At 53.5% G+C, this 57257-nt stretch carries 58 protein-coding genes and 1 rRNA gene (1 of these 59 running past the window's edge); 28 read left to right on the top strand and 31 right to left on the bottom strand.

Annotated features, from left to right (window positions below):
• Positions 1-278, top strand: the 3' end of a protein-coding gene (locus JK223_RS13120) for an amino acid ABC transporter permease (protein WP_212714639.1). The gene continues 487 nt to the left of window position 1, outside the view; 278 of the gene's 765 nt are visible here — the last part of the coding sequence; its start codon lies beyond the left edge, outside the window; its stop codon occupies positions 276-278.
• Positions 265-990 carry an amino acid ABC transporter ATP-binding protein gene (locus JK223_RS13115; protein WP_212714618.1) on the top strand — a complete coding sequence of 242 codons (726 nt, stop codon included), beginning with the start codon at positions 265-267 and terminating at the stop codon, positions 988-990. The genes JK223_RS13120 and JK223_RS13115 overlap by 14 nt, the downstream gene beginning before the upstream one ends.
• 60 nt (positions 991-1050) lie before the next feature.
• Here the strand turns inward: JK223_RS13115 and JK223_RS13110 are convergent, their stop codons facing one another.
• From JK223_RS13110 to proB, 4 genes are all read right to left on the bottom strand, one after another.
• Entirely contained in the window at positions 1051-1527 is a 477-nt protein-coding gene (locus tag JK223_RS13110; protein ID WP_212714617.1) for an RcnB family protein, read from the bottom strand.
• A 41-nt stretch (positions 1528-1568) separates the two neighbouring features.
• Positions 1569-2078: an RcnB family protein gene (locus JK223_RS13105; RefSeq protein ID WP_212714616.1), complete on the bottom strand. Its 510-nt coding sequence runs from the start codon at positions 2076-2078 to the stop codon at positions 1569-1571.
• 694 nt (positions 2079-2772) lie between these two features.
• A complete protein-coding gene (proA, locus tag JK223_RS13100; protein WP_212714615.1) occupies positions 2773-4026 on the bottom strand; it encodes a glutamate-5-semialdehyde dehydrogenase in 1254 nt (417 codons plus the stop codon).
• 9 nt (positions 4027-4035) lie between these two features.
• Positions 4036-5139: a glutamate 5-kinase gene (gene proB, locus JK223_RS13095; RefSeq protein ID WP_212714614.1), complete on the bottom strand. Its 1104-nt coding sequence runs from the start codon at positions 5137-5139 to the stop codon at positions 4036-4038.
• Positions 5140-5373: 234 nt separating this feature from the next.
• Between proB and JK223_RS13090 the strand changes: the two genes are divergently transcribed.
• Entirely contained in the window at positions 5374-6480 is a 1107-nt protein-coding gene (locus JK223_RS13090; RefSeq protein WP_212714613.1) for a porin, read from the top strand.
• A 64-nt stretch (positions 6481-6544) separates the two neighbouring features.
• Here JK223_RS13090 and crl read toward each other — a convergent pair whose 3' ends face one another.
• The 3 genes from crl to gpt all read right to left on the bottom strand — a co-directional run bounded on the left by crl (position 6545) and on the right by gpt (position 8799).
• On the bottom strand, positions 6545-6931 hold the full coding sequence (crl, locus tag JK223_RS13085; protein WP_212714612.1) for a sigma factor-binding protein Crl: 387 nt from the start codon (positions 6929-6931) through the stop codon (positions 6545-6547).
• 58 nt (positions 6932-6989) lie between these two features.
• Positions 6990-8234 (bottom strand): esterase FrsA, encoded by a 1245-nt coding sequence (gene frsA, locus JK223_RS13080; RefSeq protein WP_212714611.1) that lies wholly within the window; start codon positions 8232-8234, stop codon positions 6990-6992.
• A 106-nt stretch (positions 8235-8340) separates the two neighbouring features.
• Positions 8341-8799, bottom strand: coding sequence for a xanthine phosphoribosyltransferase (gene gpt, locus JK223_RS13075; protein WP_212714610.1), 459 nt, complete (start codon positions 8797-8799; stop codon positions 8341-8343).
• A 253-nt stretch (positions 8800-9052) separates the two neighbouring features.
• Here gpt and JK223_RS13070 point away from each other — a divergent pair, with 253 nt between their 5' ends.
• The 3 genes from JK223_RS13070 to JK223_RS13060 all read left to right on the top strand — a co-directional run bounded on the left by JK223_RS13070 (position 9053) and on the right by JK223_RS13060 (position 13337).
• The gene (locus JK223_RS13070; protein WP_212714609.1) at positions 9053-10510 is read left to right on the top strand and encodes an aminoacyl-histidine dipeptidase; all 1458 of its coding nucleotides are present in this window, start codon (positions 9053-9055) and stop codon (positions 10508-10510) included.
• Positions 10511-10830: 320 nt separating this feature from the next.
• On the top strand, positions 10831-12336 hold the full coding sequence (locus JK223_RS13065; protein ID WP_212714608.1) for a sugar ABC transporter ATP-binding protein: 1506 nt from the start codon (positions 10831-10833) through the stop codon (positions 12334-12336).
• On the top strand, positions 12333-13337 hold the full coding sequence (locus JK223_RS13060; protein ID WP_343871237.1) for an ABC transporter permease: 1005 nt from the start codon (positions 12333-12335) through the stop codon (positions 13335-13337). Before JK223_RS13065 ends, JK223_RS13060 begins: the two co-directional genes overlap by 4 nt.
• Positions 13338-13503: 166 nt before the next feature.
• Here the strand turns inward: JK223_RS13060 and dinB are convergent, their stop codons facing one another.
• Positions 13504-14559, bottom strand: coding sequence for a DNA polymerase IV (gene dinB / locus JK223_RS13055; RefSeq protein WP_212714607.1), 1056 nt, complete (start codon positions 14557-14559; stop codon positions 13504-13506).
• 265 nt (positions 14560-14824) lie between these two features.
• Here dinB and dpaA point away from each other — a divergent pair, with 265 nt between their 5' ends.
• Positions 14825-15565 (top strand): peptidoglycan meso-diaminopimelic acid protein amidase, encoded by a 741-nt coding sequence (gene dpaA / locus JK223_RS13050; RefSeq protein ID WP_212714606.1) that lies wholly within the window; start codon positions 14825-14827, stop codon positions 15563-15565.
• On the opposite strand, the gene JK223_RS13045 is transcribed toward dpaA, so the two are convergent.
• The 3 genes from JK223_RS13045 to mtnK form a co-directional block, all read right to left on the bottom strand.
• Complete coding sequence (locus JK223_RS13045; RefSeq protein WP_212714605.1) at positions 15530-16303, bottom strand: class II glutamine amidotransferase; 774 nt, start codon at positions 16301-16303, stop codon at positions 15530-15532. The genes dpaA and JK223_RS13045 overlap by 36 nt on opposite strands.
• A gap of 135 nt (positions 16304-16438) precedes the next feature.
• Positions 16439-17017: a D-sedoheptulose 7-phosphate isomerase gene (gene lpcA / locus JK223_RS13040; protein WP_212714604.1), complete on the bottom strand. Its 579-nt coding sequence runs from the start codon at positions 17015-17017 to the stop codon at positions 16439-16441.
• Between the two features lie 337 nt (positions 17018-17354).
• On the bottom strand, positions 17355-18554 hold the full coding sequence (gene mtnK / locus JK223_RS13035; protein ID WP_212714603.1) for an S-methyl-5-thioribose kinase: 1200 nt from the start codon (positions 18552-18554) through the stop codon (positions 17355-17357).
• A 115-nt stretch (positions 18555-18669) separates the two neighbouring features.
• Between mtnK and mtnA the strand changes: the two genes are divergently transcribed.
• The gene (gene mtnA, locus JK223_RS13030) at positions 18670-19698 is read left to right on the top strand and encodes an S-methyl-5-thioribose-1-phosphate isomerase (protein ID WP_212714602.1); all 1029 of its coding nucleotides are present in this window, start codon (positions 18670-18672) and stop codon (positions 19696-19698) included.
• Between the two features lie 6 nt (positions 19699-19704).
• On the opposite strand, the gene JK223_RS13025 is transcribed toward mtnA, so the two are convergent.
• Entirely contained in the window at positions 19705-20247 is a 543-nt protein-coding gene (locus JK223_RS13025) for an acireductone dioxygenase (RefSeq protein WP_212714601.1), read from the bottom strand.
• 1 nt (position 20248) lies between these two features.
• The gene (mtnC, locus tag JK223_RS13020) at positions 20249-20932 is read right to left on the bottom strand and encodes an acireductone synthase (RefSeq protein WP_212714600.1); all 684 of its coding nucleotides are present in this window, start codon (positions 20930-20932) and stop codon (positions 20249-20251) included.
• Between the two features lie 202 nt (positions 20933-21134).
• Here mtnC and JK223_RS13015 point away from each other — a divergent pair, with 202 nt between their 5' ends.
• Both JK223_RS13015 and JK223_RS13010 read left to right on the top strand, forming a co-directional pair.
• On the top strand, positions 21135-22295 hold the full coding sequence (locus JK223_RS13015) for a pyridoxal phosphate-dependent aminotransferase (RefSeq protein WP_212714599.1): 1161 nt from the start codon (positions 21135-21137) through the stop codon (positions 22293-22295).
• Complete coding sequence (locus tag JK223_RS13010) at positions 22283-23053, top strand: amidohydrolase (RefSeq protein WP_212714598.1); 771 nt, start codon at positions 22283-22285, stop codon at positions 23051-23053. Before JK223_RS13015 ends, JK223_RS13010 begins: the two co-directional genes overlap by 13 nt.
• A 48-nt stretch (positions 23054-23101) precedes the next feature.
• On the opposite strand, the gene uraH is transcribed toward JK223_RS13010, so the two are convergent.
• The 9 genes from uraH to JK223_RS12965 form a co-directional block, all read right to left on the bottom strand.
• Positions 23102-23437, bottom strand: coding sequence for a hydroxyisourate hydrolase (uraH, locus tag JK223_RS13005; protein WP_212714597.1), 336 nt, complete (start codon positions 23435-23437; stop codon positions 23102-23104).
• A complete protein-coding gene (uraD, locus tag JK223_RS13000; protein ID WP_212714596.1) occupies positions 23434-23928 on the bottom strand; it encodes a 2-oxo-4-hydroxy-4-carboxy-5-ureidoimidazoline decarboxylase in 495 nt (164 codons plus the stop codon). Before uraD ends, uraH begins: the two co-directional genes overlap by 4 nt.
• Positions 23928-25220 carry an allantoate amidohydrolase gene (gene hpxK / locus JK223_RS12995; protein ID WP_249213613.1) on the bottom strand — a complete coding sequence of 431 codons (1293 nt, stop codon included), beginning with the start codon at positions 25218-25220 and terminating at the stop codon, positions 23928-23930. The genes uraD and hpxK overlap by 1 nt, the downstream gene beginning before the upstream one ends.
• The gene (locus tag JK223_RS12990) at positions 25210-26457 is read right to left on the bottom strand and encodes an alanine--glyoxylate aminotransferase family protein (protein ID WP_212714595.1); all 1248 of its coding nucleotides are present in this window, start codon (positions 26455-26457) and stop codon (positions 25210-25212) included. Before JK223_RS12990 ends, hpxK begins: the two co-directional genes overlap by 11 nt.
• A 23-nt stretch (positions 26458-26480) precedes the next feature.
• Complete coding sequence (locus JK223_RS12985) at positions 26481-27212, bottom strand: amino acid ABC transporter ATP-binding protein (protein WP_025902327.1); 732 nt, start codon at positions 27210-27212, stop codon at positions 26481-26483.
• A complete protein-coding gene (locus JK223_RS12980) occupies positions 27193-27849 on the bottom strand; it encodes an amino acid ABC transporter permease (RefSeq protein ID WP_212714594.1) in 657 nt (218 codons plus the stop codon). The genes JK223_RS12985 and JK223_RS12980 overlap by 20 nt, the downstream gene beginning before the upstream one ends.
• Positions 27846-28514 (bottom strand): amino acid ABC transporter permease, encoded by a 669-nt coding sequence (locus JK223_RS12975; protein WP_212714593.1) that lies wholly within the window; start codon positions 28512-28514, stop codon positions 27846-27848. The genes JK223_RS12980 and JK223_RS12975 overlap by 4 nt, the downstream gene beginning before the upstream one ends.
• Positions 28515-28523: 9 nt before the next feature.
• A complete protein-coding gene (locus tag JK223_RS12970) occupies positions 28524-29309 on the bottom strand; it encodes a transporter substrate-binding domain-containing protein (protein ID WP_212714592.1) in 786 nt (261 codons plus the stop codon).
• Between the two features lie 187 nt (positions 29310-29496).
• Positions 29497-30336, bottom strand: a complete 840-nt coding sequence (locus JK223_RS12965; RefSeq protein WP_212714636.1) for a MurR/RpiR family transcriptional regulator — start codon at positions 30334-30336, stop codon at positions 29497-29499.
• Positions 30337-30473: 137 nt separating this feature from the next.
• Here JK223_RS12965 and JK223_RS12960 point away from each other — a divergent pair, with 137 nt between their 5' ends.
• From JK223_RS12960 to hpxZ, 4 genes are read left to right on the top strand one after another with little or no spacing between them, the layout of a single operon-like run.
• Positions 30474-32060, top strand: a complete 1587-nt coding sequence (locus tag JK223_RS12960; protein WP_212714591.1) for a gamma-glutamyltransferase family protein — start codon at positions 30474-30476, stop codon at positions 32058-32060.
• Between the two features lie 10 nt (positions 32061-32070).
• Entirely contained in the window at positions 32071-32256 is a 186-nt protein-coding gene (gene hpxX, locus JK223_RS12955) for an oxalurate catabolism protein HpxX (protein ID WP_212714590.1), read from the top strand.
• A complete protein-coding gene (locus tag JK223_RS12950) occupies positions 32253-33656 on the top strand; it encodes an AtzE family amidohydrolase (protein WP_212714589.1) in 1404 nt (467 codons plus the stop codon). Before hpxX ends, JK223_RS12950 begins: the two co-directional genes overlap by 4 nt.
• A complete protein-coding gene (hpxZ, locus tag JK223_RS12945; RefSeq protein WP_212714588.1) occupies positions 33653-34036 on the top strand; it encodes an oxalurate catabolism protein HpxZ in 384 nt (127 codons plus the stop codon). Before JK223_RS12950 ends, hpxZ begins: the two co-directional genes overlap by 4 nt.
• A 39-nt stretch (positions 34037-34075) precedes the next feature.
• On the opposite strand, the gene puuE is transcribed toward hpxZ, so the two are convergent.
• Positions 34076-35026, bottom strand: coding sequence for an allantoinase PuuE (puuE, locus tag JK223_RS12940; protein ID WP_212714587.1), 951 nt, complete (start codon positions 35024-35026; stop codon positions 34076-34078).
• Between the two features lie 189 nt (positions 35027-35215).
• Here puuE and speG point away from each other — a divergent pair, with 189 nt between their 5' ends.
• On the top strand, positions 35216-35764 hold the full coding sequence (gene speG, locus JK223_RS12935; RefSeq protein WP_025902337.1) for a spermidine N1-acetyltransferase: 549 nt from the start codon (positions 35216-35218) through the stop codon (positions 35762-35764).
• A 59-nt stretch (positions 35765-35823) separates the two neighbouring features.
• Here the strand turns inward: speG and JK223_RS12930 are convergent, their stop codons facing one another.
• Complete coding sequence (locus tag JK223_RS12930; protein WP_212714586.1) at positions 35824-36159, bottom strand: DUF2002 family protein; 336 nt, start codon at positions 36157-36159, stop codon at positions 35824-35826.
• Between the two features lie 152 nt (positions 36160-36311).
• Here JK223_RS12930 and JK223_RS12925 point away from each other — a divergent pair, with 152 nt between their 5' ends.
• From JK223_RS12925 to emrB, 7 genes are all read left to right on the top strand, one after another.
• On the top strand, positions 36312-36602 hold the full coding sequence (locus JK223_RS12925; protein WP_212714585.1) for a DUF883 family protein: 291 nt from the start codon (positions 36312-36314) through the stop codon (positions 36600-36602).
• Positions 36603-37693: 1091 nt separating this feature from the next.
• Positions 37694-38887: a glycine betaine/L-proline ABC transporter ATP-binding protein ProV gene (proV, locus tag JK223_RS12920; RefSeq protein ID WP_212714584.1), complete on the top strand. Its 1194-nt coding sequence runs from the start codon at positions 37694-37696 to the stop codon at positions 38885-38887.
• Positions 38887-40071 carry a glycine betaine/L-proline ABC transporter permease ProW gene (gene proW / locus JK223_RS12915; protein ID WP_212714583.1) on the top strand — a complete coding sequence of 395 codons (1185 nt, stop codon included), beginning with the start codon at positions 38887-38889 and terminating at the stop codon, positions 40069-40071. The genes proV and proW overlap by 1 nt, the downstream gene beginning before the upstream one ends.
• A 50-nt stretch (positions 40072-40121) precedes the next feature.
• Positions 40122-41117: a glycine betaine/L-proline ABC transporter substrate-binding protein ProX gene (gene proX, locus JK223_RS12910; protein WP_212714582.1), complete on the top strand. Its 996-nt coding sequence runs from the start codon at positions 40122-40124 to the stop codon at positions 41115-41117.
• 378 nt (positions 41118-41495) lie between these two features.
• Positions 41496-42005, top strand: a complete 510-nt coding sequence (gene mprA / locus JK223_RS12905; RefSeq protein ID WP_212714581.1) for a transcriptional repressor MprA — start codon at positions 41496-41498, stop codon at positions 42003-42005.
• A gap of 152 nt (positions 42006-42157) precedes the next feature.
• Positions 42158-43324 (top strand): multidrug efflux MFS transporter periplasmic adaptor subunit EmrA, encoded by a 1167-nt coding sequence (gene emrA / locus JK223_RS12900; RefSeq protein WP_212714580.1) that lies wholly within the window; start codon positions 42158-42160, stop codon positions 43322-43324.
• Between the two features lie 17 nt (positions 43325-43341).
• Positions 43342-44886, top strand: coding sequence for a multidrug efflux MFS transporter permease subunit EmrB (gene emrB, locus JK223_RS12895; RefSeq protein ID WP_212714579.1), 1545 nt, complete (start codon positions 43342-43344; stop codon positions 44884-44886).
• Positions 44887-44941: 55 nt separating this feature from the next.
• On the opposite strand, the gene JK223_RS12890 is transcribed toward emrB, so the two are convergent.
• On the bottom strand, positions 44942-45949 hold the full coding sequence (locus JK223_RS12890; RefSeq protein WP_212714578.1) for a tRNA/rRNA methyltransferase: 1008 nt from the start codon (positions 45947-45949) through the stop codon (positions 44942-44944).
• Between the two features lie 173 nt (positions 45950-46122).
• On the opposite strand from JK223_RS12890, the gene trxC reads away from it, so the two are divergent.
• The 5 genes from trxC (at position 46123) to JK223_RS12865 (ending at position 51679) form a co-directional block, all read left to right on the top strand.
• Entirely contained in the window at positions 46123-46545 is a 423-nt protein-coding gene (trxC, locus tag JK223_RS12885) for a thioredoxin TrxC (protein ID WP_212714577.1), read from the top strand.
• A gap of 77 nt (positions 46546-46622) precedes the next feature.
• The gene (locus tag JK223_RS12880; RefSeq protein ID WP_212714576.1) at positions 46623-47324 is read left to right on the top strand and encodes a tRNA-uridine aminocarboxypropyltransferase; all 702 of its coding nucleotides are present in this window, start codon (positions 46623-46625) and stop codon (positions 47322-47324) included.
• Between the two features lie 30 nt (positions 47325-47354).
• Positions 47355-50000 (top strand): bifunctional acetate--CoA ligase family protein/GNAT family N-acetyltransferase, encoded by a 2646-nt coding sequence (locus JK223_RS12875; protein WP_212714575.1) that lies wholly within the window; start codon positions 47355-47357, stop codon positions 49998-50000.
• Positions 50001-50123: 123 nt separating this feature from the next.
• On the top strand, positions 50124-51479 hold the full coding sequence (gene pssA, locus JK223_RS12870) for a CDP-diacylglycerol--serine O-phosphatidyltransferase (protein ID WP_212714635.1): 1356 nt from the start codon (positions 50124-50126) through the stop codon (positions 51477-51479).
• A 56-nt stretch (positions 51480-51535) separates the two neighbouring features.
• Positions 51536-51679, top strand: a complete 144-nt coding sequence (locus JK223_RS12865; protein ID WP_212714574.1) for a hypothetical protein — start codon at positions 51536-51538, stop codon at positions 51677-51679.
• A gap of 621 nt (positions 51680-52300) precedes the next feature.
• On the opposite strand, the gene JK223_RS12860 is transcribed toward JK223_RS12865, so the two are convergent.
• The 4 genes from JK223_RS12860 to JK223_RS17195 form a co-directional block, all read right to left on the bottom strand.
• Positions 52301-52741 (bottom strand): GNAT family N-acetyltransferase, encoded by a 441-nt coding sequence (locus tag JK223_RS12860; protein WP_212714634.1) that lies wholly within the window; start codon positions 52739-52741, stop codon positions 52301-52303.
• 124 nt (positions 52742-52865) lie between these two features.
• Entirely contained in the window at positions 52866-53117 is a 252-nt protein-coding gene (locus tag JK223_RS17200; protein WP_212714633.1) for an IS3 family transposase, read from the bottom strand.
• Positions 53118-53230: 113 nt separating this feature from the next.
• Positions 53231-53500 carry a DDE-type integrase/transposase/recombinase gene (locus JK223_RS12850; RefSeq protein ID WP_212714640.1) on the bottom strand — a complete coding sequence of 90 codons (270 nt, stop codon included), beginning with the start codon at positions 53498-53500 and terminating at the stop codon, positions 53231-53233.
• The gene (locus JK223_RS17195) at positions 53422-53742 is read right to left on the bottom strand and encodes an IS3 family transposase (RefSeq protein ID WP_212714573.1); all 321 of its coding nucleotides are present in this window, start codon (positions 53740-53742) and stop codon (positions 53422-53424) included. The genes JK223_RS12850 and JK223_RS17195 overlap by 79 nt, the downstream gene beginning before the upstream one ends.
• A 154-nt stretch (positions 53743-53896) precedes the next feature.
• Here JK223_RS17195 and JK223_RS12840 point away from each other — a divergent pair, with 154 nt between their 5' ends.
• A complete protein-coding gene (locus JK223_RS12840) occupies positions 53897-54133 on the top strand; it encodes a hypothetical protein (RefSeq protein ID WP_212714572.1) in 237 nt (78 codons plus the stop codon).
• 199 nt (positions 54134-54332) lie between these two features.
• Here the strand turns inward: JK223_RS12840 and JK223_RS12835 are convergent, their stop codons facing one another.
• On the bottom strand, positions 54333-55595 hold the full coding sequence (locus JK223_RS12835) for an MFS family transporter (protein ID WP_212714571.1): 1263 nt from the start codon (positions 55593-55595) through the stop codon (positions 54333-54335).
• 1235 nt (positions 55596-56830) lie between these two features.
• Positions 56831-56946, bottom strand: a 5S ribosomal RNA gene (gene rrf / locus JK223_RS12830).
• Positions 56947-57257 lie beyond the last annotated feature (311 nt).

The raw sequence follows: 57257 nt of genomic DNA, 5'->3' as shown, positions 1-57257 counted from the left end.
GGTGGAAGAGCATGCGCAAAGTCATCCTTCCGCAAGCTTTCCGCCGGATATTACCTCCGCTGGGCAATAATGCTATCGCGATTGTGAAAGATTCCTCGCTGGCGTCAGCCATTGGCCTTGCCGATCTGGCATATGCGGCACGGACGGTTTCCGGGGCCTATGCAACTTACTGGGAACCGTATCTTACTATTTCCGTCATTTATTGGGTGAACACCTTTCTGCTTGCCCGTCTTGTTGATCTGACAGAAAAGAGGCTGGCGAAAAGTGATTCACGTTAATGACCTGCATAAGTACTACGGTGAAGCCCATGTATTACGTGGCATCAGCTGCGATATTCAGCCTTCTGAAGTGGTGTGTATTATCGGGCCCTCCGGTTCCGGAAAAAGTACCTTTCTGCGCTGTCTGAATGCTCTGGAAACCGCTTCTGCCGGGGAAATTATCGTCAACGGCTATGCTGTTCATGATAAGAAAAGTAATCTGAACCTCATTCGCGAAACCGCAGGGATGGTTTTTCAGCGTTTCAACTTATTCCCGCACATGACGGTGCTGGAAAATATCATTATGGCTCCGATGTCGCTGAAAGGACTGTCGCGTACTCAGGCGACAGAACTAGCCCGTACACTGCTCAGTAAGGTCGGTCTGGCGGATAAAATACAGGCCTGGCCCACCAGTCTGTCGGGCGGTCAGCAACAGCGGGTCGCCATTGCCCGGGCATTGGCGATGTCGCCTGACATAATGCTCTTTGATGAACCGACGTCAGCGCTGGATCCGGAGCTGGTCAGTGAAGTCCTGGATGTGATGAAAAACCTGGCCGGTGAAGGGATGACAATGGTGATAGTGACGCATGAAATGGCGTTTGCACGGGAAGTTGCAGACAGGGTTATCTTTATTGATCAGGGCATCATTCAGGAACAGGGGAGTCCGCAGGCGATTTTTAACGCACCACAAAACCCGCGTACCCAACGCTTTCTCAGTAACTTCCGCGGTTAGCATAAAAAAGGCCCCCGATGCTTTTCAGCAGGCGGGGGCCTTGCGTTATCTCAGAACCGATTACGGGTGGAAGGCATTATTCAGGATAATCGAGGTAATAACCCCGGTCGCCACCGCTACCAGCACATAATTGCCGTCGATGTAGGACCAGCGCTGACCATACGGCGGCGCCGGCAAACCCCGTCGATGCCAGTCGTCTACACGATAGCGTGGCCCGCGGAAATCATGCGGAAAGCGCTGACCAGGCTCAAAATGGTGTCCCTGCCAGGCGAATGAATTACCTCTGCCAGGTCCGGGGCCACCAGGGCCTGGTCCGTAAGACTGATAACCGCCATGAGGGCCACCGTGAGGGCCTCCCGGTCCGCCGTGTGGACCCGGGCCTCCCGGGCCTCCGGGACCACCACGGCCAGGTCCTTCCTGATGACCGCCGCCATGCGGCTGCCACGGACCATGATCATCTGCGCGGACGGCAACTGAAGATACCAGGCTGCCCAACAGAACAGCAGAAATCAGGTATGTCATCCGTGTTTTTTTCATCTTGTTCCTCCGGAAAACCGATACCGGTTAAAATTTCCCGTTTAGCGGGGTAATGCACTGTTCATAATGATTGACGTGATAATACCGGTGGTCGCCGCCATTAATACGTAATTACCGTTGATGGCTGCCCAGTAATGGCCCTGTGGTGGCTGAGACAGTCCACGGGCACGCCAGTCATTGACGCGGTATTTATCACCGCGGAAATTTTTCGGTGCCGCATGGCCTCTGCGGAAATCGTTGCCATGATAAGCGAAGCGCTCAGCCTGCTGACCATGAGGTTCACCACGTCCACGATCCCCCCCCTGCTGACCGTGAGGTTCATCATGTCCGCCACGGTTCCCCCCCTGCTGAGGACGATTCTGACCGTTCCCCTGGTGGTCAGGTCCATTGCCTGGACCCTGTTGCGGGCCATGCCCCTGAGGCTGACCATTCTGCGGATGAGGGATCACCTGCCCGCCCTGGTTATCACCAGTGGCCGCCATCGCAGAGGACGCTGCAAACCCGTTGGCAATCAGTAAAGTCGTTAATAAAGTTATCGCGGTACGTTTCATAGTTATGTTCCTCACAGGAAATATATGCCTGTAACTATGGCGAATAACCATAAATATTTAACGAAGATTATTCCTGGTTTAAGACCGCAGAGTGTGAGCAGTCATTGCATCGGTTATTTTCTTTAACGTAATCCTTACACTACTCTGTAATTGGCGGGATTTTATGCACAGTCCGGAATAAATAACCTACTGTTAAATCATCAGGAAATAGCTGAAATTGGTCACCGGTTTGCCCGGCGCACGTTCCCCGGGAACGGATTTTCATATCAATAAACGGTCCTGAAAAACATAATTCAGTGCTGCTTATCTGTTAAGCCCTGCTCCGTAAACCCGCTACCGGCTTGCCTTGTCCGGTGAAAGATACAGTGATCTGATCCGGCACCTGACAATACTGACACATTTATCCGTTAGGAATATCTCCCCGTTCAGGCAGACAGATAGCGAGGCTGAAGGTGCAGAACCTTTCCGGGGCGGTGCTCATCCACGAAGTATTCCGCCGCAGGCTGCCTGCGTGGCATAAAACGAAATTTTATCTGCGGGGATACGATGCTGAGGATCCCCGCAGACAGAGAGAGTACTGGCGGGAAGCAGGAAGAGACCGGGGGCGCCACCGAACGAAAATGAGCCGGCAATGCCTCTGGCCGGCTCATCAATTCCCTTTCAGTCTGAAGTCACAGAGGCCCGTTGAGTGGCATTATGCACGTAGTGTATCGTCACCCCAGGCCACCCACTTATAGGTAGTCAGGGCTTCGAGCCCCATCGGGCCTCGGGCATGCAGCTTCTGCGTACTGACCGCTACCTCAGCGCCCAGTCCGAACTGTGCGCCATCGGTAAAGCGGGTGCTGGCATTGACATAGACCGCGGACGAATCCACTTTATTGATGAAGTCTTGTGCGTTTTTCAGGCTGCGGCTAAGGATCCCGTCGGAATGCTGTGTGCCATGTTCACGAATATGCGCGACGGCGTCATCCAGAGAAGCTACCGCTTTGACATTCAGGTCCAGAGACAGCCATTCATCATCGTACTCACCGTCTGCAACAGGCTGCACATCCGCCTGATAACGGCGTAACTCAGCGATAATATTCTCATCGGCATGCATGATGATCCCTTCGCGGGACATCCGTTGACAGAACTGAGGCAAAAACGCCGCCATGATATTTTCATGGATCAGCAGTGTTTCCAGAGAATTACAGGCGCTCGGCCGCTGCTTTTTCGCATTGACGATCACGTCCAATGCGGCTTCTGTTTCCATCGTCTCATCGACAAACAGATGACAGACCCCGATCCCGCCGGTGATCACCGGGATGGTGGACTGTTCACGGCAGAGTTTATGTAAGCCCGCCCCGCCGCGCGGGATCAACATATCAATGTAGCGATCCATCTTCAGCATTTCAGCCACCAGCTGACGATCCGGATTATCAATCGACTGGATAGCCCCCGCCGGTATACCATGCCGGGCCAGTGCCTGCTGAATAACACCGACGGTTGCCGCATTCGTTTTACAGGTTTCTTTACCGCCACGTAAAATGACGGCATTCCCGGTTTTCAGGCACAGCGAGGCCACATCGACCGTGACATTCGGACGGGCTTCGTAAATAACGCCCACTACACCAAGCGGTACACGGCGGCGCTCAATACGCAACCCGCTGTCCAGTAAGCCACCGTCTATTAACTGCCCGACCGGATCGGCCAGACGGCAAACCTGACGCACATCCTCCGCAATTCCTTTCAGACGTTCCGGGGTCAGTGTCAGACGATCGAGCAGGGCTTCACCCATTCCGTTCTCACGGGCAGTGGCCACATCCAGGGCATTGGCTTCCAGAATTACCGCAGACTCTTCTTCAAGGCGGCTGGCAATGGTCAGCAATACCTGATTTTTTTGCTCCGTGCTTAATGTTGATAACTGATATGAGGCAGCCCGTGCTGCTTTACCCATCATTTCCAGCATGACTGCTCCTTAACTGACAATCATATCGTCGCGATGAACAGCGACAGAACCGTATTCATACCCCAGTATTTCACTGATCTGCTGGCTGTGATGTCCGGCAATCATGCGAAGGGCATCGCTATTATATCGTGAAACACCGTGTGCGAGATCCCGCCCTTGCTGACTGCGGATAGAGATCACCTCACCCCGCGAGAAATCTCCCTGTACATGGGTGATCCCTTTAGGTAACAGCGAACTGCCCCGCTCCAGCAATGCGGCCTGAGCACCGTCATCGATGGTGACCGCGCCAGCCGGAGGTGCACCGAAAATCCAGTGCTTACGGTTTTCCAGCCGGTTTTTCTGGGCATGAAACAGGGTACCTGCCGGTTTCCCGTTCAGAACTTCATTGATAAGTTCCGGCTCATTACCGCTGGCTATGATGACATCAATACCGGCCCGGCACGCAACATCGGCCGCCTGTAATTTGGTGGCCATCCCGCCGGTTCCCAGCCCGGAAACACTGCCACCGGCGATCATCCGCAGTTCGTCATCAATCACATGCACATCGGTGATCAACTCTGCCTGTGGATTGCTCCGGGGATCCGCACTGAACAGCCCGCGCTGATCGGTCAGTAATAATAGTTTGTCCGCACCGGAAAGAATGGCAGCCAGTGCCGAAAGGTTATCGTTATCCCCCACCTTAATTTCGGCGGTGGCAACGGCATCATTTTCATTAATGACAGGGATGATCCGGTTATCGAGCAATGCATGCAGCATGTCGTGCGCATTGAGGAAACGTTCACGATCTTCCATATCGGCACGGGTCAGCAGCATTTGTCCGACATGGAGTCCGTAAATGCCAAACAGCTGTTCCCATACCCGAATCAGCTGACTTTGCCCCACAGCGGCCAGCAGCTGTTTTGAGGCGATGGTGGGGGGCAGTTCGGGGTATCCCAGATGCTCACGCCCGGCGGCAATCGCGCCTGAGGTCACAATAACTATCCGGTGGCCGGCGTTGATCGCCTGTGAACACTGCCGGACCAGTTCAAGGATATGTGCACGATCTAACCGGCGAGATCCTCCGGTGAGCACGCTGGTTCCCAATTTGACCACAAGGGTCTGACTGCCACTCATATTTCCTGCCATTTATACATTAAACAAACTTCCCTTTTATCAGGTGTCGCCGCGGAATCCAACCCTTTATCTGCGCTTATCTGCAGATAACACCGGTACATCGATAAAATCACTCTTTTCATTTTTTTTCACTAATTAACGGTATGTCATAAATCGTTCACCGTTCTGCAGTAAAACGTGGCTGCGCTTTCAGAGTTTTTGAAAAACAACATTTGATAACCGGGATACCGAACGATGAAAAAGAGCACCTTAGCACTCTTATTATGCGGCCTGACATCCGTCAGCCATGCTGCTGAAGTTTATAATAAAGACGGCAATCAGCTGGATTTTTATGGCAAGGTAAAAGCGGAACATTATATCACGGACAATACCAGTGCTGACGGAGATCAGTCATATGCCAGGCTTGGCTTTAAAGGGGTCACCCGGATTAATGATCAACTGTCCGGTTATGGGCAGTGGGAATATCAGTACAGTCTGAAGAATTCAGAAGGCAGTGATGCCAGCAACGGTAACAAAACCCGTCTCGGTTTCGCCGGTCTGCGTAACCCGACCCTGGGTTCTATTGATTATGGCCGGAACTATGGTGTGTTATATGACGTGGAAGCCTGGACCGATATGTTCCCGGAATTCGGTGGTGACGGCACAGCACGTGCGGATAACTATATGACGCAGCGCTCCACCGGCCTGCTGACCTGGAGAAATAATGATTTCTTCGGTCTGGTGAACGGATTACGTTTCGCCGTTCAGTATCAGGGTAAAAATGATGATAATACCGCGAACTCCCGCACCGATATTACCCGCCAGAACGGCGATGGTGTCGGTGCCTCCCTCGGGTACCGGATTGCGGACACCGGCATCAGTCTGATGGGAGCCGCCACCAGTTCTGACCGCACACAAAGTCAGGAAGCAGCCAGCTATGGTCACGGTGATAAAGCGACCTCCTGGGGTACCGGTATCAAATATGATGCGAACCAGATTTATCTGGCCGCTATCTATACCCAGACCAGCAATATGACCCCAATCAGCGGTACTAACCGTCTGACCGGGACGAAGGTCACCGGTGCTGCGAACACCGCACAAAATATTGAGCTGGTAGCACAGTATCAGTTCGAAAACGGCCTGCGTCCTTCACTGGGGTACGTGCAGACGAAAGGGAAAAATATCGAGAACGGGATCGGTGATGCGGATTTAGTCAAATACATCGATGCCGGAGCCACTTACTACTTCAACAAGAATATGTCTGCGTTTGTGGACTATAAAATTAACCGCCTGAATAATGATAATCGCCTGTCATTGAATACCGATGACATTGTGGCCTTAGGCCTGACATACCAGTTCTGACGGTAAGGTAAGTACACAAAGGGACAGGCTATCGCACTGTCCCTTTATCTTGTCCGCTTGTTCGTCAGATCGGCTTTACCACCCCTTCCGCCGGTTGCAGGGTAATATCCTGCTGGGCCAGCTGGGCTTCCAGTCGCTGAAAGAACGCCTGCAAGGTTTTTTCAACGCTGGCTTTATCTTCGTCCTTTTTGATCGGCATTTCCTGCCAGTGACCTTCTTTATCAAACAGTCCGAACGCATATTGATAAGAAAAATGCGTTTCTTTTGCATCCAGCGTCAGCCACCATCCCCAGAACTCTCTTTTTTCCGGGGCCGGTTTGACATTGACGCAAACAGCCAGACAGTCAAAAAAGAAACGCTCAGTACCACACTTATCCTCTCTCAGATAAGGGCCTAACTCATGCAAACGCTTCAAAATGCGTCCCCTGGAATGTCCGCCAGGTAATGTCATAACTGATCCTCCTTAATAAGATAGGTTAATTTTTAACAAACCTGACAATAATCGCAACTTATCTTTTAAGTTGTTTTTCGAGCCAGTCACTGATTTGCTGCAGGCTGTCCACCAGCGACTTCATAGCCGGTAACGCCGGTATACGCAGTAGTTTGCCCTGCACGGATGAATTAACGATTAACTGAGATTCTTCTTCCGGACTGTAGAAGTCATTTTTACGGAAGGCCGATAACATCGGTACCGGGGTCCGTCGTCCCAGTAAGCCCTGATTTTTTAAGGAATAAGCACTGATTTCCGCCGCCAGTGTAGGATAATCCAGGGTGTTTTTCCCCATCCTGCTGGCCAGGATATCCAGAAACATATCCGGCACCCGGTGTTGCAGTGATTCTTCAGTCAGCAGACTATGGACGACAGGCGAATGGCAGGCCACCGCACGGAGTAACCCGCTTTCGAGATACGCCAGCCGCACCGCCACGTTGGCACCGAAACGCTGCCCCCATAATCCTACCCGGCGATGATCTATCCACGGCACTTCCGCCAGTTGTTTGAGTACCTGTTGATGTAACATGCTGGTATCCTGCGTCAGTCGCCAGCGGGCGCTGTAACCTACCGACGGCATATCCATGGTTAACATCGCAATCCCCCTCGGGGCCAGATAGTCATGGAACAACCGGAAATAGTCGAGCTGCAATGTGTCCAGCCCTCCGCAGACCAGCACGGCAGGAAAAGGAGCGTTACCCTGCTCCGGCAGATGCAGAAAGGCATCGACCGTTTTACCGTCATCCATACGGAATTTTAACGGCCGGAGTTCACCTCTCAGGCAGGTTGTCGCTTGTTCATACGCGCGGTACGCCAGTACCCGAGCCTGGTCCGCGAGCTCATCTTCGTTAAGATGCGGATAGGCGGCGATGCTGAACAGATTCGCCGCATGCAGCCAGGACTCACCTGCCAGGGCTCCCGTCTTTGACTTCGCCTTCTCCTGCCATCGGGCGGCCTGTACCGACCACTCATAAATCCAGTTGCCGTTACGATAGCCCCGCACGGTATCCAGTAACTGTTCATTGCTGCGGGCCAGCGGACTGGCAGCAATGCGCGACAACACCTCATTAATTTCTATCGGTGAGATACCGCGCCAGCTCCAGAGCAGAGGCGTTAACGTCCGGTACCAGCAATGGGGCGATCGGTTATCAGCGAATGATCCGGACCCGGGGGGGCAACCGGCGATACGGCGGACTAATGCGGAGGTTTCAGGGTGTTCAAAGCGGGGTTTAAACAGTTCTTCACTCAGATTTTTTGTCTGCATGCTCATAACTCCGGAACCGGAAGATGATGAGAGAGTGTACCTGAAGGACGATAACGAGGGGAAAGGAAAGTAGCATCCTGTGAGACGGATGCTACTTAAAGATTAATCAGTCTTTGACGATAGGCGGAACGTAAGCCACACCCATATCCCAGGGTTGTTCGATCCAGGTGTCCTGAGGAATATCAATTACATAGTCATCTACTAACGGACGGCCTGCCGGCTTGGCAAAAATAGTCACAAAATGTGCCTTGGAATACATCTCACGGATAGCCTTCGCGGTACCGCCGGTATCCACCAGATCATCAATGACGATGAACCCTTCTCCGTCACCTTCGGCACGTTTGACGACTTTCATCTCACGCTGATGATCATGGTCGTAACTGGAAATACAGACCGTATCGACATAACGGATCCCCAGTTCACGCGCCAGCAGGGCTGCAGGAACCAGACCACCACGGCTGACGGCAATGATACCTGTCCACTGTTCTACCGGCAGTAAACGCCTGGCGAGGGTACGGGCATGGATCTGTAACATGTCCCAGGTGACAACGTATTTTTCGCTCATTTTTTAGGAATCCCGGCCAATCAAAAAGCCTAATTTAAGTGCAAGGTGAAAAAGTTTGCGCGGGATTATAAGGATATGATGAGCTAAAAACCAGCATCCGCTGCATCCTGAGGCTTTTTTTCCTGCCCTGTTCCTCCCCCGGCCGGTAAACAGTGGTATTCTGGAGGTATGCCGAAAGCCTCTGTTTTCGCTTTTCTTAACCCTTTTTCCTGCCGGATCTTTCTTTGCCGGCGTCAGCACAGGAGACTGAATCATGTCAGATCTGTCTAAGCTCACCCCGCAGCCTTTGTGGGATATTTTTGCAACCATCTGTTCTATCCCGCATCCGTCTTACCATGAAGAAGCGCTGGCACAACATATTCTGGCCTGGGCTGATGAACGTGGTCTGTGGAATGAACGTGATGCCGTAGGCAATATCCTTATTCGTAAAGCGGCCACGCCGGGCATGGAAAACCGTACCCCGGTGGCACTGCAGGCACACCTCGATATGGTGCCACAAAAAAATAATGATACCGTCCACGACTTCACGACAGATCCTATCCGCCCTTATATCGACGGTGAGTGGCTGAAAGCCCGGGGAACCACCCTGGGCGCCGATAATGGCATTGGTATGGCTTCGGCTCTGGCCGTGCTGGCCGATGACAGCGTTGCCCATGGCCCGCTGGAAGTGCTGCTGACCATGACCGAGGAAGCCGGTATGGAAGGCGCCTTCGGACTGCAGGCCAACTGGCTTCAGGCCGATATCCTGATCAATACCGACTCTGAAGAAGAAGGTGAGATCTATATGGGGTGTGCCGGTGGGATTGATGCCGTCACGACCTTACCTGTGCAGCGTGAACCCCTGGCGGAAGGCAGTGTCCGGGTAACCCTGACGCTGAAAGGACTGCGTGGCGGTCATTCCGGTGCCAATATTCATATGGGCCTGGGCAACGCAAACAAATTGCTGGCCCGTGTTCTGGTCATCCTGTCAAAAAGCGTTGATTTCCAGCTGCTCGGCTTTAACGGCGGTACTCTGCGTAATGCCATTCCGCGTGAAGCGGTCGCTACTGTGGCGTTCAGTCCGTCACAACAGGCAGAGTTTGAACAGGCCGTGAATGCCGCCCGTCAGTTACTGAAAAATGAAGCCGGTCCGAAGGATGAAAATGTCGTCCTGCTGACAGAAACGGCCGACAGCGAGCATACAGCGCTGACCCGCAACAGCCGTGATACATTTCTGCGGTTACTGAATGCCACGCCAAACGGTGTTGTCCGTTTTTCTGATGTCGTGCCGGGTGTCGTCGAGACCTCGCTTAACGTCGGGATCGTCAGTCTGAATGACTCGCATGCTGAGATACTGAGCCTGATCCGTTCACTGATTGATAGCGGAAAAGAGTACGTTGTCGATACACTGACATCGCTGGGGGATCTGGCCGGCGCCACGACCGAGGCCTCAGGCAGCTACCCGGGCTGGGAACCGGATAAGGATTCACCGATCATGGCCAGAACCCGTGAAATTTATCAGTCTCTGTTCGGTAAAATGCCTGATATCCAGGTGATCCATGCCGGTCTGGAATGCGGATTATTTAAAAAACCGTACCCGCATTTAGATATGGTGTCTATCGGGCCAACCATCACCGGGCCTCACTCCCCGGATGAGCAGGTACATATCGGTAGCGTTGATCTTTACTGGAAGTTACTGACCGGACTTCTGAAAGAAGTGCCTGTCAAATAACCCTCCCCTTTCCCCTCAAAACCAGAGCCTCGTCTCTGGTTTTTTTTCATCCCTGCTCCCCACTTACCCCGGGCATAGCGTAACGGATTAAGTGTAAGTTCAAGGCAGAATGACAGCACTTATCGCTACCTAACGATTCTCACGCAATGTTTTCTACCAACACACCGGCTGAGGCAGGTGATTTCGACTTATATCACCGGACTTCTGGATGGCTAAATGTCTTTTGTGATAGTTTATGCCCCCTGCGTGCCCGATGATAAGGGCGACAGAAGCCCCAGGGAACTTTCCGTAGCAATAACTAACCAGGTAGTGACATAACTATGGCTGAAGTTCATCGCCTCGAGATGCGCAATATCTCGATTAATTTTGCCGGGTTCGCCGCACTGGATAATGTCGATTTTTCCATTGAAGGTCATTCAGTGCATGCTCTCACCGGCGCTAACGGTGCCGGAAAATCGACCCTGATGGCGGTGTTATCCGGTGCTCATCACCATTACCAGGGTGAAATCCTGATGGACGGGCAGCCGCTGAATATCCGCAGTCCGCGTCAGGCGAAAAGTGCCGGTATTCACCTGGTTCAGCAGGAAGTGGATAACGGATTAGTGCCTGCGCTCAGTGTGGCTGAAAACATCATGCTGGATAGCATGGCGGATACCGGTCATCTCTATCGCCGAAAGGACGTCCATCGTCAGGCCGCGGCATTGCTGGAACAACTGAATGTTACGCTCGATCTGCGTCAGCCGGTCGAACGGTGTACGCTGGCAGAAAAACAGCAGATTTTACTGGCCAGAGCGCTCTCTCATGATTGCCGTTTCCTGATCCTGGATGAACCTACGGCACCGCTGGATCAGCATGAAAGTGAGCAGTTATTCCGGGTTGTGCGTCATCTGCAACAACAGGGGATCGGTATCGTTTTTATTTCTCACCGTATCCACGAACTGAAAAGTATCTGTGACCAGCTGACGGTGCTGCGGGACGGACAATTAATCGAAACCTGTCCGATGAATGCCCTGAGCGGGGAACAGATCGTCGAGAAGATGATAGGCCATACCCTGACCGACCTGTACCCTCCCCGTCGTCCGCCCCACGCCGCCGAAGAGTTACTCAGGGTCGAAGGCTTACATGACCACGGTTTATTACAGGATATCGACCTGACGTTACATAAAGGCGAGATTCTGGGGATCGCGGGGCTGGCCGGGGCCGGTAAAACTGAGCTTTGTAAAGCGTTGTTCGGGGCCAGTAAAAGCCGCCTGAAAAACGGCCGCCTGCATGGTAAGCCCTGGAAACCCAAATCTCCTTACCATTCCGTCACGGCTGGGATCGCGCTGGTTCCCGAAGAACGCCGCAAGGAAGGTATCTTTATTGACGAAACGATTGCCATGAACCTCTCGGTCAGTGCCGATGACCGTTTTTCCCGGTATGGCTTTTTCAGCGTCGGTCAGTCGGTGAAATGGGCACAGGAGATCATTGGTAAATTATCGGTCCGCAGCCGCGGCCCTGAACAGGTATTACGTCGCCTTTCCGGCGGTAATCAGCAAAAAGTCGCTATCGGGAGATGGCTGGCCAGCGAATCCGACCTTTTAATTTTCGATGAGCCGACCAAAGGTGTCGACGTCAAAGCGAAATCCGATCTCTTCCTGCTGGTGGATGAACTCGCCCGGGAAGGCAAAGGCATTATCTATGCGTCCGGTGAGTTTGCCGAACTGGTCGGGCTGTGTGACCGTATCTGTGTTTTATGGGATGGCAGGATTGTGGCCGAAATTGACGGCAGACAGGCCAGCGAAGAATTATTATTGCTTTATTCAACCGGAGGTACCCCTGCGTGAGCAGCAACCCTAACTCATTAACTTCATCCCGGGCCTGGCATCACCGGTTATTCGATTTCCTGTATAAATGGGGCATGCTGCTGACTGTCGTGCTGCTTCTGGCCGGATTCGGACTGACCGCCGATGGCTTTCTGGAACCCGACAACCTGCTGAACATCCTGCGCTCTATCGCTATCGTGACGGTGATCGCGATGGCAGTGGCCATCTCGCTGACCGTCGGTGGCTTTGACCTTTCAGTGGGCTCCACGGCATCACTGGCTAATGCGCTGGTGATCTCCATGTTCGTCTGGCATGGCTATGGCACTGCGACGGCAATCATTATTACCCTGGCGCTTTGTCTGCTGGTCGGACTGTTCAACAGCTTTCTGATCGTCGTTCTGCGTATTCCGGATATGCTGGCCACGCTGGCGACCCTGTTTGTGGTTCAGGGTGTGGCGATGACCTACAGCTTTGGCGGTTCGATCACCCAGAATATGGTGATGCCAAGCGGAGATATGGCAGAAGGGATCATCCCGGCGAATTTTAACTGGCTGGGCGAAATCCCGGGCATCGTTATTATCATGCTGGTGGTGACGGTACTGACACAGATTGGTCTGTCCCTGACTAAGCACGGGCGCAGAATGTATGCGCTCGGCGGAAACCCCGAAGCCGCCCGCCTGTCCGGTATCCGTACCACCCGCTATCGGGTGATCGCCTATCTGCTGGCGTCATTACTGGCCGGATTAGGCGGGATACTGCTGGCATCAAGGATCGGTTCCTCACAGGTCAATGCCGGCAGTGGTTATCTGATGGATGCGGTAGCGGCCGCCTGGATTGGCCTGTCACTGGCAGGATCCGGTAAGCCTAACGCGCTGGGGACGCTGATCGGTGCGATTATCCTGGGCGTATTACAGAATGGCCTGGTGATGCTGTCCGTACCTTACTACGCCATGGATATCATTAAAGGCCTGGTGCTGGCTCTGGCTCTGGCGCTGACCTACTTCCGGGGACGACAGGCCTGATCTGATCCCCCGTCGGGAGCATATTCTGTCTTCCCGTCCTCCCGCCGGATGTGCCGCCCCGCGGCCGTCCGGCGTGTTTTATTCTGCGGCGACAGTCCCGGCCCTTAACACGGTTTGTCCCGATCACACCCGAGACAGAACTGGCTTCGGCAGTGACCGGTTGCCGTCACAACGTTAGCTGTAATTGCCGCGCGGTATCCGGATCCGGCAGGGTCACATGTAACCCCACCAGCCTCACTCCTCGTCCTGCCCGGCGTTGCTGCCAGGTCTCATGAGCGATCATCAGTAAATCCTCTTTATTCAGAACAGACCAGATATGCTCACGGGTGGTTTGCTGAAAATCGGAAAAACGTAGCTTGACGCCCTGACGCAATATTCGAAGATCCGGCCGGACATTCCGCAGTCGTCTTTCCAGCTCCGGATAGAGTCTTTCAAGCACCTCAAGACATTGCTCCCACTGATCAATATCCTGCGCCAGGGTGGTTTCAACACCGACCGATTTACGTAACCGGTCAACCACGATTTCGCGTTCATCTATACCGTGGCTTCGTTCCCATAACACCCTGCCAAACTTACCGAACCTTTTCAGAAGTAAGGACAAATCTGTCTGCCGGACATCAGCACAACTCTTTAGCCCCATATCGGCCAGCTTTCTGGCAGAGACCTGACCGACGCCCGGTATTTTTTCAAGGGCCAGCCGATGGACAAAATTATCCATTTCCGCCGGGGTTATTACATACTGACCGTCCGGCTTATTCAGGTCGGAGGCGATTTTTGCCAGAAATTTGACCGGGGCGATGCCGGCAGATGCGGTCAGTTTCAATTCCTGACGGATAGCCTGACGAATATCCTCCGCAATCAGCGTGGCTGACCCGCGAAAATGAGTGCAATGGGTGACATCCAGATAAGCCTCATCAAGCGAGAGCGGTTCAATCAGCGAGGTATAGCGTGAAAAAATCTGCCGGATATGGCCGGACACTTCCTTATAGACCTCAAAGCGACCAGGGACCAGGGTCAGAGAAGGACAAAGTTTAAGTGCGGTCGCGGTCGGCATGGCACTGCGGACGCCGTATTGCCTGGCAAGATAGTTTGCCGTGCTGATCACCCCCCGCCGCTCACGACTGCCGCCGATGGCCAGTGGGATGTCGCGTAACGACGGATTGTCACGCATTTCGACCGCAGCATAAAAACAGTCCATATCGACATGAATGATTTTACGCATCGATGACAGCTCCGCAGAAAGAAACCTCAATACTGTATAAATAATCAGTGCAAAGATCAATCACCGGAACATGACCGTGACAGATGATCCCTGTTTTGTGCGGGCGTTCACTATCACTGAGCGTAACGGATAAATATCTTCACCGCTCTCTTGCTAAAAAGACAGACAATGCTAAGGTTGCGCTAAGCCTTCGCCGTGCGGTGGATATCCGCACGATAAACGAAGTTACGTTCTTTTCCACCCTCATTTTCAAGGTATTTGCAGCATGCGTAAAATCGCACTCTTACTTGCGATGTTTTTACTCCCGGCATATTGTCTGGCCGCGTCTCAGAACTCAGTCAGCCTGTTGCCCCCCGTGAGTAAACAGCTCAGTCAGCAGTTACCGGGGCTGCCGGTATTTATTCAGATCTTTAAGGAAGAACGGACACTCGATTTATACGGTAAAGTCGGCAACGAATACCGTTTACTGAACAGTTTCAAAATCTGCAAGTTTTCGGGCGGACTCGGCCCGAAGCGTGTGGAGGGTGATTTCAAAAGTCCGGAAGGGTTTTACTCTGTAAAACTGAATCAGCTGAATCCCGACAGCCATTTTTACCGGGCCATCAACATCGGCTTTCCGAACGAGTATGATCGCGACAATGGTTACAGCGGGAACTACCTGATGATCCATGGTAACTGCGTGTCCATTGGCTGTTATGCCATGACCAACGCCTATATGGACCAGATTTATACCTTTGTGAATGCTGCCCTGCGTAACGGACAGTCAGAAGTGGAAGTCGATATTTTTCCGTTCCGTATGACAACACAGAACATGCAGCGGCATCAGGATTCAGCCTATTACAGTTTCTGGAAACAACTGAAACCGGGTTACGACTATTTTCTGCAAAATAAACAGCCGCCTGCGGTCTCAGTAGAAAACGGCCAGTATGTGCTCCGCAAAAATCCGTTCAGCGGTAACAGCGAGACTCCCTCAAAGACCTTCCTGACGCTCACCAAGACAGAATAACACCCACTCTCCTGGCACAATCCTGTGCCAGGTTTCATTACCGGTTAACGGCTGTGTCGCCACCACACTGACGATATCCTGAGGCGTCGTGTGCTGCTGGAAATCGATTTCAACATCCTGATCCAGCAATGTGGCTTTACCAAAGGGCGCACGTCGGGTGATCCAGTGAAGATGGGTGGAACAATAGGCCATCAGGTAACGGCCATCCGACAGCAGCATATTGAATACCCCCTTCTCCCGCAGTTCCGCCGCCAGTGTCGCGATATAACTGAACATCGCTGGCCAGTCTTCCGGGGGGGCCGGATACCGGGTGGCCAGTTTATGCAGGATCCAGCAAAAAGCTTTTTCACTGTCGGTTTCCCCGACCGGGCGGAAGGACCCCGTATCCAGGTCCTCATAATCACTGAGTTGCCCGTTATGGGCATAGGTCCAGTGACGTCCCCAGAGCTCACGGGTGAAAGGATGAGTATTTTCCAGCGAGACATTGCCGCGGTTTGCCTGCCGGATATGGGCCACCACGGAATGTGACTTGATGGGATATTCCTGGACCAGTCTGGCTATCGGCGAGTGGATACTGGGAAGCGGGTCTTTAAAAGTACGGCATCCTTTACCTTCATAAAAGGTGATGCCCCAGCCATCTTTGTGCGGCCCGGTGCCTCCCCCGCGCTGAACCAGCCCGGAAAAACTGAAACAGATATCAGTCGGTATGTTGGCGCTCATCCCGAGCAATTCACACATCAGTTATAACCTCTCACAATCCCACGGTCCGGCGTTTTTAGCCGTGATAACCGAAAGAAATAACACGCGGTCGGCGGTCTGGCAAGTCACCATCGCCTGCCCGCCCGCGTATTTTTCGTGAAAGTCATACTCTGATTATTTTTCCATCTCTTTTTCGATCAGTAAAATCAAAATATGAATGATTTTAATGTGTATTTCCTGAATACGGTCAGCAAAACCAAAATGCGGTACCCGGATTTCCACATCGGCACTGCCGGCCATTTTGCCGCCATCTTTTCCGGTCAGGGTGATCACTTTCATCCCCTGGCGGCGGGCAGCCTCAATGGCTTTAATAATATTGGCGGAGTTTCCGGAGGTGGAAATACCTAACAGCACATCCCCCTGACGGCCGACCGCTTCGGCATAGCGGGAGAAGACATAGTCATAGCCGAAGTCATTACTGACGCAGGAAATATGGCTGACATCCGAAATCGCGATCGCCGGATATCCCGGACGGTTCTCACGGTAGCGTCCGGTCAGTTCCTCCGCGAAATGCATAGCATCACAGTGAGACCCGCCATTGCCGCAAGAAAGTACCTTTCCGCCCGCTTTGAAACTGTCCGCCAGCAACGTCGCCGCCTGCTGAATGGCATGAATATTGTTTTCATCTTTCAGGAAGGCATTAAGCGTTTCTGCGGCTTCATTCAGTTCTGAACGAATAATATCCTGGTACATAGGGGATGTCCTTACATCGGAAAATTAACGCCGCCAGTGTAGCCCAATCGTCGGGCAGCGCAAGCCTCTGTCACAGGATCCTGCACACTGTGCTACAGGGATCCCGTCTTAACCCTGAAATATTACTCATGGACAGCCCCACAGTGGTCTTTTTTTTTGGGGGGGGTCTTACCTTGTCCGGTCACCAGGGCGACAGATAAGCTGACGGGTGCCCTATGACGGCGTTATCATGATGGGATGACGTGCAGGTATATAAAGGCTGTTACGTCAGACGCATCCACGTCTATGAGCGCATTCCGGCCGGAAGTCATGCCACGAGTGTGGCATGACTTGCTGATCAGGCCACCTGACGGATTCGGGCGACGAGTGATTCGGCATCACTGATATGGCCGGCGGCCAGAATCAGAGTACGTCCCAGTGTGATGGCATGACGCAGACAATCAGTACGCATCATATCGTCGGCAATGTTGCTGATATCGGCAACATGAGACATGCCGACCGTACGGCGGATCAATTCCGTCCCGCAGAACCCGATCGCGTCGCACCAGACTTTCTGCAGAAACTTCTGTGCATATCCCGGCACTGCCAGCGCAACATCCCGGGTGGTCTGCTCGCTGCGTGTCAGGAATTCATCACTGAAGGTCTGCCACAACGTAATGATCTCAGCGAGACGCTGGTCGCGGGCTTCTGCCGCTTCTCTCGGGGCCAGCAGACCGGGGACGCCGCAGTAGTTCAGCAGTAAATTCCCCATCGCGGTGCCAAGGTCAAAGCCCATCGGACCGTAATAACCGAATTCCGCATCGATGGCTTTCAGCCCGCTGTCGGTTACAAAAACCGATCCGGTATGAATATCGCCGTGCAGCAGGGCTTCAGCATGGGTCAGAAAACGGTGTTTCAGTTCCGCGACGGCAATACGCAATTCAGCATCTTCACGCAGTGAGGCGACTAATGGCTCCAGGGCCGGCGGATAATCATTACGCGGATGCTCAATGTAAGGGTCGTTAAAGAACAAATCCTCGGTAATTTCGCACATCTCGGTATTGATAAAGCGAGCCACCTGCGCCTTCTTTTCGTGAGGGTGCAGGGCGAAATCAGAGGTAGAAAACAGAACACTGGCCAGATAATGACCCAGTTGACGGGCAGCCTGCGGATAGGATTTTCCCGCCACCAGCTCTCCCCGCCAGATTTTATACTCAGAGAGGTCTTCCATCACCATCACCGCCAGGCTGGCATCAAGATGGGTCACATGAACCGTATGCTCCGGGCTGTATTTATAATGTTCAATCAGCGTTTCAGCTTCCAGACGGGCCCGGTCAAGCGTCAGCGGCCAGGACTCACCGACACAGCGCACATAAGGGAGAGCCTGTTTAACAATGACACGACTTTTACCTTGCTGATCCAGAATTTTAAACACCAGATTCAGATTACCGTCACCCACTTCCAGCGCCTGTGTCAGTTGTTGCGGGTTTTCCAGCCCGGAAAACTGCCTGGCGTATTCCACAGCATCTGTGGCGGTGAAGGTTCGGTATTGTGACATTGCCTTTTCCTCTCTTATTATTCTCTGCGCCTGAGCCTTTCAGACGTCTACACTTCTATTCTGCCCCGCATATTGGCATACTATTCCTCAGTGAAGCAACCCGGAAATAATATTGATGCAAACTCTGCAAACGACCAGCCTGAAAATTACCGATAACCAGCTCTGGATCCTTGACCAGCAGGCCCTTCCGCAACAAAAAAACTGGCTCAGTGCCGGCAATACCGACGCACTTGTCGGCCATATCCATGCCTTACGTGTCAGGGGAGCGCCACTGATTGGCCTTTCGGCTTCACTCCTGCTGGCCCTGCAGGCTGAGCAGGGAATGTCACGAGCCGATCTTCAGGATTCATTACTCACGCTGCGCGCCGCCCGTCCGACGGCCGTGAATCTGATGAATAATCTGGACAGAATGCAGGAAGCGCTGGCGGCAGAAGACTATGTCACCGCACTGATCCGTGAGGCATTGCGTCTGGTCGATGAAGACAGGCAGCTCTGTGACAATATTGCGCTGGCCGGCACGCCGCTGATCACCGCGGGCAGCCGTATTCTGACGCACTGTAACACCGGGGGGCTGGCAACCGCGGGCGTCGGTACCGCACTCGGCGTAATAACCCGCGGCTGGCAACAGGGGAAAGTGGCCCATGTCTGGGTAGGTGAAACCCGCCCTCTGCTGCAGGGCGGACGTCTGACCGCCTGGGAACTGTCGGAATCCGGCATTCCCTGCCAGCTGATCACCGACAGCATGGCTGCGGCACTGATGGCCGACAGACAGGTCGATGCTATCTGGGTCGGTGCAGACCGGATTGCGGCAAACGGTGATGTAGCCAATAAAATAGGCACTTACAGCCTGGCGGTACTGGCCCGCTATCATGAGATCCCGTTTTACGTGGCAGCCCCGCACACCACTCTGGATCGTCACTGTCCGTCAGGAAAAGATATTCCGATAGAGCAGAGGGCTGCCGGGGAAGTGACCGGTGTCGCAGGGAGTTTCGGGGCCGTACAATGGGCCCCGGAAAACATCCGGGTCCATAATCCGGCCTTCGATGTCACGCCTGCAGCGCTGATCAGTGGCTGGGTACTGGATACGGGGCTTATCACGCCGGAGCAGGTGGCCGAAGGTATTTTCCGGCCACAGACGAACTAAACCTGGTCAGGCGAGGCGGGGATAATTTTCAGCAATCGGATCGCCGGTAAAACGGGCGATCCAGCCTTCCGGATTATCAAAAATACGGATAGCCGTGAAGTTAGGTTCCGATCCCATATCGAACCAGTGGGCCGTGCCGGCAGGGACCGAGATCAGATCATTTTTCTCACACAGGATCTGATACACCTGTCCGCCCAGATGCAGGCAAAACAACCCCGCCCCTTCGACGAAAAAGCGGACCTCGTCCTCACCGTGGGTGTGCTCCGAAAGAAACTTCTCGCGTAACGCCTGTTTCTCCGGATGACTGGCACGCATGCTGATCACATCCCAGCTCTGGTAACCTTTTTCTGCCACCAGTTTATCAATCGCATGCTGATAGGCTTCAAGCACCGTCTCCGGCGTCGGATCGGCCCCCAGATCACGGTCGGCCGCCCAGCGTTCAAAACGAACATCCTGTTGCGCCAGTTTTTCACGGATCTGCGCTGCATCTTCACTCTGCCAGACCGGCTGGCTGGCGTCCTGATCACTAAAAATCGTTAATGCACTCATTTCAGAAGGTCTCCGGTGTAATCTGTTCAAAACTGCTCACCGCCGGATGCACGCTTTCCGGGTCAGCCTCGCCACGGATCAGCTGAACGGTTTTCCAGCCCGCAGCACGCGCGGCATCCAGCTCCTGATGAATATCCGATAAAAAGAGTAAGGCTTCGCCCGGTAGCCCCAGCTTACCGGCAATATTGCGGTAGGACTGCTCTTCCCGCTTGGCCCCGACATGGGTATCAAAATAGTCGCTGAAGACCCCGGTAATATCTCCGGCATCGCTGTAACCGAACAGCAGTTTCTGTGCAGCCACGGATCCCGAGGAATAGACGCACAGGGTCAGCCCCTGAGTCTGCCATTGTTTCAGGGCCGGTAAGACATCCGGATAGAGGTGTCCGGTAAAACTCCCGTTGACGTAGCCATCCCGCCAGATCATGCCCTGCAGGGCTTTCAGCGCGGTTGATTTACGGTCTTCATCCATAAACCGGTATAACGCTTCGATCAGCTGATCCGTCGTCGCCTCCGGCTGCGCCAGTTCGTGGCGTAAACTCTCCAGCGCCTGAGACACTGCCGGTGCCTGAGCGTTTTCACGGATATAGCTTTCCAGATGCTGACGTGCATAAGGAAACAGCACCTGGTGTACAAAGCGGATATCACTGGTCGTGCCCTCGATATCCGTCACAATTGCTCGAATCATTCTACCTCCGCAGCACAGCTGCCTGATATTTGCAGGAAAAACATTATTATTTCAGGATCTGCCGGCTGTTTTTCTGTTTAGCCATCTAAGTGTCTTGATTGCCAAATATTACCATCCTGTTTATAGTGGCATCAATAAAGGCTTTGGTCACACACACGATTTATCTCTTAATACAGATAGCCGTCGATAAGGCAGAGTAATAATGACGCAGCATACTTTCACTCCCGACAGTAAACTTCCGGCCCTGGGCACCACTATCTTCAGTCAGATGAGTGCTCTGGCACAAGAATATCAGGCAATTAATCTGTCACAGGGCTTCCCTGACTTTGATGGTCCGGAATACCTGCAACAGCAACTGGCCTGGCATGTCAGTCAGGGGGCCAACCAGTATGCGCCAATGACCGGGGTTCAGCCCCTTCGCGAAGCTATCGCTGAAAAAACACAGCGTTGCTATAATTACACGCCGGATGTGAACACCGATATCACCGTTACCGCAGGGGCCACCGAGGCACTGTTTGCGGCCATCACGGCGCTGGTCAGGCCGGGTGATGAAGTGATCTGCTTTGACCCGAGTTATGACAGTTATGCACCTGCCGTGGCACTGTCCGGTGGCGTGCTGAAACGTGTTGCCCTTCAGCCCCCGGCCTTTCGCCCTGACTGGCAGGCCTTTTCTGAATTACTGTCTGATAAAACGCGCCTGGTGATCCTCAACACGCCACATAACCCGACCGCAACCGTCTGGCAGGCTGCCGATTTTGATGCACTCTGGCAGGCTATCGGCCAGCAGGAAACCTATGTCCTGAGTGATGAAGTCTACGAGCACATCTGTTTTGCTGAGGGAGGACATTTCAGTATTCTGCAGCATCCGCAATTGCGCGAGCGCGGGGTTGCCGTTTCCTCCTTCGGAAAAACGTATCATATGACCGGCTGGAAAGTGGGTTACTGTGTGGCACCGGCGGCGATCTCTGCCGAAATCCGTAAGGTTCACCAGTACCTGACCTTTGCCGTCAATACCCCGGCACAGCTGGCGCTGGCAGATATGCTGCGTAAAGAACCGGAGCATTATCTCGATCTGCCGGCATTCTACCGGCAACGTCGTGACTTCCTGATCAATGCCCTACAGGAGAGCCGTTTCCGGGTCCTGCCTTGTGAAGGCACCTACTTCCTGTTACTGGATTACAGTGCAATTTCAGATCTGGATGATGTCAGCTTCTGTCAGTGGCTGACCAAAGAAGTCGGTGTGGCAGCGATCCCGTTGTCCGTGTTTTGTGACGGTGAGTTTCCGCATAAACTGATCCGTCTCTGTTTTGCGAAACAGGAGCCGACTCTGGAGGCTGCCGCGGAGCGCTTATGCCGGATTTAAAGATTAGCCTGCTTCAGCAGCCTCTGGTCTGGATGGACGGGGAGGCCAATTTACGTCATTTCGGGCAGGTACTGGAGACCGTTCCTGACAGTGATCTGATCCTGTTACCGGAGATGTTTACCACCGGTTTTGCAATGGAGGCCGCCCGGTCTTCTCTGCCGGAATCCGTCGTCGTTGAATGGCTGACGGCTCAGGCGAAAAAGTATGACGCACTGGCCGGTGGCAGTGTGGCACTGCAAACGGATCAGGGCGCGGTCAACCGCTTTCTGCTGGTCACCCCCGCAGGAGACATCCATCGTTACGATAAACGCCATCTGTTCAGAATGGGTGAAGAGCATCACCATTACGAGGCGGGCCGTGAGCGGGTCATTATCGAATGGCGGGGATGGCGAATTCTTCCGCAGATCTGCTATGACCTGCGCTTTCCGGTCTTTTCGCGTAACCGGAATGATTACGACCTGGCGCTGTATATCGCCAGCTGGCCTGCGGCACGCAGCGCACACTGGCAGGCACTCCTGCTGGCCAGAGCGATTGAAAACCAGACGTATATCGCGGGATGTAATCGCGTCGGCCAGGACGCTAACGCATTGAGCTATAGTGGTGATAGCCGCATTATCAGTCCGACCGGCGAACTGCTGGCGATCGCAGCTGCCGATACGCCGGAAGTGATCTCAGCCACACTCTCTCTGCAGGAACTTCAGGCTTACCGTCAGCGCTTCCCGGCCTGGCGTGATGCGGACAGCTTTACGCTGGAATAACCGCCATGATGGCGGGCGGTGTAACCGTCCGCCATCACCGCCGCCGGGTTAACTTCCCCGATAGGTCGACCAGGACCAGGGGGTGATCAGAAACGGCAGATGGTAGTGACTGCCGGCTTCCGGGATCACAAAATCGATCTGCGCCGTCAGATACAGCGACTGCCGCCCGGATATTGCAAAATAATCCCCGATTTCCGCCGTCAGCCGGTAATGACCAGGAGTCACCGGTTCCGGTGTCAGGGTTTTCAGACGCCCGTCATCGTCCGTCTTACCCTGCGCCAGTTCAGCCCAGCCTTCTGTCGATTGCTGCTCCAGCGTAATGCGGACGTCACGGGCAGGTTTACCCAGCGCCGTATCCAGAATATGTGTGGTGATGGTACTCATGACAATACCTCCTGTAATCGCAATAACGTGATTTCACGCAATTGCGCCAGGGTCTCCCCCAACTCTTCACGGTCATCATTATGCAAACGCCGGCGGAGTTGCTCCAGAATCTCCTGTGGCGTACGCCCTTTGGCACGGATCAGGAAAATCCGGCCAAAACGTGCTTCGTAAGCCTGATTCCCCTCGGCTATTGCCTGCCGGACCTGACTGTCAGCCATCAGTACCGCCGCCTGTTCACTGCGGGAAGCCTGCTGATGTGCCCGCTGCCCTGAGGCTCTTTCACCAATCCGCGGGTGGGCACTGAATGCCTGCGCTAATTCAGTCTGCTGCCACTGCCGGGATAAACCATCCGCATAGTCCAGCGCCTGTTGTACCGACAGGAAAGGACGCGCAGCCACCAGTTGCTGTTGCCACGCAGGAATAGCCACACAGCTTTCAATCGCCGCCCTCGCCTCTGCAGGCGGCAGCTGATTAAACTGTTCAATATCCATCAGACGTTCTCCGCATTACGTGAGTTCACGCTACCGGCCGACTCCGCCACCTTAATAATAGCCTGTAAATAGGCCTGTATCGCCAGCGACACATCCGCCGTGGTCACTGATTCCGCCGGATGATGACTAATCCCCCCGGCACAACGGACGAATAACATCGCCACTGGCCAGCATTCCGCGATAGCAATGGCATCATGTCCGGCTCCGCTGGGTAACAGGAGCGACTGCCCCTGAACCTCAGTGACCGCTTCACTGAAAGCATTACGCAGTGCCGGATCGCAGGTCGTTGCCTGAATGCCATAATACTCTTCTGCACGGAAGGACAGCCCGCGCCGTGCCGCAATCTGATCAGCTTCCTGCAACAGCGTGGCCAGCAGTTTTGCCAGCGGGTCATCTTCCGGCCCGCGAATATCCAGAGAAAGCCTGACCTCGCCCGGGATCACATTGACCGCTCCCGGTTCACAGGTCAGGGTCCCGACCGTTGCGACTAATAACGGGTCGGCCTCGCACGTAGCCTTTTCGATAAAGACCATCCACTCCGCCGCTGCGGCCAGGGCATCTTTCCGGTGGGTCATCGGCACCGTACCGGCATGGCCCGCCATTCCGGTAAAGGAGCAGTTCAGACGTCGTGCGCCGTTGATCGCAGTCACCACCCCCAGCGCCAGTCCGGCCTGTTCCAGACAGGGACCCTGTTCGATATGTAATTCAAGGTAAGCGATAAACGCGTCCCGGCGCCTGGCGGCCCGGGCTATATTCTCCGCCTGCAGGCCGACAGACTGCATCGCCTGCGCGACGGTGATCCCTTCACCGTCGGGTTGTGCCGGCCAGGACGCGGGCCAGCGTCCGGTGATGCCTTTACTGCCCAGCAACGTGATCCCGAAACGTGTCCCTTCTTCATCGGCAAAGCCGATAATCTCGATAGCGACCGGCAGGCGGATTTGCTGCGCATTCAGCCAGCTGACGGTTTCTATCGCCGTCAGTACGCCCAGCGGGCCGTCGTATTTTCCCGCATTACGCACGCTGTCCAGATGAGAGCCCAGTAAGATGGCGGGGGCGTCCGGTGTCTGCGCTTCGTAACGCCCGCAAATATTCCCGACCTCATCCTGCCAGACGTTCATACCGGCTTCTTTCATCCACTGACCGGTCAGATGATTAGCCCGGAGATGTTCAGCCGAGAGATACACCCGGGTCAGCTGCCCTTCGGTTTCACTGATCATCGCCAGAGAATCACAGCGGGCCATCGCCCGCTCTCCGGCCTGTTGCGCCTGCAGGACGCTCATTTTATTCTGCATGAGGTGCTTCCGTCAGATAGTGATCCCACGCGGCCTGCATCGCGGCCCCCTGACGGGTGATAAAGCCGAGGCGATTCAGCACCGCTTCCAGGGCCGTCAGGGTTTGCAGAACGCACTGCTTACGCGCGTTATATCCCATGGTGCCGATACGCCAGACTTTGCCATGCAACGGTCCGAATGAGGTGCCTATCTCGATCCCGAAGTCGTTCAGCATCATGCTTCGCACCTGATCGCCATTGACCTGTGCAGGGATCATGACGCCCAGCACATTATTCATTTTATGACGGACATCGCCAAAGACCGTCAGCCCCATGGCACGGATCCCCTGCAGCATCGCATCACCATGCAGCTTATGCCGGGCAATCCCTTCGCTGATCCCTTCCTGCAGAAGGATCCGCGCACATTCGCGGGCGGCAAACAATGCACTGGTCGCTTCCGTATGATGGTTCAACCGTTCTGCCCCCCAGTAATCCATGATCATGCCAAGATCGAAATAGTTGGAATAGATCATTTCATCCTCTCCGTCCTGGTGAGCGTCCGTCCGGATCCCCTGCTCAACACGCTTGCGCCGTCTGATCACCTCTTCCATTTGTGCGCTGAGAGTCACCGGGGACGTGCCCGAAGGCCCGCCCAGGCATTTCTGCATCCCGGCCGATACCGCATCCAGCCCCCAGGCATCCGTTTCCAGCGCATTTCCGCCCAGCGAGGCGGTCGCATCCGTATAGAACAACACGCCATAACGCCGACAGATTTCACCGAGTTCCGCCAGCGGCTGTAACATCGTGGTCGATGTGTCACCCTGGACCGTCAGCAACAGACGCGGTTTAATGCGGCGGATGGCATCTTCAATCTGATCTGCCGTGAACACCTCTCCCCACGGGACGTCAATGGTATGTACTTCTGCACGGCAGCGGTGGGCGATTTCACATAACAGGTGTCCGAAACGCCCGAACACAGGCACCAGCACTTTGTCGCCAGGTTTAATGGCGGATAACAGAATCGCTTCAATTCCGGCACGCGACGTCCCGTTAACCAGCAGTGTCCACGGGTTTTGAGTGCAAAAGACCCCACGGTACAGCGCCATCACCTCATTCATGTAACCGGTCATGGCGGGATCGTATTGTCCGATCAGCTGACTGGACATCGCCCGCAGTACCCGTGGGTCGGCATTGATCGGACCGGGGCCCATCAGTAATCGTTGAGGCGGATTGATGGAAGAAATCTGACTGAGATCCATAATGCGTTCCTTAAAAGAAGTGATTACAAACGAACCGTAGAGATAAACTGTTTAAGTTCTGCTGTCTGCGGATGTGTAAAGAAGGTTTTGCTGTCCCCCTGCTCGCGGACTTTCCCCTGATGCATAAACACCACCCGATCCCCGACTTCTCTCGCAAAGTTCATTTCATGGGTCACCAGGATCAGGGTCATGCCATCAGCAGCCAGTTGTTCCAGCACCCGTAACACTTCCCCGACCAGTTCGGGATCCAGCGCTGAAGTAATTTCGTCACACAGCAGCACCTTCGGTTGCATCGCCAGTGCTCTGGCAATAGCAACACGCTGCTGTTGCCCGCCGGAAAGGCTGGCGGGGGAATAGTTCAGCCGCTCTCCCAGCCCGACCTTCTCCAGCATACGGGCGGCCAGATCGCGGCTTTCCGCACGACTCTTTTTCAGCACCAGTCGCGGAGCCAGCATGACATTCTCCAGCGCTGTCATATGGGGGAACAGGTTAAAGCTCTGGAAAACCATACCAATGGACTGGCTGATCGTTTTGGCCTGACTGTCACTGGAGGTGATCGTCATGCCGCCCAGTTTAATACTGCCTTCCTGATAGCTCTCAAGGCCGTTAATACAGCGTAACAAGGTGCTTTTTCCTGAACCGCTACGCCCGATGATAGAGACCACTTCACCGGCATCAATATCGAGATCAATCCCTTTCAGAACATGGTTATCACCGTAGAATTTCTGCATCTGATTAATGGTGATGAGAGGCATCGAATTTCTTCTCCAGATAGAGGCTGTAACGGGACAGCGGATAACACAAAATAAAATACCCCAGGGCGACCAGAGCAAAGACCCTGAACGGCTCAAAAGTGACGTTAGTCAGCATGGTGCCGGCTTTGGTCAGTTCGACGAAGCCGATAATAGAAGCCAGTGCGGTACCTTTAATGACCTGCACCGCGAACCCGACGGTGGGTGCCAGCGCCACGCGGAATGCCTGAGGAACCACGACATGGATAAGCGTTTGCGTAAAAGTGAGTCCGACACAACGGGAGGCTTCCCACTGTCCTTTCGGTAGCGAACGGATACTGCCGTACCAGATATCCAGCAGAAATGCACTGGTATACAGGGTCAGTGCCACGGACGCCGCCGTCCAGGGGGAGACATCGATCCCGAATAACGCCACGCCGAAAAATGCCAGGAAGAGCTGCATCAGCAACGGGGTTCCCTGAAACAGTCCGCAATAAGCGCGCACCAGCAGGTGCAGCACACGGAACCGGCTCAGACGCATCAGCAACAGAGGGATCGTGGTCAGCGTGCCGCCGAAAAAAGCCACCAGCGATAACAGGATTGTCCAGCGCCCGGCGAGCAGTAAATTGCGGACAATGTCCCAGTCAGTAAATGTCATCATTTTGCGGAGACTCCCAGCCAGCGGCGACCGATCAACATTAAGAGCTGACGCATAGCAATGGACAGCAACAGATAAATCGCTGTGGTGACCAGATAAACCTCAAAACTCAGAAAGGTGCGCGACTGAATAAGGCTGCTCTGAAAGGTCAGTTCCTGATAAGAAACCTGAGAAACGACCGACGACCCCAGCATCACAATGATGCATTGCCCAACCAGCGACGGATAAATACGTTGTAATGCCGGAGGCAGGATGACCCGTAAAAAGGTCTGCAGCCGCGTCAGGCCCAGCACCCGGCAGGCTTCCCATTGTCCTTTCGGAGTGACCTGGATCCCTGCACGAATAATTTCCGTACTGTAGGCCCCGAGGTTAATGATCATGGTTAACAATGCGGCTTCCCCGGCCGTCAGACGAAAACCGATATTTGGCAGGCCGAACACAATAAAGAATAACTGGACCATAAACGGGGTATTGCGGATCACCGCCACATACCCTCCCCACAGGCGGCTAAGCAGAGTGGTTTTACCGCTACGGATCGCCGCCCCCAGGATCCCCAGGCCCACGCCTCCCAGGGTGGCGAGTACACTCAGCTGAAGGGTGACCCACAACCCGGAGAGTAATTCCTGCCGGTATGGCCAGAGGGCCGGAAAATCGAGATGTCCTGTCATAAACGAATCTTAGCTCCCCAGGCTGGCCGGCAGAGGAGCTTTCATCCAGGTTTCAGACATCTTATTCAGGGTACCGTCTTTAATACCCTCGCCAATCAGCGTATTAACTTCATTTTTCAGGGCAGGCTCATCTTTTTTCAGACCAATAAAGCAGGGAGAATCTTTCAGGGTAAACTGAGAGGTCAGGGCTGCTGACGGGTGTTCACGGTTAATCGCAGCAACGACCAGGTTACCGGTCGCCACATACTGAACCTGACCGGAGAGATAGGCAGACAACGTAGTATTGTTGTCTTCATAACGCTGGATAGAGGCATCTTTAGGGGCAATCGCCGTCAGTACCATATCTTCAACGGCACCACGGGTGACACCGATAGTCTTACCACTCAGTGCCGCCGGGTCCTTCAGTTGCTGTCCTTTCGGACCAAACACCCCCAGGAAAAACGGGGCATAAGCGCGGCTGAAATCGATGACTTTTTCACGCTCTGCATTTTTCCCGAGGCTCGAAATGACCAGGTCGACTTTATTGGTTTGCAGGTATGCCACCCGGTTAGCACTGCTGACCGGCACCAGCTGTAACTTTAGTTTCATTTGCTTCGCCAGGTACCCGGCCATATCAATGTCATAGCCTTCCGGCTGGAGATCGGTGCCGACCGATCCAAACGGAGGAAAATCCTGTGGCACGGCTACCCGCAGAACTCCCCGTTTCTGGATATCCTGCAATTGATCTGCGAGTACTGCGGTGCTCTGGGCTGCCAGTAATGCGACTCCCGCGAAAACCATTAATAACTTTTTCATATTTTCCCCTGAACGGTCATGAAACAAAAGATTCTTTGATCTCAATAACTGCAACTAATGTGCCAATCACACACGCCGGGGAAAAGTCAGGAAATAACCGTATTAAAGAAGAATTCTCGCGGAGGGTATTCACAGGTGCGCAAAAACTGCGCACCGTAATAATGCAAAGCACCAGCATGGTGCCCCGTCATCGACGTTCCAGCTCCTCAAGTTGCTGATAAAGATCGGCTATCTGATGAATACGCTGACGCCCGCTGGCCAGTAGTTCGTGTAGGAGGGCATTCGACAGTAAATTAATCAGACTCATGGCGGCGCTGTAACTGTCAAACGCCGACACACTTTCCAGAGGACAGACCAGGTGCCAGTCCACCAGCGCCTGCAGAGATCCCACATTCGGTTCACTGATCATCAGTACCGGGACGGACTGACGCTGTAGCTGTTCCAGTAATGGCCGGATAATGGCCGGACGCCGGCGAAAGGCTACCACCACCACCAGGTCTTCCGGCGCCAGGTCGACCAGTTCTTCAGATAACGTTTGCCCGGGCGTCGGTAACAGTTGTACCTGCCCGCGAACCTGCATCAGCTGTAACCGCAGGTGCATCGCCACCGGATAGGCATTACGCAGACCGAAAACAGCGACCCGACGGGCACGGCTTAATGCGTCAATGATGCGGGCAAACTGCTGTGCATCCAGCGTGCCGGACCAGTGCGCCAGGTTAGCCAGTTCCTGCTTATAGTGTCTGGCCAGCAGCGTATTGCCCTGCACCGCATCGCGGTTATCCGTTAACGGCATACCTGTCTGGCGAAGGGTGCGCAGCTCATCGTGCATATCTTTATATTTTTCATACCCCAGACGCTTAAACAGGCGACTGACGGTGGCTTTCGATACCCCGCTAAGGCGTGCCAGTTCAGCACTGTTGTAACTGATCACATCATCAAAATGATCGATCACAAAATCAGCAACCCGCCTCTCCTGAGGTGAAAGCTGGTCATAATGGCCTTCCAGCCGTTGGTCCAGTGGTTTCATCATCCCTCCTGCAACATTCGTTACAGCAGAAGCTAGCATAATTCGATCCATAGTTACGTCCCGGCACAAAAAAACCAGAAACGGAACAAAAATTGCTAGGTAGACGGTATCACTGTAAGACCCGTTCTGAGGAAGAGATGATACAAAGCAATATTGCGCCTAACGGTATGGCGGTAACCCCGCACCATCTGGCCAGTGAAAGTGCCTTAGCCGTGCTGCGAAAAGGAGGCAACGCCATCGAAGCGATGGTCGCCGCCGCCGCCACTATCGCGGTAGTTTATCCGCATATGAATGGTCTGGGCGGTGACAGTTTCTGGCTGATTGTGCCCCCGGAAGGTGAACCGATCACCATTGATGCGAGCGGTGCTGCAGGCAGCCTGGCAAATCACGAGTTTTATCAGGGGATGGACCGTATTCCTTACCGCGGGCCGAAAGCGGCCCTGACGGTCGCCGGCACCGTCAGTGGCTGGCAGGAAGCCCTGACAGTGTCAGAGACGCTGGGTTATGCACCGGCGAGTGTGGCTGAATTACTGGACGACGCCATTCATTACGCGGCTTCAGGTATGCCGGTATCCGGATCTCAGTCGGCGGCCAGTGCCGCGAAACAGCAGGAGTTGCAGAATCAGCCCGGGTTTGCAGATATTTATCTCCCCGGGGGACAGGCGCCCGACGCCGGCAGCCGCTTTACCCAGCCTGCGCTGGCAGATACCCTGAAAACGCTGGCCTCTGAAGGACTGGATAGCTTTTACCGGGGGGCACTGGCCCGCCGGATCGCCCGCGGAATGGAATCACTGGGGATGCCGGTTACCTTGAATGATCTGCAGGCGCATCATGCAAAACAGAAAGCCCCGCTGTATTTAAATCATAGCGCGGGTACCCTCTACAATCTGGCCCCGCCGACGCAGGGGCTGGTTTCACTGGCGATTAACGGGATCACCGACAGGCTCGGCCTGCCGGAGGCCGGTGAAGTCGATACCATTCATCGTATCGTTGAAGCCACCCGGCAGGCCTTTACGCTTCGGGATCACTGGCTGACCGACCCGCGGGAAATGCAGACAGAAGCACAGGACCTGCTGTCAGCAGAGATGCTGGACAGCTTAGCCTCGGCGATAGATCTGCAGCACGCGGCTGCCGATGCGGGACAGCGCGATCCCGGAGATACCGTATGGATGGGGGTTATCGATAAAGACGGAATGGCCGTCTCCTTTATCCAGAGCATTTACCACGAATTTGGCAGCGGTGTGGTGATCCCTGATACCGGGATCCTGTGGCAGAACCGCGGTGCCGCGTTTACGCTGCAAAAGGATCACCTGCTGACCCTGGCGCCGGGTAAACAACCCTTTCATACCCTGAACCCGGCTGCGGCCCGTCTGAAAGACGGCCGCGTGATGGTCTACGGCTCCATGGGTGGCGATGGCCAGCCGCAAACCCAGGCAACGCTGTTCACCCGCTATGTCCTGCAGAACCTGCCTTTACAGCAAACAATTACCGCACCGCGCTGGTTGCTGGGCCGCACCTGGGGAGATTCGTCTGAGTCTCTCAAGCTGGAAAGCCGTTTCAGTCACGACACCGTTGATGCACTGAAAAAAATGGGCCACGACGTCGAATTACTCAGCGATTTCAGTGAAGCCACCGGTCATGCCGGCGCCATTGTCCGCCATGTGAATGGCATGCTTGAAGGTGCATCCGATCCACGCAGTAACGGCAGTGCTGCCGGCTTCTGAGGAGAAAACTATGACACAATCCGATACCTGGTCAGCCTATCTGACCCTGATGGAACAAATTCTTGACCTGACACTGACCGACGAACGCAGGGCTGAACTGCTGGTACAGCTCACCCGTATTGCCGGTATGGCTCAGCCCTTAATGGACTATCCGCTGGATGACCGTCTGGAAGTTGGCGGGGTTTATACGTTATGACACTCAACGGATTAAACATCGCTGAACTCCGTCAGGCCCGGTTGCGTGGTGAAATAAGTGCCACCGATATTGCCCGGCAGACATTACAGTCCATCGCCACCTTCAATCCGCAACTGAATGCCTGGACCGAGGTCACCGGAGAACGCATGTTGCGGGAAGCCGCCGCCGTAGATAAACAGTTTATGGCAGGTCAGCCAGGCAGTCCGCTGGCGGGGATCCCTTATGCGGTAAAGAACCTGTTCGATGTTAAAGGCTACGCAACCGTGGCCGGGGCGAAACTATTTTGCAACCGTCCGCCGGCGACGGCCGATGCCACGGCCGTCGCCAGGTTACACCAGTCGGGCGCCCTGCTTTCCGGCATGCTGAATATGGATGCCTATGCGTACGGTTTTACCACCGAAAACACGCATTACGGTCCTTGCCATAACCCGAGAGATTTACAGCGTATTGCCGGCGGTTCCTCCGGAGGGTCCGCTGCCGCCGTGGCCGCCGGCCTGGTCCCTTTCGCCCTCGGCTCTGACACCAATGGTTCGATACGGGTGCCCGCTGCGCTCTGTGGTATCTTCGGACTGAAACCGACCTTCGGCCGGCTATCCCGCCACGGTACTCATCCTTTTGTCGGCAGCCTCGATCATATCGGTCCCTTTGCCCGGACTGTCGACGATCTGGCACTGGTTTATGACCAGTTGCAGGGCCATGATCCGCAGGATGCATTTCAATCCGCACGTCCCGCTGACGCCGCAACACCGGCACTGACTCAGTCCGTGTCCGGGTTACGGGTCGGTGTTCTGGGCGGTTATTTCTCTCAATGGTGTGATGATGAGGCCCGGGGGGCCGTCGCCACCGTAGCGCGGGCATTGAATGCCACAGAAGAGACGGAACTTCCCGGGGCGGAACTGGCCAGGCAGGCCGCCTTTATCCTGAGTGCCTGTGAGGGGGGCAACCAGTATCTGCCGGCCTTGCGGCAGTCGCCGGAACTGTTTGAACCTCACTCGCGTGAGCGTCTGCTGGCCGGTGCTATGCTTCCCGCCAGCTGGTATGTGCAGGCCCAGCGTTTCCGCCGTCACTTCCGTGATCAGGTGCTGCCATTATTCGATAATGTGGATATTTTACTGGCTCCGGCGACGCCCTGCAGTGCAACCGTCATTAATCAGGAGACGATGCGGATAAATCATCAGGACCTGCCGGTCCGGGCCAGTATGGGGATGCTGACGCAGCCCATCTCATTCCTTGGTTTACCGGTGTGTACCGTGCCACTGGCCGCAGCAAACGGCCTCTCTGTCGGGGTACAGATTATTGCCGCGCCGTTTAAAGAAGCGGTCGCCCTCCGCGCAGCGCGGGCCCTGGAACAGATGAATATTACCCTGCCGCCCTTTTCATTAATGGATGCTCATGCATGAATACACCGGTCATTAACCAGCCCGATGTGCTGGAAGAAGTCACCAGGCAGTTCTGTCGCTACGAAAAAGCCCTGACGACCAATGATATCAAAGTGCTGGATGAATTATTCTGGCACAGTCCCCATACCGTCCGCCTGGGTGCCGGCGAGAATTTGTACGGCATCGAACAGATCCAGGCATTCCGTGCCGGCAGGCCTTCAGCTAACCTGGAGCGGGTACTGCAGAACACGGTGATCACGACCTATGGCGATGATTTTGCGGTCTGCAGTACAGAGTTCACCCGCAGCACGACCGATAAAATCGGCCGGCAACAGCAAAGCTGGGTGCGATTCCCCGAAGGCTGGCGGATAGTGGCGGCTCAGGTGAGCCTGATGTCGTGATATCGGGTCACTGTCCCGGCCGGGACAGTGACCCGACGGTTAAGGTGCAGGGTGATGGGTCGTCCAGTGCTCTGCGATCTGCTGGCGGGTACAGACCCAGACATCCGGAAAGTCTGCGATATAATCAAGAAACTTCTGCAGGGCACGGAAGCGCCCCGGCCGGCCAAGAATACGGCAGTGCATACCAATCGACATCATTTTAGGCGTGGTCGCGCCTTCCTCATACAGCACATCGAAACTGTCCCGCAGATAGGTAAAGAAATGCTCTGCGGTATTAAACCCCTGCGGCGTGCAGAACCGCATATCATTACATTCCAGAGTGTAAGGGATCACCAGATGCTGGCGGGTTTCTCCGCTGCTGCACGTGACCGGGGTCCAGAAAGGTAAATCATCCCCGTAGTTATCACTGTCATAATGAAAGCCGCCTTGTTCCACCAGCAGGCGCCGGGTGTTCGGGCTGTCACGCCCGGTATACCAGCCTGTCGGCCGCTGACCGAATAACTCTGTCAGCACCTCAATGGCCTGTTGCATATGCTGTCGCTCCTGTTCCGGCGACATATCCTGATAGTGGATCCACCGCCAGCCGTGGCTGACCACGTCAAAATCCGCTGCTTTTATGGCTGAGACGATTTCAGGGTGACGGGCCAGCGCCATCGCCACCCCGAATACCGTCAATGGCAGACCACGTCTGACAAACTCCCCGTGAATACGCCAGAACCCGGCCCGGGAGCCATATTCATACAGTGAATCCATCGACATGTGCTGAGAGGGATAACTGGCTGCGCCAATAATATCTGACAGGAACTGCTCTGATCCCGCATCGCCATGCCAGATATGGTTCTCGGCGCCCTCTTCATAATTAAGGACGAACTGAACCGCTATCTTCGCACCACCAGGCCAGGCCGCCTTTGGCGGAGTACCGGCGTAGCCTTTCAGGTCGCGCGGGTAATGTTCTGCCAGACCATATTGCTGGCAAGGGCTCTTTTTCATCGTGGCTCTCCTGAATCAGGGGGAGCTGGCCTCCCCTGCTAATTAATCAGCTATTCCGATGCAATCCTTGTGCCAGAGCACGTTATTCTCAACGATAGTCCCTCAGGTCGCCTTCCCTGCCTTTCAGAGAAGACCGCAGGCGTGGCATACTTTCTGACGCAACGTAAATCAGTCCTTCAGGAACTGCAAATGACGATAAAACTTCGCCCGCTGGAGCGGGAAGACCTGCATTTTGTCCACCAGCTGGATAACAATGCCAGTGTAATGCGCTACTGGTTTGAAGAGCCGTATGAAGCCTTCGTGGAGCTGACCGACCTGTATAATAAGCATATTCATGATCAGACAGAGCGCCGGTTTGTGGTCGAGCATGCGGGTGTAAACGCAGGACTGGTGGAACTGGTCGAAATCAATCATGTCCACCGGCGCGCTGAGTTTCAGATAATTATCGACCCGGCTCACCAGGGGAAAGGGCTGGCCAGTCAGGCCGCCAGGCTGGCGATGGAATATGGCTTTTCGGTGCTGAATCTCTATAAACTCTATCTCATTGTTGATGAGGAAAACGAGAAAGCGATTCATATCTATAGCAAGCTGGGGTTCGAAACCGAAGGGGTGTTGAAACACGAGTTTTTCATCAACGGGGAATACCGAAACACTATCCGTATGTGTATTTTCCAGCATCAGTTTCTGGAGAAATTTAAACCTCACCGGGCACCGATGGTTAAGCCGACGGCACAGTAAGTGCGGGGTGACAAACAGCCAGGCCCCGGGCTGTTTGTCACTGCCGGTTGTATCACCGCTTATCCAAAGACGCCACTGAGATAGCGTTCCAGGGCCATTCTGGAACTGAACCCATGAGGGATACCGTAATGTTCCTGCTCGTCTGTCGACAGGTAGAGCGGAAACTCTTTATAGTGATCACTGGTTTTGATGTCTGATGCCGGTTCAGCAAAATGCTGGCTCTTTTCTTTTAATGTCGGATGAATGACTAAAGCCGTTCTCCCTAACCGGGCTTCCCGGTTGACATAGACATAGTTTTCACCCCTGCGGTACCCGTAAGTTTTAGGTGTCACCAGATCCATTTCAAAACCCGCTTTTTCCAGTACACGGGCCACTTCATCCGGACGTAAATACATAGTAAATCCCCTCAATTCTTATCATGCCGGCTCACTGTAACGCAGCCACCCTGCCTTGTGGCTCGGATCATTCGGAATTTTCCTTAACTGACAGCATAGTCCAAATCCCGGGCTATGCTTATTAACAGGTTGATATAACACGGAGAGAAAAAATGCCAACGAAATACAAAAAGTCTGAAGCCGAAGAAAGTGAACTGGAAGTGGGTGAACTCGCAGACAGCCTTGAAGCATTACTGAAGTCTTATTCTGATGATGCTCAGGATGGTCTGGAAGAGGCACAGAAAAATGCTCAGCAGTTACTGAAAAAAGCGCGTGCCACCCTGAAGGGGGATGACGGTGAAACCTGTTGCGCAGGTAACTGGATCCGTGAAAATCCGCTGCCTGCCGCCGGTATCGGTGCCGCTGTCGGTGTGGTCTTCGGAATTTTGTTAGCGAAACGTTAATATCAGTTCCGTGATCTCTGCTCCCGGTTAACGGCAGTTGTCCCGTTAACCGGGGGCTTGTTACCGATGTATTTCCGCTACTCTCATGACAATCTGTGTCAAAAAATTACCCGTCTGCGGCTGCCGTTATTTCCCCTTCGCATGAGCCTCATCACTACTGATATTTCCCTTGTACCCTCTGTTGTTAGCCGGATATTTCCGGTCACGATCACAGCGTCAAACCCTGCTAATCTCCTGGCCGAATTTCGTCTGCGATCCCTCCCGGAACTACCCGATATTTTCCGGTGATGACAAAAAATATCGATAAACCCCGGCAACCTGTCAGCGCCCTATATTTACCTTATCCGCCTCAATGACAGAAAATAATAAAGATAACATTCTGGTAATATCCACTCATTATCGCCATCACCGAGGCGGGGCTGTTTTTATGGAGATTCCATTAACAGCAGGCAGAATAAACATCTCTGCCGATGAGACTGACTGATATTACTTCGACCTGCTTCCTGCGAATACCCGCGGCCTCAGACATGCCGGAGCGAAAGGCGGAAAAACAGAAAAACAGAGCAGGGAACCCCCTCCCCGCAACAATATTAAAAACCACAAAACAGGCTAAATCCCAGCATAAAAACACATATTAATGACAAAAATACGGAACAATAATCCACAACAAACAGAGTACACACGGGTTAAATAAATCATTCCATCGCTGCAGTGTTATTCCCCATCAATACCAGGGTATTCACTCAATTATCTGTCGCACAGGTCATAAATAGTATACAGAAGGCGAAAGTGACTTACGGTTAAAATAACGTCTTTTTTTAATGATGAATTTCAGCCAGTTGGATCACTCTCCCGATTTATTATTCCCAAAGAATGACGCAGCAACGGTAAATAATCTGATAACTTTCCGAATGCCATGTATCCCTTGTCAGTACTGCGCTGACGGGAAATATCACGCCCGATATCCACCGGAATTAATAAAGTCAAGGGTTGTCAGATATTCTGAGTATGGTACGGTTATATAAGTACATCACCCTCCGGACAATATAAATCCATGAAAAAATAAATATAACCCAGGAAAATACGACCGAATGGCAATTAAACTTGAAGTAAAAAATCTATATAAAATTTTTGGCGATCATCCGGGAAAAGCCTTCAAATATCTGGAGAAGGGGCTCAATAAAGAGCAGATTCTGGATAAAACAGGGCTTTCAGTGGGTGTCAACGACGCCAGTCTGGCCATTGAAGAAGGCGAGATTTTTGTGATCATGGGATTATCCGGTTCCGGAAAATCCACCATGGTTCGCCTTCTCAATCGTCTGATCGAACCCACCCGGGGTCAGGTTCTCATTGACGGTCTGGATATCGCGAAGATACCGGAATCTCAGCTGAGAGAGATCCGCCGCAGCAAAATCAGCATGGTCTTCCAGTCTTTTGCACTGATGCCCCATATGAACGTCGTGAATAACACGGCCTTTGGTATGGAGCTGGCCGGGATCCCGCCAAAAGAGCGTGAAACCAAAGCGATGGATGCCTTGCGTCAGGTGGGCCTGGAGAAATATGCACACTCCTTCCCTGATGAACTCTCGGGCGGCATGCGTCAGCGTGTCGGTCTTGCCCGTGCACTGGCGATTAACCCTGACATCCTGCTGATGGATGAGGCGTTTTCTGCACTCGACCCCTTAATTCGTACTGAAATGCAGGATGAGTTGGTCAAACTGCAAACCCGTCAGCAACGTACCATCGTGTTTATCTCTCATGATTTAGACGAAGCGATGCGTATCGGGGACAGAATTGCCATCATGCAAAACGGTGAAGTTGTTCAGGTCGGTACACCGGACGAAATCCTGAATAACCCGGCCAATGACTATGTGAAAACCTTCTTCCGGGGGGTGGATATCAGTCAGGTCTTTAGTGCGAAAGACATCGCCCGCCGTGGTGCGGATGGACTCCTGCGAAAAACACCTGGTTTTGGCCCGCGTTCAGCATTGCAGTTGCTGCGGGATAAAGACAGAGAATACGGTTACGTGCTGGACAAACAGAAGTTTGCCGGGATTGTTTCCGGTGATTCGTTACAAAAAGCTCTGGAAAACGGGGCCCCTCTGGAAAGCGCATTCCTGGAAAGTCCTGAGCCGATTCCGGCAACGACACCATTGAATGAAATATTTTCGCACGTTGCCGCAGCACCATGTGCTGTCCCTGTCACTGACGAAGATAACCAGTATGTCGGCATTATTTCAAAGAGCAGTCTGTTAAAGGCTCTGGATCGCGAGGGTAATCAGTAATGAGTAAACCAGACACTAATCCATGGGGTGATTCTGCAGCGACCAGCAGCGCAGCACCGGCACATACCGCGGCCCCGGCGGCCGACAGCAGTGCCAGCGATCCCTGGGGCGCAACCTCTTCTGCACCAGCCAGCAGCACACCCGATAGCAGCAATGCGGGGGATGCGTGGAGCAGTGGCGGTGACAGCAGCAGCCATGCAGCCGCGTCCAATGACAGCTGGCTGAATGCACCTGCAGCCCCTGCCCATGAACATTTTAATATTATGGACCCGTTCCATAAGACGTTAATCCCACTGGATAGCTGGGTGACACACGGCATTGACTGGGTGGTCAATAATTTCCGGCCGGTGTTCCAGGGGATACGTGTCCCCATCGACTACATACTGAGTGCATTTCAGCATTTACTGACGTCGATGCCTTCACCTGTGGCCATCCTGATCTTCACCCTGATCGCCTGGCAGATGACAACCGGCGGCATGGGCATTGCGACCCTGATTTCACTGGTGGTGATCGGGGCTATCGGTGCCTGGGGCGATGCGATGGTCACGCTCTCACTGGTACTGACCTCCCTGCTGTTCTGTATTGTCATCGGTTTGCCGCTGGGTATCTGGCTGGCACGCAGTGACCGGGCGGCGAAAATCATCAGGCCGATCCTGGATGCCATGCAAACCACCCCGGCGTTCGTCTACCTGGTGCCGATCGTAATGCTGTTTGGTATCGGTAATGTGCCGGGCGTCGTGGTCACCATTATCTTCGCCCTACCTCCGATTGTCCGTCTGACCATCCTGGGCATTAAACAGGTACCGGCTGACCTGATTGAAGCGAGTGAATCCTTCGGTGCCAGTCCGCGTCAGATGCTGTTTAAAGTGCAGCTGCCTCTGGCTATGCCCACCATCATGGCCGGGGTGAACCAGACGCTGATGCTGTCTCTGTCAATGGTCGTTATTGCGTCCATGATCGCCGTCGGCGGACTGGGCCAGATGGTCCTGCGGGGTATTGGTCGACTGGATATGGGACTCGCCACCGTCGGCGGTGTCGGGATCGTGATTCTGGCGATTATTCTCGACCGCCTGACGCAGTCTGTGGGTAGCAGCAAACGTCATCGTCTGCAGCGTCACTGGTATCTCACCGGGCCTGTCGGATTACTGTTACGTCCTTTTGTTAAGCATTCAGCGACCAAATAATCAAACGGATACCCGCCCCCTGCGGGTATCCCGATAACTGAGGAAAGACTATGCGCAAACTACTCACAGCGACAACCCTCACTCTGCTGATGGCAGGTCAGACCTATGCTGCCGATCTGCCGGGGAAAGGGATTACCGTTAAACCGGTACAGAGCACCATCAGCGGCGAAACCTTTCAGACATTACTGGTCAGCCGCGCGCTGGAAAAACTGGGTTATACCGTCGATGCTCCGGATGAAGTGGACTACAACGTGGGTTATACCTCGATAGCCTCTGGCGATGCCACCTTCACCGCCGTTAACTGGCAACCCCTGCATGATGATATGTATCAGGCGGCGGGCGGCGATAAAGTCTTTTACCGTGAAGGGACTTATGTCACCGGGGCGGCTCAGGGCTATCTGATCGATAAGAAAACTGCCGATAAATACCACATCACCAATATCGCTCAGCTCAGAGATCCTAAGCTTGCGAAATTATTCGATACCAATGGTGACGGGAAAGCCGATCTGACCGGTTGTACGCCTGGCTGGGGTTGCGAAGCCGTGATTAATCATCAGGTCAACGCTTACTCTCTGCAGAATACCGTACAGGCGAATATGGGTAACTATTCCGCCATGATGGCCGATACGATTTCCCGTTACAAACAAGGGAAACCTATCCTTTACTACACCTGGACACCTTACTGGGTGAGCGACATTCTGAAGCCGGGCCGCGATGTTGTCTGGTTACAGGTTCCGTTCTCGTCATTACCGGGTGCACAGAAAAATGTGGATACCAAATTACCGAACGGTGCCAACTACGGGTTCCCGGTCAACACCATGCATATTGTGGCAAACAAAGCATGGGCATTAAAAAACCCTGCCGCAGCGAAACTCTTCTCTGAGATGCGCCTGCCACTGGCAGATATCAATGCTCAGAATGCCCGTATGTATGCAGGGGAAAGCAGTGATGCCGATATCAACCGTCAGGTCGACGGATGGATCCATGCGCATCAGGCCGTGTTTAATCAATGGGTAAGCGATGCTTTAGCCGCCGCGAAATCCTGATTTTATCCTGCTAAAAAGGGACAGCCTCGGGCTGTCCCTTTTTTTTATCTGAACCCCCTCCTGTCCGGGGATCACCGCCGGATAATTTGCCTTTCTGAGGCTGCCCGTCCCTGCCCTGCCTGACTCTAACCTCCGGGTTGTACACATTTGATGCGTTTTCGTCATCATTCCGCTTATAAACCAACAAAAAGTCCTTTCCGGACTATTAACTCCCTGAGGGGTTTGCTATCGTTAGCGGCATATTCTTTTAGTCATGTGACTTTCCCACAAGTAATTATTAGCCTCAAAAAATTACCGGGTCACTCTCTGCCACGGGGTATGAGAGTGGTCACTGACTGGAATGGAAACCAAAATAATTATTATCAGTGAGGTAATTCCATGGGAAGTTCATTCTCTCCGATTGAAAAAATGCTCGATGTTTTGGCCGAGCGCCACACCAACTATCCCGTTCATGAAGTCCTGCTGACACGTCTGTGTATGCATATTCAGGGTAAACTGCTCGATAATCGTAATAAAATGCTGAAAGATCGCGGCATCAATGACACCCTGTTTACTGCGCTGATGACGCTGGATGCGCGAGAAAATCAAAGTATTCAACCCTCTGAGCTCAGTTCTGCGCTGGGATCGTCCCGCACCAACGCCACTCGGATTGCGGATGAGCTGGAAAAGCGAGGCTGGATTGAGCGTAAGGAAAGCGATAACGACAGACGCTGCCTTCACCTGCATCTGACCCAGAAAGGGTATGACTTCCTGTGTGAAGTGCTGCCACCACAACACGAAAGCCTCAAGCATTTATGGAGTGTGCTGACGGCAGAAGAACAGCAGCAACTGGAAACGCTGTCCAGAAAATTACTGGGCCGCCTGGATGAAATGGACGGTAAAGCCTGAGATGTGGTTGAAAACACGTAATATGTCATGAAGTGCTAAATCAGGTTTTCAAGTTTTGGTTATGCTTCCGTGCCTTTTCCGGCTGCGGCGTCTGTCATCACTTCAGAAAAGCGGGGCTGGAACTTCAAATTTTATCATAGGTGGAGAATTCTATGAGTGCAGGTGAGGAAACTCTGCAGCCCCAACGTAAGAAAAAGAAAGCGCGTAAAACGTTATTAACGCTTCTGGCCGTTCTGTGTGTTGTCATTGCCCTCGGATATTTCGCCTACTGGTTTCTGGTCCTGAGTCATTATCAGGACACGGACGATGCGTATGTCGCAGGGAATCAGGTGCAGATCATGCCGCAGGTCTCCGGGAGTGTGACTAAGGTCTGGTTTGATGATACCGATTACGTTAAACAGGGCGACGTTCTGGTCACTCTGGACAAAACTGACGCCGGACAGGCTTACGAAAAATCGCTGACTGCACTTGCCACCAGCGTTCGTCAGACCCGCCAGGCGATGATCAACAGTAAACAGTACCTGGCCAACATTACCCTCAAAAAAATCGCCCTTTCGCAGGCTCAGGAAGATTTACAACGCCGTATCCCTTTAGGGAAAGCACAGTTGATCGGTCGGGAAGATTTACAGCACGCCCGTGATGCAGTGACCAGTGCGCAGGCTGCCCTGGATGTGGCAACACAACAATACAATGCTAATCAGGCCATATTGCTGAACACCTCTCTGGAAAATCAGCCGGCCGTTCAGCAAGCCGCGACAGCGGTTCGCGATGCCTGGCTGGCACTGCAGCGGACCGATATCCGCAGCCCGATTGATGGGTATATTTCACGCCGTGCAGTTCAGGTCGGCGCACAGATTACCCCGTCAAGTTCACTGATGGCGGTGGTGCCGGATAAGCAGCTATGGGTTGATGCTAACTTTAAAGAGACACAACTCGCGGGTGTTCGTATCGGACAACCGGCGACCATTGTTTCTGATCTCTACGGCGATGATGTGGTCTATCACGGTAAGGTCGTCGGTCTGGATATGGGGACCGGTAGCGCCTTCTCCCTGCTTCCGGCGCAGAATGCGACCGGTAACTGGATTAAAGTGGTGCAGCGTTTACCTGTCAGGGTGGATATCGACCCGGCTGACTTAGCAAAACATCCGCTGCGTATCGGCCTGTCCACGCTGGTCACCGTTGATACCAGTGACCCGCAAGGGGCGGTATTGGCCAGTGCCGTGCGTAAAACACCGGCCTATCAAAGTAACGCGCTTGAGTTACAGCTGGATCAGGTGAACCAGGTGATCGCTGGCGTGATCAGGGCGAATGCCGGTTAATGGCCGGGGATAACGTCATGCCACAGAAACCTTTGGAAGGACTTCCGCTGGTCCTGATGACCATTGCCTTATCACTGGCAACGTTCATGCAGGTACTGGACTCCACCATTGCGAACGTTGCTATCCCTACCATAGCAGGGAACCTGGGCGCCTCAAACTCCCAGGGGACCTGGGTTATCACCTCCTTCGGGGTCGCGAACGCTATCTCGATTCCGCTGACCGGGTGGCTTGCCAAACGCTTTGGTGAAGTCAGACTGTTCATGTTATCGACCATCTGTTTTGCTATCGCGTCCTGGGCCTGTGGTATGTCAGGCAGCCTGTCTACCCTGATTTTCTTCCGTGTTATTCAGGGCGTGGTTGCCGGCCCCCTGATCCCGCTATCTCAGAGTCTGCTGCTGAACAACTATCCGCCAGCAAAACGGAGCGTCGCCCTGTCACTTTGGGCGATGACGGTGATTGTGGCCCCGATTTGCGGCCCTATTCTCGGGGGATGGATCAGTGATAATTATCACTGGGGATGGATCTTTTTCATCAATGTGCCGATCGGCATCGTGGTCATTTTACTGAGTCTGCAAACGATCCGCGGCAGGGAGACGAAAATTACCCGGCAGCCGATCGATATTGTCGGACTGGTCAGCCTGGTGATCGGTATCGGTTGTTTGCAGGTCATGCTGGACAGGGGGAAAGAGCTGGACTGGTTCAGTTCGGATGAGATAATCATTCTGACGGTCTTGTCGGTGGTCGCCTTGCTGGTCTTGCTCATCTGGGAGCTGACAGATGACCATCCTATCGTGGATTTATCGCTGTTCCGCTCGCGAAATTTCACTATCGGTTGTGTATCGATCAGCCTGGCCTATATGCTCTATTTCGGTACCATCGTTTTACTGCCCCAGTTGTTGCAGGAGGTCTTCGGGTATACTGCTACCTGGGCCGGGCTGGCCTCTGCGCCGGTCGGAATTTTACCGGTTATCCTGTCACCGATTATCGGGCGATTCGCCCATAAGCTTGATATGCGAATGCTGGTGACCTTCAGCTTCATTATGTATGCCGTCTGTTTTTACTGGCGTGCTTATACCTTTGAACCGGCAATGAATTTTGCAGCCAGTGCGTGGCCTCAGTTTATTCAGGGATTTGCGGTCGCCTGCTTCTTTATGCCTCTGACAACCATTACCTTGTCCGGGCTGCCGCCTGAACGCATGGCGGCAGCGTCCAGCCTGTCAAACTTTCTGCGGACACTGGCAGGTTCGATCGGGACTTCGGTCACGACCACCCTCTGGAGTAACCGGGAGTCATTGCATCATAGTCAGCTGGCAGAGTCGGTGACTCCCTATAATCCGAATGCCCAGCAGATGTATCAGAAACTTGAAGGGTTGGGGATGACCCACCAGCAGGCCTCTGGTTACCTGGCGCAACAGATCACTAATCAGGGGTTAATCATTTCTGCCAATGAAATATTCTGGGCGGCAGGTGGCATTTTTATTCTGTTACTGGTGACTATCTGGTTTGCCAGACCCCCGTTTGGCAGTAGCGGCAAATCCAGTGACGGTGGCGGTGCCCATTAGTCCCGGGGGATTTCGCAAAAAAAAAGCGCCGACCGGCGCTTTTTTTCTGTGTGGCTTAGTGGTTCTGACGCCACCACTCGGCCAGCAGGATCCCTGTGGCTACCGAGACATTCAGACTTTCGACATGGCCGGTACCATCAATCGACAGACTGATATCGCCCTGTTTCAGCGTTGATTCTGTCAGCCCGTCGCCTTCCTGACCGAGTACCAGTACCATCTTCTCCGGCAGTGTGGCCGCCGACAGAGGCTGACCGGCATGGCTGGAGGTGGTAACGATGGTGTATCCCGCCTGACGGAAAGCCTCCAGGCCCTGCTCAAAGTGACTCGCCGTGATGGCCTGGACATGTTCAGCCCCGCCTTCCGCCGTACGGACAGCCGCACCGGACTCCAGCAATGAAGCATCATCCACCAGAATACCTTTCGCGCCGAAATGCGCACAGCTACGCATAATCGCACCCAGGTTATGCGGGTTACCCACGTTTTCTAATGCGAGTACGCACTCTTTTTCAGCAGACTGCGCCAGCCATTCGCTGACATCCTGTCCCATATGTTTCTTGATGATGAAACAGACGCCACCATGGTGCTCGGTGCCCGCCGCTTTTACCAGCTCAGCCTCTTCAACCACATGATAGGCTTTACGGTTAGCAGCCAGCCAGCGCAGGGTTTCACGAAAACGCGGGGTAACGCTCTGTACAAACCATGCACGGACGATAGCTTCAGGGCGGCTCTGGAACAGCGCCTGACAGGCATTTTCACCATAAACGCGTGTTTCTTCCTGACGCTGCTTACGAATAACTTCAGGATCGATAATATTTCTGACAGGAGAATCCGCATTCGGGGCGGCAGTCTTCACCGTCGCGCCCTCTTCCGATGGTGCCCGTGAGACCGTGCGCCACGGAGAACGGGATTTCTCTTCCTGACGGCGACCTGGCTCCTGCTGACGTGACGGAGAACGACCTCCTTTGCCTGTTCGCGGATTCCCTGTACGTTGACGGGTATCATCCTCGTTGCGAACATACATCACTTTAACTTTATTGCTTTTGCCTTTTAAATCGTCGCTCATTCTTTCCTCCTGTTCTGGAGCGCGAAGATTACCTGATGTCACGCAGCTAATCTATTAACTTTGCCCATTAATACTGCTATCTATTATAGCTATTGATGGATCCTTCTGGCCCGTAAACGCAGTATGGCAGATAATCAACGATATAATTTGCCTTACATTTATCAGAGGTCATCATGAATACCGTATGCAGCCAATGTCTTGCCATCAACCGCCTGCCTGAAGAAAAGAAAGACGACCACGCGAAATGCGGACGCTGTGCTGAGCCTCTGTTTAGCGGAGAGATTATCAATGCGACCGCGGCCACACTGGATAAATTGCTCCGGGATGACTTACCGGTAGTGATTGATTTCTGGGCCCCCTGGTGCGGTCCTTGTGTCGGATTTGCGCCGGTATTTGAGGATGTCGCCGAAGAACGGGCAACAGAGATGCGTTTTATTAAGGTTAATACGGAGAACGAAGCCGAACTGAGTGCCCGTTTCCGCATCCGCAGTATTCCGACCCTGATGCTGTTTAATCAGGGAAAACATATCGATACTCTGGCCGGTGCGTTGCCGAAAGCCGGTTTTGAACAATGGCTGGATGAACCTCGCGGATAACCGCCCCCCTCCGGGAAAATTACGCAGTGATCACCTTTTTGATTTACACTGCAGTTTTCCCGGATAACAAGATACCTATGCCAGATAATGCCGTACTGACACTCAGGGCAAACCGCCTTGCGCGATCCACCCGCCCTTTCCTTGCCCGGGGCAACCGGGTCGTCCGGTGTCAGCGTTGCCTGCTCCCCGTTCCCCGGTGTTTATGTCACACCATCACTCCCGTCCCGGCACGGAGCCAGTTTTGTCTGGTGATGTTTGATACCGAACCGATGAAACCGAGCAATACCGGACGACTGATTGCCGATATTCTGCCGGAAACCACAGCCTACGAATGGTCCCGCACCGCGCCTCCGCCGGCATTGCTGGAGACGGTAAATAATGATCTGCTGCAGCCGCTGGTCGTCTTTCCCGGCCACTATGCGGCCCCCGGCAGAGAAGTTATCACTACCCCGCCGCGCGAGGGGAAGCCGCCGCTGTTTATTATGCTGGATGGCACCTGGACCGAAGCCGCAAAAATGTTTCGTAAAAGCCCCTGGATGGACCGGTTTCCGGTAATGTCATTAAATGTCACCCGTCCATCCCGTTACAGCCTGCGGGAATCACCGGGAGCCGGACAGCATTGCACCGCGGAAGTCGCTATCGCATTACTGGAACAGGCCGGTGATGAAGCAGCAGCGACCGGGTTACTGAACCATTTTGAATGTTTTCGTGAACGTTATCTGGCTGGAAAACCGTCTCACCAGGCGTACCTCACAGAAAAACAGCAACAACAGGAATAAACTGCAGCAGGATATCTCAGGAGAAAAATAATGAGCCAGCGTGGCCTTGAAGCATTACTGAAACCCGCCTCGGTCGCAGTGATCGGTGCTTCGGAGAAGCCTGGTCGCGCCGGTCACCTGATGATGCGTAACCTGCTTGCCGGGGGCTTTAAAGGTCCGGTCCTGCCGGTCAACCCGGGCTGGACCTCGGTCTGCGGCGTACTGGCTTATCCCTCAGTGGATAAGCTCCCGCTGATCCCGGACCTGGCCGTGATCTGCACGCATGCCTCACGTAACACTGATATCCTGCGACAACTTGCGGCCATCGGCTGTAAAGCCTGTATTATTCTGTCCGCTCCCCGCGATCAACAGCCCGGACTGAAGCGGCTGGCGGGTGAGTTGGGTATGCGTATTCTCGGCCCGAACAGTCTGGGACTGCTGGCCCCCTGGCAGGGGATCAACGCCAGTTTTTCTCCGGTGCCGATACGCCGCGGCAGGCTGGCGTTCATTTCACAATCTGCCGCCGTCTCCAATACCCTGCTCGACTGGGCGCAGCAACGACATCTGGGATTTTCGTGGTTTATCGGGCTGGGAGACAGCGTTGATATTGCCGTCGATGATGTCCTCGACTTTCTTGCCAGGGACAGCAAAACCAGTGCAATCCTGCTGTCGCTGGAAAATCTGCAGGATGCCCGGCGTTTTGTGTCAGCCTCCCGCAGTGCTTCGCGTAATAAGCCCATTCTGGTGATCAAAAGCGGTCGCTGTTATGAGGCAAGAGAATTGCTGGATGCCACAGAAAGTCTGGATGCCGCCTGGGATGCCGCCATCCGCCGTGCCGGGATGCTGCGGGTCAAAGATACACATGAACTTTTTTCTGCGGTCGAAACCCTGAGTCATATGCGCCCCCTGCGCGGTGAACGGCTATTTATTATCAGTAACGGTGCGGCTCCCGCGGCCCTTGCGCTGGATGAACTTCATACCCGAAAAGGCGTTCTGGCTCCGATGAGCCCGGAGCTGACACAAGCGTTACAATCGGTGTTGCCGCCCACCGTTCGTACAGGTAACCCGCTCAATCTGCAGGATGATGCAACCACGGAACGTTACCTGTCCGTGATGACCCCGTTACTGGACTGTCAGGATATCGATGCGCTGATGATCATCCATGCGCCCAGTGCCGTCTCTCCGGCCAGTGAATGTGCCATGGAGATCATCCGCCGGGTGAGGGAACATCCCCGCGGCAGGCGGTTAACTCTGCTGACCAACTGGTGCGGTGAATACTCGTCACGGGAAGCACGGGAAGCCTTTACTCAGGCGGGGATCCCGACCTGGCGTACTCCGGAAGGAACGATTACCGCATTTATGCATATGGTGGAATACCGGCGTAACCAGCAGCAACTACGCGAAACGCCGGCCCGGCCGGCCGGTATGCCGCAACGGCATCTGAATCTGCGTCAGCGGTTACAGCAAACACTGTCTGCCGGGAACAGGCATCTGGATACACACGAAGTACAGACGCTGTTTCGCGGCTATGGGCTGAATACTCTGTCCACCTGGGTGGCGGCCGACAGCCAGCAGGCGGTCAGGGTTGCCGAAAATATCGGGTACCCGGTCGCGCTGAAATTACGTTCTCCGGATATTCCCCATAAATCTGAGATTCAGGGGGTAATGCTGTATCTTCATACCCCGGCCGATGTTCGCCGGGCGGCAGACGCTATCCTGAGCCGGGCCCGCCAGGCCTGGCCGAAAGCAGATATCCGTGGTCTTATCGTTCAGAGTATGGCGCGGCGGGCCGGTGCTGAAGAGCTGAGAATTTCCGTACAGTCAGATCCGCTTTTCGGACCCGTGATCCTTCTGGGCGAAGGCAATGGTGAATGGAAAAGTGATCTGCCCCTGGCGGTAGCCCTTCCGCCGCTGAATATGACTCTGGCAAAAAACCTGGTCGAGCGGGCCATCACGCTGGGCGCCATCCGCGGAAGAAATGCCTTGCAGGCTCTGGATATTACAGCGGTCAGCGAATGCCTGGTGCGGATTTCGACGATGATTATCGACTGCCCTGAAATTGAGTGGCTGGATATCCATCCGCTGCTGGCGGCGGGAGACCAGCTGACCCTGCTCGATGCCACGGTGTCGCTGGCACCGTTCAATGGCGAAAGTGAATCACGCCTTGCCATCCGGCCCTATCCGCAACGCCTGGAAGAGCAGGTGATACTGAAAAACGGTCAACAGGTACTCTTCCGGCCTATCCTTCCGGAAGATGAACCGGGCCTGAAGGCCTTTATCTCAAAAGTCACGAGAGAAGATCTCTATTATCGCTATTTCAGTGAGATCAATGAATTTACCCACGATGACCTCGCCAACATGACACAGATTGATTATGACCGTGAAATGGCTATAGTCGCTGTTCAGTCTGTCGGTGATCAGGAAGAGATTATCGGAGTGACCCGCGCGATTTCAGATGCTGATAATATCGATGCGGAATTTTCCGTGCTGGTCCGTTCAGATCTGAAGAATATCGGGCTTGGCCGCCGGCTGCTGGAGAAGATGATTGCCTACACTCGCCAGCATGGACTGCATCGCCTTAACGGCATCACACTTCCCCGTAATCAGGGGATGATGACACTGGCAGGAAAGCTGGGGTTCAGCGTGGAAAGACAAGCGGATGAGGACGTCGTTACACTCCGCCTTCCGCTACGTTAAGGTTTGAAAAGCGTACAGAAAAGTAAAATTGCCACGACAGGACATGGTTAATGTTACACTTGCCCTTCAGACCATGACTTTTTCGGTTAAAACGTACATTGAACAGAGAAGAAGCGCATTGTGATATTGTCAAAATTTAAACTCAATAATCACCAACAGTACCTCGCGCAACTGCCCGGACTCGCCCAATCTGCTGCTGATTTCACGATGCTGTATTCTGCAGTAGAGTTTCACCAGACCTTACTGAAAAAAATTTCGGCGGCAACGACCCGTATTTGCCTGGTCGCACTTTATCTGGAAAATGATGAAGGCGGCCGGAGTGTGATGGATGCCCTGTATGCTGCTAAACGCGCTAATCCTGACCTCGACATCACTATTTGCGTTGACTGGCACCGCGCACAGCGTGGTCGTATCGGTGCCGCCCGTGGAGTGACCAATGCCGACTGGTATTGCGAAATGGCTGCAGCTCAGCCGGATATTGCGATCCCTGTTTACGGCATTCCGGTGAATACCCGCGAAGCACTCGGGGTACTGCATCTGAAAGGCTTTATTATTGATGACTGCGTGATCTACAGTGGTGCCAGTCTGAATAATGTCTATCTGCATCAGGAAGACCGCTATCGTTATGACCGTTACCAGGTTATCCGTAATGCCGCCTTAGCCGATACCATGTCTGAATGGATTGATATCAATCTGAAGCAGGCCGAAGCGGTTCACCGTCTGGATCAGTCTGAACGCCCTTCCAGCCCGGAAATTAAGAGTGATACAAAGCAATTTCGTCAGGAATTACGCACTTTTAATTATGAATTCGAAGACCAGTCTGCCGAAGGGCAGCTGACCGTGACGCCTCTGGTCGGCCTGGGTAAGAATAACATTCTCAACCAGACTATTTTTCATCTGATGCCCTGCGCAGAATACAAATTAACTATCTGTACTCCGTACTTTAATATGCCGGCGATCCTGGTCAGAAATATCATCCGGCTGTTACGTCAGGGTAAGCAGGTTGAGATTATCGTCGGTGATAAAACCGCGAATGATTTTTATATTCCGCCGGAAGAGCCGTTTAAAATCATCGGTGCACTGCCTTATCTGTATGAAATTAACCTGCGACGTTTCGTCAGCCGGTTGCAATACTATGTCGATAATCAGCAACTCACCGTGCGTCTCTGGAAAGACGGAGAAAACAGCTATCACCTGAAAGGGATATGGGTCGATGATGAGTGGATGCTGCTGACCGGTAACAATCTGAATCCCCGGGCCTGGCGTCTCGATCTCGAAAATGCCATTCTTATCCATGATCCTCAGCAGCAACTGCTGGATCAGAAAGTGAAAGAACTGGCATTAATCCGTGAACACACCACGATCCTGAATCACTACAATGAGCTGGAAAGCATTGCTGAATATCCGGCCAGGATTAAAAAACTGATCCGTCGCCTGCGCAGGATCAGAATCGATCGCCTGATCAGCCGTATCCTGTAATTTCCCTCAGCCCCGGTCCCGGGGCTGTCTGATAGCCCTCTTCGGTTTTTTCCTGTGTGCATACCAACGATAACATCAGACGCGTGCTGAGCATCGGTGTCAGAACGACCTGCGGCTATCTGCAGATCGTCACCGGTCAGCCAGGGAGTTCATTCCATACCGCGCATGCCACACTCACCCGGCCGGATACGGTACATTAAAAGCATCCCCGTCACAGGCCGGTGAGACAGCCCTCTTCGGTTTTTCCCGTGTGCGTATCAACGATAACTTGAGAAGCGTGCAGAGCATCGGAGACAGGACGAGCTGTAGTTATCTGCAGATCGTCACCGGTCAGCCAGGGAATTGATCCCGCATCCCGCACAACCACATTCAGCCAGCCAGCCGGATACAGTACATTAAAAGCATCCCCGTCACAGGCCGGTGAGACAGCCCTCTTCGGTTTTTCCCGTGTGCGTATCGACGATAACTTGAGAAGCGTGCTGAACATCGGAGACAGGACGACCTGAGGTTATCTGCAGGCAGTCACCGGTCAGTCAGGGAATTGCCACCACACCCCGCATAGCCACATTCAGCCAGCCGGATACAGTACATAAAAAACAGCCCCTTTTGTGAACTGCCCCCGGAATATTGGACACTGGATCATCGGAGTTTGGAGTCCCCCTCTCGCGCAACCTGATATAGATTGATCCGGGGGCCTCAACAGAACGTTAGAGGTTGGTGTTCTGACATGTATTCGTCGCGATTTGATTGAATACAGCTACAGCCCTAATCTGACAGGAAGTTCTGTGCCAGGGCCTGACTTTGCAGACCCCACGGTGGAATTAATTTGCGGCGGGAATGCGAGCGAGGGGTTTAACAAACCGTTTCCTCACTTCCTTATAACCGTTGCTTTCATAAAACTTGTGCGCTCTTACTCTTCTTTCATTACTGGAAAGCTCAATCTTAGAACATCCCTTATCCAGGGCGATTCGTTCAGAGGCAATGAGAAGTTTCCGGCCGATGCCTGCTCCACGCGACGATTCATCTATGACCAGTGCAGAAATTAATGCCCATAAGCCATTTTCATGAACAGGGGTGATAAAATTTACCACAATAACCCCACAGAGTTCCTTTTCTGATTCAGCAACCAGAATGGTAATATTTCTATCCTCTTGATTAATTTGTTGTCTTAAGCGATCAGTGTTTGTCTGGTAGCCCAATTGTAAAAAAAGGTTTTTTAAAGAGGGGATATCTTTTAATTCAGGTGCCCTAATTAAGGTCATTGCCATTACCTTCTTCAGAAGAATTGAGTAAAAATATCCAACTCCCGCCAAAATTGCCAGCGCTGATGTTCGCTCAAAGCAGACTGTCAGATTTGGTGATACACTGCCTGCGAAACCTGTCAGGTCAGGTCTGAGCTAATACATCTGACACCTGCCTTATGGGGTTTAATGCTTTCAACTGATGCGGGGGATAAACGTTCATATGACATTCGCTCCCGGGTCTTACTGCTTTCAGGTGCAGTAACCTGAATTCAACAGCGGTGAGGCCGTTAAGCCGCAGGCTGATTCGCTCATGATTATAGTAGTGAATATAGGCATTAATGGCCTCTGTCAGCGCAGGAATGCTGTTAAATTTCTCCGACCAGAAGTCCCGGATTTGAGCGTGCCAAAAAAGCTTTCTGCCATCGCATTATCAAAGCAGTTGCCCTTTCCCGATATAATCTGCACCAGGCCTGCTGCCCGGAGCCTGTCCTGTTAAGCGATCATCTGCTACTGCCAGCCCTGGTCAGTATTCAGCACCGGCGCATCTCCCGGCATCAGCCGCGAAAATACCTTATCCGGCATCGTATCAACCAGCGACATCACGGGCCTTCCCGACAGGCAGTACGCGATAACTTCGCTTTTGAAATCGTCAATCACCGGGGAGAGGTATCGCTTTTTGTGGTTAACCCCGAACTCCGTCACGTCACTCCCCTGTTTGTCGCTGGCGCTGCTGGTCGTGAAGCCGTGTCGCAGGCGATTGGCGGCGATTTCCCCCACCTGACCTTACCATGAGCGGTATTTTCTGAGGCGTGTAACTGCGCGGAAAGTTCCCCCATCATGCACTGAGCCGTCTTGTGATTAACATGGCCACCACTGCGCCGGAGTGCCAGCGTTATCCGGCGATAACCGACCTCCCTTATGGGGTGGTGGTAAATATCAGGTATTCGTTCTTTCAGCGTCCGGTGCTTATCAGCTTTCCCGGGAGTGCTGAGATTAGGATATAAGGTGCTACACGCCATGCCAACCGCCCTCTGCAGGTCATTGAGCCCGTGCCCCTGCGCATCTCCTGAATAATAAGGGCTTTTCGGCGCTGAACTGTACTGCCTGGCGCGGAGGTAGCGCAGCCGGACCTGAACATCAGGGAAATTCTCGCGTAGTTCTGACGGGAAGGTGATGTCCTTAAGCAAGGGTTCCGTTTTTTATGCCGGTGAGTGCTCCGGCCCCGGACGCCTTAACGCGTTTACCCCACGGGTAAACGGTACGTTCACCGGAAAGGTTAAATTCAGCAGTGGCATCGCGGAGCGAAAGCTTATCACCGATGACGGCGCGGACACCTGTCAGTCGGAATTCAGGCGTGTCATCAGCAGCTTTCCCTATCAGCGCGTCAATGGCGGGCTACTGCCATGCTGAAATCCAGCAGTGAGCGCCGTGCGGCGCACACCAAAACGTTTAGCTGTCTCACGATAGCCATTTGCGGGTGTTGAGATAATAAGTGACAACGGTGAGCCGTAATTCGAGGGAAAACTTAGGACTGCTCATTGAACTGCACCTTAATCAGTCGGAGGTCCGACTTTTGGGGTGCAGTTTATTACCAGGCTGTTCTGACGGACTACAGCTTTATTTCTTTTCCTTTCCGGTGCAGCCCCAGCGCTATCAGGAAACTGATGGCTCCCATGGCCGATACGTACCAGAAGAAACTACTCTCAATACCGCTGTCTTTTAGCAGCAGCGCAACATACTCCGCAGAGCCACCAAAAATCGCATTGGCTAATGCGTAAGGTAAGCCGACACCCAGAGCACGGATTTCCGCCGGGAACATCTCAGCCTTCAGGACACCGCTGATCGCGGTATAGAAACTGGTGATCAATAGCGCCAGCACAACCAGCACCAGGGTAAAGACGGTGCTGCTGCCAGGTGTTTTCAGCAATGTCAGTAATGGCACGGTGAAAAGGGTCACCCCGGCACCAAAAATCAGCATAGAAGCCCTGCGCCCGATTTTATCTGACAGGGCACCGATCAGAGGCTGCAGGATCATAAACACCAGTAATGCCCCGGTCATGATCAGGCTGGCAGTTTTTACATTCAGTCCTGCCGTGTTCACCAGGTACTTCTGCATATACGTCGTGAAGGTATAAAAACTGAGTGATCCCCCCGCCGTAAAGCCAATCACCATCAGGAAAGGACGCCAGTGATTTTTCAGTAATCCGCTCAGGCTGCCGGCATCTTTGTGACCACGGGTTTCACTGTCAGAAGTCTCATGCAATGAACGGCGCAGCCAGACAGCGATAACTGCCAGCACTGCACCGAGAAAGAACGGTATCCGCCATCCCCAGGCGCGCAATTCTGCATCGGACAGGATCATCTGCAGGATAACGACGGTCAGCACTGCCAGCAGTTGTCCGCCAATCAGCGTGACGTACTGAAATGATGCATAAAAGCCCTTACGGCCTTCGACAGCAACTTCACTCATATAGGTGGCACTGGTACCGTATTCACCGCCAACAGAGAGCCCCTGAAGCATACGGGCCAGCAGTAATAAGGCCGGAGCCATCACCCCGATAGAATCATAGGAAGGCAGGCAGGCAATCACGAGGGAACCAAAACACATCATACAGACAGAGATGAGCATGGAGTTTTTGCGACCATAGCGATCCGCAACATACCCGAAGACCCAGCCTCCAATAGGACGCATCAGGAAGCCGGCAGCAAAAATACCCGCCGTTTTTAACAGCTGGGAAGTGGTATCCCCTTCAGGGAAGAAGATATGGGCAAAATATAAGGAAAAGAATGAATAGACATAGAAGTCGAACCATTCGACCAGGTTTCCTGAAGAAGCACCGACTATCGCTTTAATGCGATCTGTGTTAGTCATTGGTGGTTGTGTATCTGCAGAAGCGGCCGCAGAAAGATGACTCTTTGACATGAATGGCCTTAATCGTTATTAGACATTTATTGGTCATTCCAGCATAAGTATCACAGAAGTAAAGTAAAGCTCATTTATCATTTTTCGTTATATCAAAAGACAGCTTTATAGAAAAATAACAGAAGATAGGAAAAACTGTGCATTTTTCAGTCATTAAAACCAGTTTTGCAAACAAATCCGGTATCTATCGCTGGGTTGTTTTCAAAAAATGGAATACTGAATCACGCGTTATACTGCCTCTTTTAGTTAAGACAGACTGATATAAGGTGACGGACTGATGACGTAATCCTCGTTATTACTGATGTGCAAGAGGATGAATGTAAGACTTTTCGGTAAGACGGCCATTCTGCGGCCTCAGGACGGGATAAATCCGCATTTTTACAACAGGAGGTCAGGACGCAGTAAGCCTTCCTGGAGACGATTTCCCCCTGCGTCTTAGTGCCGGTTTTTCCTTATTACTGCAGCAGGAATTACAATTCCGGACAGTACTCTGCCGCCTGAGTCAGGGCGGCGGCGCTCTTACGGAGCCTTCTGCGCCCCGTTTCCCGGTCCGGAACGCAAAAAGGCCGCCCGTCAGGGTGTAGTAAGCCTTCATAGAGACAATTCTCACCGCATATCAGTGCCCGTTTTTCCTTATTACTCCGGCAGAAATAGCGACTCCGTACAGTATTCTGCCGTCTGAGTCAGGACTCCGGCGATCTTACCGGGCCTTCAGCGCCCTTTTTCCTGGCCCGGAACGCAAAAAGGCCGCCCGTCAGGGCGGCCTCTGCCTTTTCTTTCTCTTCCCTGCCAGCTTTCGGGGAAAACCTGCTATTTCCCGGTTTGACTGGCCTTTCACCCGCAGCCACAGGTCATCTGCTCATTTATCAGTGCCGGTTTTTCCTTACTACTGCAGCAGGGGTTGAGACTCCGCACAGTATTCTGCCGTCTGAATCAGGGCGGCGGCGATCTTACCGGGCCTTCTGTGCCCCTGTTTCCCGCCACCGGAACGTAAAAAGGCCGCCCGTCAGGGCGGCCTCTGCCTTTTCTCACCGCCGGCACCGGAGGTTTCCCTTCCTGCACCGCGGTGACGCTGAAGTATTCTGTTCTGCCGTACCGCAGGCGGGCCTTCCGTACGGACTTTCCTGATAACGCGCCATAACAAAAAGGCCATCCGTGAGGATGGCCTGTCTGTTTTATTGGATGCCTGGCAGTTCCCTACTCTCGCATGGGGAGACCCCACACTACCATCGGCGCTACGGCGTTTCACTTCTGAGTTCGGCATGGGGTCAGGTGGGACCACCGCGCTCTTGCCGCCAGGCAAATCTTGGTGCACGAAACGAATCTTTTATGCATATACTGCGTTACTTCCCTCACGCTGCTCAGTCACATACCTGTGTATGCTCCTTCTCATCGATTCGGTCAGTGCCTTGTCTCTGCACAAAATCTTTCGTTTCTGCTGATTCTTAAAGATTTCAGTTCTGTAATGCGTGACGTATGTCTGCAGAACACCTCTGAATGCTTATTTAATAATCCGGAACTTCACTGAAAATTCTTTGCGTCTCTGCAAAACGCCTCTGGCGTTGTAAGGTTAAGCCTCACGGGTCATTAGTACCGGTTAGCTCAATGCAT

Origin of the sequence: Tatumella sp. JGM118, assembly GCF_018257515.1 — a bacterium.
Taxonomy (GTDB): domain Bacteria; phylum Pseudomonadota; class Gammaproteobacteria; order Enterobacterales; family Enterobacteriaceae; genus Tatumella; species Tatumella terrea.
This window is presented reverse-complemented; position numbering and strand designations above follow the sequence as displayed.

Bases quoted from the DNA above. Each gene is read 5' to 3' on its own strand.
- JK223_RS13110 (WP_212714617.1), bottom strand. From the start codon at position 1,527: ATGAAAAAAACACGGATGACATACCTGATTTCTGCTGTTCTGTTGGGC.
- JK223_RS13105 (WP_212714616.1), bottom strand. From the start codon at position 2,078: ATGAAACGTACCGCGATAACTTTATTAACGACTTTACTGATTGCCAAC.
- proA (WP_212714615.1), bottom strand. From the start codon at position 4,026: ATGCTGGAAATGATGGGTAAAGCAGCACGGGCTGCCTCATATCAGTTA.
- proB (WP_212714614.1), bottom strand. From the start codon at position 5,139: ATGAGTGGCAGTCAGACCCTTGTGGTCAAATTGGGAACCAGCGTGCTC.
- JK223_RS13090 (WP_212714613.1), top strand. From the start codon at position 5,374: ATGAAAAAGAGCACCTTAGCACTCTTATTATGCGGCCTGACATCCGTC.
- crl (WP_212714612.1), bottom strand. From the start codon at position 6,931: ATGACATTACCTGGCGGACATTCCAGGGGACGCATTTTGAAGCGTTTG.
- frsA (WP_212714611.1), bottom strand. From the start codon at position 8,234: ATGCAGACAAAAAATCTGAGTGAAGAACTGTTTAAACCCCGCTTTGAA.
- gpt (WP_212714610.1), bottom strand. From the start codon at position 8,799: ATGAGCGAAAAATACGTTGTCACCTGGGACATGTTACAGATCCATGCC.
- JK223_RS13070 (WP_212714609.1), top strand. From the start codon at position 9,053: ATGTCAGATCTGTCTAAGCTCACCCCGCAGCCTTTGTGGGATATTTTT.
- JK223_RS13065 (WP_212714608.1), top strand. From the start codon at position 10,831: ATGGCTGAAGTTCATCGCCTCGAGATGCGCAATATCTCGATTAATTTT.
- dinB (WP_212714607.1), bottom strand. From the start codon at position 14,559: ATGCGTAAAATCATTCATGTCGATATGGACTGTTTTTATGCTGCGGTC.
- dpaA (WP_212714606.1), top strand. From the start codon at position 14,825: ATGCGTAAAATCGCACTCTTACTTGCGATGTTTTTACTCCCGGCATAT.
- JK223_RS13045 (WP_212714605.1), bottom strand. From the start codon at position 16,303: ATGTGTGAATTGCTCGGGATGAGCGCCAACATACCGACTGATATCTGT.
- lpcA (WP_212714604.1), bottom strand. From the start codon at position 17,017: ATGTACCAGGATATTATTCGTTCAGAACTGAATGAAGCCGCAGAAACG.
- mtnK (WP_212714603.1), bottom strand. From the start codon at position 18,554: ATGTCACAATACCGAACCTTCACCGCCACAGATGCTGTGGAATACGCC.
- mtnA (WP_212714602.1), top strand. From the start codon at position 18,670: ATGCAAACTCTGCAAACGACCAGCCTGAAAATTACCGATAACCAGCTC.
- JK223_RS13025 (WP_212714601.1), bottom strand. From the start codon at position 20,247: ATGAGTGCATTAACGATTTTTAGTGATCAGGACGCCAGCCAGCCGGTC.
- mtnC (WP_212714600.1), bottom strand. From the start codon at position 20,932: ATGATTCGAGCAATTGTGACGGATATCGAGGGCACGACCAGTGATATC.
- JK223_RS13015 (WP_212714599.1), top strand. From the start codon at position 21,135: ATGACGCAGCATACTTTCACTCCCGACAGTAAACTTCCGGCCCTGGGC.
- JK223_RS13010 (WP_212714598.1), top strand. From the start codon at position 22,283: ATGCCGGATTTAAAGATTAGCCTGCTTCAGCAGCCTCTGGTCTGGATG.
- uraH (WP_212714597.1), bottom strand. From the start codon at position 23,437: ATGAGTACCATCACCACACATATTCTGGATACGGCGCTGGGTAAACCT.
- uraD (WP_212714596.1), bottom strand. From the start codon at position 23,928: ATGGATATTGAACAGTTTAATCAGCTGCCGCCTGCAGAGGCGAGGGCG.
- hpxK (WP_249213613.1), bottom strand. From the start codon at position 25,220: ATGCAGAATAAAATGAGCGTCCTGCAGGCGCAACAGGCCGGAGAGCGG.
- JK223_RS12990 (WP_212714595.1), bottom strand. From the start codon at position 26,457: ATGGATCTCAGTCAGATTTCTTCCATCAATCCGCCTCAACGATTACTG.
- JK223_RS12985 (WP_025902327.1), bottom strand. From the start codon at position 27,212: ATGCCTCTCATCACCATTAATCAGATGCAGAAATTCTACGGTGATAAC.
- JK223_RS12980 (WP_212714594.1), bottom strand. From the start codon at position 27,849: ATGATGACATTTACTGACTGGGACATTGTCCGCAATTTACTGCTCGCC.
- JK223_RS12975 (WP_212714593.1), bottom strand. From the start codon at position 28,514: ATGACAGGACATCTCGATTTTCCGGCCCTCTGGCCATACCGGCAGGAA.
- JK223_RS12970 (WP_212714592.1), bottom strand. From the start codon at position 29,309: ATGAAAAAGTTATTAATGGTTTTCGCGGGAGTCGCATTACTGGCAGCC.
- JK223_RS12965 (WP_212714636.1), bottom strand. From the start codon at position 30,336: ATGAAACCACTGGACCAACGGCTGGAAGGCCATTATGACCAGCTTTCA.
- JK223_RS12960 (WP_212714591.1), top strand. From the start codon at position 30,474: ATGATACAAAGCAATATTGCGCCTAACGGTATGGCGGTAACCCCGCAC.
- hpxX (WP_212714590.1), top strand. From the start codon at position 32,071: ATGACACAATCCGATACCTGGTCAGCCTATCTGACCCTGATGGAACAA.
- JK223_RS12950 (WP_212714589.1), top strand. From the start codon at position 32,253: ATGACACTCAACGGATTAAACATCGCTGAACTCCGTCAGGCCCGGTTG.
- hpxZ (WP_212714588.1), top strand. From the start codon at position 33,653: ATGAATACACCGGTCATTAACCAGCCCGATGTGCTGGAAGAAGTCACC.
- puuE (WP_212714587.1), bottom strand. From the start codon at position 35,026: ATGAAAAAGAGCCCTTGCCAGCAATATGGTCTGGCAGAACATTACCCG.
- speG (WP_025902337.1), top strand. From the start codon at position 35,216: ATGACGATAAAACTTCGCCCGCTGGAGCGGGAAGACCTGCATTTTGTC.
- JK223_RS12930 (WP_212714586.1), bottom strand. From the start codon at position 36,159: ATGTATTTACGTCCGGATGAAGTGGCCCGTGTACTGGAAAAAGCGGGT.
- JK223_RS12925 (WP_212714585.1), top strand. From the start codon at position 36,312: ATGCCAACGAAATACAAAAAGTCTGAAGCCGAAGAAAGTGAACTGGAA.
- proV (WP_212714584.1), top strand. From the start codon at position 37,694: ATGGCAATTAAACTTGAAGTAAAAAATCTATATAAAATTTTTGGCGAT.
- proW (WP_212714583.1), top strand. From the start codon at position 38,887: ATGAGTAAACCAGACACTAATCCATGGGGTGATTCTGCAGCGACCAGC.
- proX (WP_212714582.1), top strand. From the start codon at position 40,122: ATGCGCAAACTACTCACAGCGACAACCCTCACTCTGCTGATGGCAGGT.
- mprA (WP_212714581.1), top strand. From the start codon at position 41,496: ATGGGAAGTTCATTCTCTCCGATTGAAAAAATGCTCGATGTTTTGGCC.
- emrA (WP_212714580.1), top strand. From the start codon at position 42,158: ATGAGTGCAGGTGAGGAAACTCTGCAGCCCCAACGTAAGAAAAAGAAA.
- emrB (WP_212714579.1), top strand. From the start codon at position 43,342: ATGCCACAGAAACCTTTGGAAGGACTTCCGCTGGTCCTGATGACCATT.
- JK223_RS12890 (WP_212714578.1), bottom strand. From the start codon at position 45,949: ATGAGCGACGATTTAAAAGGCAAAAGCAATAAAGTTAAAGTGATGTAT.
- trxC (WP_212714577.1), top strand. From the start codon at position 46,123: ATGAATACCGTATGCAGCCAATGTCTTGCCATCAACCGCCTGCCTGAA.
- JK223_RS12880 (WP_212714576.1), top strand. From the start codon at position 46,623: ATGCCAGATAATGCCGTACTGACACTCAGGGCAAACCGCCTTGCGCGA.
- JK223_RS12875 (WP_212714575.1), top strand. From the start codon at position 47,355: ATGAGCCAGCGTGGCCTTGAAGCATTACTGAAACCCGCCTCGGTCGCA.
- JK223_RS12860 (WP_212714634.1), bottom strand. From the start codon at position 52,741: ATGACCTTAATTAGGGCACCTGAATTAAAAGATATCCCCTCTTTAAAA.
- JK223_RS17195 (WP_212714573.1), bottom strand. From the start codon at position 53,742: ATGGCGTGTAGCACCTTATATCCTAATCTCAGCACTCCCGGGAAAGCT.
- JK223_RS12840 (WP_212714572.1), top strand. From the start codon at position 53,897: ATGTCCTTAAGCAAGGGTTCCGTTTTTTATGCCGGTGAGTGCTCCGGC.
- JK223_RS12835 (WP_212714571.1), bottom strand. From the start codon at position 55,595: ATGACTAACACAGATCGCATTAAAGCGATAGTCGGTGCTTCTTCAGGA.